The organism is Phocaeicola dorei, assembly GCF_013009555.1.
In the GTDB taxonomy this organism is placed as follows: domain Bacteria; phylum Bacteroidota; class Bacteroidia; order Bacteroidales; family Bacteroidaceae; genus Phocaeicola; species Phocaeicola dorei.
The window spans coordinates 1-57671 of sequence record NZ_CP046176.1 but is presented as its reverse complement, the minus strand read 5'-3'; the positions used below and the strand labels follow the sequence as shown (position 1 = coordinate 57671).

Sequence of the window (57671 nt, the reverse complement as noted above, 5' to 3'; positions counted from 1 at the left end):
GTTATAGATACGGGACTGGCGAATACCGACGCCGGTCCCGGTTTTTTTAATGCCAAGCTCAAGCTGGACGGTGTACTTTGGATAGGTAATATCGAGATACATGAAAGATCTTCAGACTGGTTCAAACACGGACATCATGCAGATGCCGGTTACAACTCTGTCATTCTGCATATAGCCTCCGAAATAGATATGGAAATCAGCAGGAGCAATGGAGAAAGAATCCCCCAAATACAACTCATCTGCCCGGAAGCGGTCCGCACCAACTACAAGGAACTGTTGGAAACAGCCAGCTACCCTCCTTGTTACCGCATCATTCCTTCGCTCTCCCCTTTCACCGCCCACTCATGGATGTCCGCCTTACAGATGGAAAGATTCGAGCAAAAAGCGACCTTATTGAACGAACGGTTAAAACGTTGTCAAGGCAATTGGGAAGACGCTTTTTTTATCACACTGGCACGTAATTTCGGTTTCGGGCTGAACGGAGACGCTTTCGAAACCTGGGCTCATCAGCTTCCCTTCCGGGCGGTAGACAAACATCGGAACGACCTTTTCCAGATAGAAGCCATCTTCTTTGGACAAGCCGGCATTCTGGAAGATTCTGATGGAGACGGATACTATCTCCGGCTAAAAAAAGAATACATCTATCTACAGCACAAATTCGAACTTATCCCGATGAATACTTCCCTATGGCGTTTTCTCCGGCTACGTCCTACTAATTTTCCGCATATACGGATTGCACAGTTAGCATGTCTTTATCATCGTGCCTACGGACTACTCTCTCGCATCATGGAAACGGAGACACTACAAGGTGTCAGAGATATTCTGAAAGGAGGAACTTCAGAATACTGGCTCACTCATTATACATTTGGCGGTTCTTCCCCTTCCCGTCCGAAGACTCTAAGTAACACCTCACTGGATTTACTCATTATCAACACGGTAGTGACATTTCTCTATGCTTACGGACTGCATAAAGGAAATCCTGTACTTTGTGCACGTGCCGGCAGTTTTCTGGAAGAATTGAAAGCGGAGAACAATTATATCACCCGCATGTGGGAACAATGCGGAATGAAAACTTCCAATGCCGCCGACAGCCAAGCCTTGATACAATTAAAGAAAGAATATTGCGATAAGAAAAAATGCCTGTATTGCCGGATAGGGTACGAATATCTGAAAAGAAAATAGAAAAAGGGGACTGAAGTCTTGAACTTCAGCCCCACCTGTTCTTATAATTTTCTGAATAACGACATCACTTTGACAAGCTTTTTACAATAGTGGAAACTATCTTTGAAGAACTTTTCCGACTATCCTTACTCAACTTATCTTTACTTTCCAAATTCATGCTGGTAAAATAGTTATTACCTCGGGTTACTTCCTTCTGATTCTTATCAAACAAAGAATAACTGGTGATATGAAACAAAGTACGCAACGGCTTTTCCTGCCATTTCAAATAATGCTGATTCAAAAATAATACATAATCCGAATCAGTATCCTTTATCAGCTGTTCATACCGATTATCATCCACCTGACTAAGATCCGCATACCTCTCCTCTTCTTCACCTTCCAGTCTGATTTTATCCAACAAACTGCTGATGGCCGCCGCCTTTTCCGAAGTAACGAACTGGTATTTCTTATTCTTATTGGATGCAATAATATTCTTTGCTATAATCTGATTATAAGTATAATCTATGCTATCAGTCGGTATTCCAGTTTCCTCAGTAATCATACTGCCGGGAAAATAGTTGGATTCCACATTGTCGTGAAGTCCTATAACAAGAACCTTTACCAGATTGTTATTAGCCTTGTTAGCACCTTCTTCGTCAGCAGGCGATGCACATACAGAACCTGTCACCCATAATACCAATCCCAAAGCCAATGAGATTTTCTTTAATAAACCAGCTTTCATATTATCCTTTTTTAAATTACAGTGCAAATGTATTGTGTTCCTATTACATCCCTATTTGAAAGGAATTACATTTTTATTAAGAATCTCCTCCATCTTTCCGAATCAGCTTTTCAGTTTCCAATGGATAATCAGTAGTTATATAATCCACCTGCTGGTCAATCATCTTCTGAACCATCTCCATATCATTGACTGTCCACACATTCACCTTCATACCCAACTGATGTGCTTCAGCAATCCATTCCGGTTTCTCAGCCAATACCTTGATATAATAATCAATACCATTAATTCCTTTCGCCTTCAGGTCTTTAGGAGCCACATCACTTTTCAGATAAGCTATTTCCGAATCCGGAGTCAGTTTCACCAACTGTTCGCAAATGTTCATGCTGAATGAAATATATTCCACCTGTTTCTCCATTCGCATCTTTTTCACTTTATCTACAATGATTCTTACCGCTTCATTTTCCGCTTCTTCGGTTCTGTGAGGCTTGATTTCCAATATCAGCTGAGTACCAGTCAATTTCTTACCCGCTACCAGATAATCATCCAAAGTGGACAACTTCTCGCCGTTACTCAATTTCAAATCTTTCAATTCAGCAAAAGGAGTATCAAAAATGCAAATTCCCTGAATGCTATCGTCATGATTGACTACGATTTCCTTGTCCTTCGTCAGTTGTACGTCGAACTCCGAACCATACACCTTTGCCTCTGCAGCCTTTGTCAAAGAAGCAATAGAGTTTTGGGCAGAACCTTCACATTTCCAATATCCGCGGTGGGCAATCACTTTGGTCTGGGCAGTCCCGGTCAAAGTAACAGCACACATGGCAAAAACCATCATTAGTTTACTTAGTTTCATCTTTATTTCTTATTTAATCATTATCTATTAGAATCCATATCTCAAACCTATCTGAACCTGAAAAGGAGTACCGTTCAGACTGGATACACCTGTGTTGGCATTTACATTATAAGTATATTGTTTGGCATCTTTGTCAAATCCCTTGATACTATAAATTTTCTGTGTTCCCAGATTATGACCGGCTCCCCAATCTTTATTCAACATATTGGCCACATTGAAAATATCAACAGACACTTCCAGATTCTGCTTTTTGTAAGTCTTGAATTTCTTGGCCAGACGAAGATCTAAAGTGCCATAGAAACCATTGACCCCTCCATTACGTTCGGCCACTTTCCCAAAACTCTTACGAATATAATCTTTCACACTCTTTTCCGCATCCGGATTGTTCAATATAGAATTAATACCTTCACGAATATAATCAGGAGTAGCGCTGCTATTCGGATCATATACATAGGCCAGGTCATTACTATCCACAAAGTCACCGTTCACATTTCCATTCACAATCATGGAATAACGTGTTCCCCCGATGCCGGAAAAGCGAGCACCTACGGTAATGCCCCAGAAAGTAGGCGCCGAACCATAAACCACCAGTTTATGACGGAACTGATTGTTGGAGTAAGTCATTTTGCTTAAATCACGGGGATCGTCAACCACCATTTGGGAAAGAGTAGCGGAATTAGCCACATTACCATTATAGGAAGTATTGTCTTTTGTATCGTTCCAAGTATAGCTGAAAGAAAGTTCTCCGTCTTTATAGTAACGCCATGTTCCATCTACGGTGAAAGCGAACTGATTTACTTTTCCCTCGCTGACCAATTCGAGCACACGCCCTACTTTGGTACTTTTACGTCCTTCCATCCAATCAAGAGTACCATCTTTTCCTATAGTAGAAGCAGGTACATAAATACCCCGGTTCCCTTCTGCAGAAAGACGAAAATAAGGATCATCCACCATGTTCCGGTCTATATACATATAGTTGTTACGTCCCAAAGTCATATATCCGCTGACACTCATTTTCAAACGGTCACTGAAGAAGTGAGTGTATGATATATTCGCCTTATAAACCACGGGAACCTTGGCATCCTTGCTATTCATATTGATCGTAGGTACAGCCTTGTCCGCATATTTGGGATTATTCAGCAAATCAATACCCGGAGCCGTGGAAGGATCTTTCCGATACCCTATAAAATCGGGAGTGGGAACTATATCCGGTTCTTCTTCCGTATTCTTGATATCAACCGACATCACTTTCGTACCATCAAATACCATATTATTAATCATGGCATAGTTATTGATATCAGATGCAAAGATTCCCCCGCCAATACGAAGAATATCCGTGTGCTTGTCATTAAAGTCCCAAGTAATCTGGACACGAGGCTGAATCTGGAAAGTAGAGAGTCCATTGTCTGTACGCAGTCCCAATTCATCATACACCAGTTGGCTGAAATTACCTTTATTGAAATAAGTGGCATTATCCAAACGTAAGCCTGCCATCAGCTCGAATCCTGTGAACAGTTTAGTCTGCAACTGGGCATAGATACCTGCATTCAATATATTTTGGCGTACACGCTGATTGTTTTGGTCAGGATCCAAATACACTTCACGTACATAACGAGAAGGCTTCAATGCCTCGAAATTATCCAGTCCGGTAAAATAAAAACGCCCGTTGGCCTCACTACCGTAACGAGAATTCAGATTCGTGTACATCAAATCAAAACCATATGTATAGTTTACCTTATTGGTATTATAATAATAATTATCTACCAACTGAAGTACGTGGTTATAGAAATTCTCGGGGCTATAACGCTGACCACCCAGCTGAATGGTAGTAGTCGCCGTATTTCCATCTATTTCCGATTCTACACGTTGCACAATGGCACGTGGAATATTATCAGCCGGCAATTCACTGCCCGGCATGGATTTTTCCAATGTATAAAGATGTTGCAACTTCAGTTCGTTGGTACTGCGTGGTCCCAGTACAGAACGTAAAGTAAGTAAAGCACTGTTGTTCAACGAATGTACATCACCATACACTTCATAAAGATTGATAGCACTATTGTCGCTCAAGCCCATATTGTTATTGTCATTCACAAAATTATCAGTAAACGATAACAGGTTTGTAGCATTAATCTGCCAGTCCAGACGAGCAAATACCGCATCGGTATTCTGTTTTTTATCAAAAGACCCGAACTGAGGATGGTCCGACACTCCATATTTATTGCGGGCTATTTCCAGAAAGCGGTCTCTGGTTTCCGTAGTCAAATTATAACGCTTTTCATCGGCAGCATTATGAATATCGGCAATATACAACGGACGTGAATCAGCCTGATGATCCCAAGAAATAAAGAAGTGGGCACGGTCTTTCACCAATGCACCGCCCAATGAGGCTCCAAACTGGTAAGTAGAGAAATCATTCGAGCGCTTGTTGCCGCGGATATCATATTTGCTGGACAACCAGTCGGAACGCAGATAAGTGAAAGCGCTACCTGTCAATTGGTTGGTTCCCGATTTGGTCACCGTACTAATAGTACCTCCTCCGGCACGACCGTTAGTCACATCATATTCATTCGTCACGACTTTAAATTCACGGATAGCCTCCATCGAAATGGCGTATGGCACCCCGTTGCGACTGGTTGTACTACCTCCCGAAGTAGGGCCCTTGGCACTCATGCCATCAATGGTATAATTAGTAGAAGAAGCCAACTGTCCGGACAGGCTGGAACCTGTACTTAATGGTGACAGGTCAATGAGCGAAGTAAAGTTACGCCCGTTCACCGGCAGTTTGTTCAGATCATTGGCCGTCACCGAAGTAGCGGCCCCCGTAGTGGCGATAGAATTCTTCAATGAATTAGCCACCACCTGTACAGCCTCCATCACGACACTTTCCTCCTTTAACTGGAAATCCAGACGGAGCACATCACCTTGGTTCAGCGTATATCCTGTCTTTTTCTGATCACCATAGCCTACATAGCTGACGGTGACAGAGTAAGGTGAACCCAAAGGGAGTTGCTTCACAATGTACTCTCCCGTCTCGTTGGTGATAGAACCGGCACTGAAACCGGTCGATTCGTTCTTTACCAACACTGTGGCTCCGATAACCCCCTCTCCGGTTTCGTCAGTCACAATACCTTTTACAATCGCCCGGTAATCCTGTGCGGAAACATAGCCCGCAACGAATAGCGACAAGCATAATAACAACAAAAATCTCTTTGACTCAATAAGAATTTTCATGTTCAAATGATTGATAGCAGTTTAACAATAATACCTATTTTCATTAAATTTAATTTGCAAGTGCAAAAGAATGCTGAATGGATTACGAACAAATTGCTACAAAGTGACAATGCTGTTTCAAAGACAAGGAGATAAAAAAAGTGTGTGGATATGCCCTGCACATCCACACACCATCTATGCTTTTATTACAAAAGAATTACGCTTAAAACGCCTTCTTGTAAAGTTCCAGAATAATTTCTTCCGTCACTTCACGAGGATTGCCCGGCGTACACACATCGGCAATAGCCGAAGCGGCCAGACGAGGCAAGTCTTCTTCCTTAATGCCCAGTTCAGACAAATGTTGAGGGATACCTACCTTGACAGACAATGCCTTCACCGCCTCAACAGCCGCCTTCGCAGCCTCTTCCTGGCTCATGCCATCCTTGTACACATTCATCGCCTTGGCGATATCTACATATTTGGGCAAAGCAGCCGGAACATTGAACTCCATAATGACAGGCAGCAACAGTGCATTAGCCACACCGTGAGGAATATCGAAGATAGCTCCCAACGGATGAGCCATACCGTGAACCACGCCCAAGCCTACATTAGAGAATGCCATACCTGCAATGTACTGTGCCACGGCCATGCCGTTACGAGCTTCCGCATTGGTAGGCTCGAAAACAGCAGTTTCCAGATAACGGGCAATCATTTCGATCGCCTTGATCTCAAACATATCGCTCATTTCCCAAGCGCCTTTGGTTATCAACCCTTCGATGGCGTGGGTCAGTGCGTCCAAACCGGTAGAAGCAGTCAGCCCTTTAGGTAAAGTGTACATCAGTTCCGCATCCACAATAGCGATGGCGGGAATATCGTTCGGGTCTACACAAACCATCTTCTTATGGTTTTCCTCATCCGTGATGACATAGTTGATAGTCACCTCGGCGGCAGTACCGGCGGTAGTGGGCAGTGCAATGATAGGCACTGACTTTTTCTTTGTAGGAGCCACACCTTCCAGTGACACCACATCACTGAAGTCAGGATTATTAGTGATGATACCAATCGCTTTCGAAGTATCGATAGACGAACCGCCGCCGATAGCCAGAATAAAGTCCGCTCCTGATTTTGCAAAAGCTTCAACTCCTGCCTTTACGTTACTTACGGTAGGATTCGGTTTGATTTCACTGAATATTTCGTATGGAATACCTGCATTCTCCAATACTTTCAACACTTTATCAGCCACACCGAATTTAATCAAATCCTTGTCTGTAGCAACAAATGCCTTATGCAAGCCCAAACGTTTAATCTCTTGTGGAAGCACTTCACGCGCACCCGGGCCGAAGTAAGATACTTCGTTTAATACGAATCTGTTAATCATAGTTTTTTTTAATTATGTAGTTTGGTTGCAAACTTAGTACAAATTCTTGAGAAAACGGCTCCTTAAAAAGATTCTTATAGTATGTTTTTTGGCATTCATATACCCCACCTTCAGACCATTCAGCGTGGTTAACACACTGTCACACAACAAATAAGACTGACAGAAGCCCCTTCAGCCTCCTGTCAGCCCTCTCAGCCGGCCTGATGGACGGGAATTATGCCGCCAGCACCACCTTGTACAGATTTCCTTTCTCCGTATGCATCCGTTCCGCCCCCATGGCGCTCATCATCTTGCCGAAACGCACCACCGTCATGCCGCGCATAGCGGCAGGATAACGGCTCTGCAAAATGGTGAAAATGACCGAAGCCGAATAGAGTTTGAACTCCTCTCCTGCCTCGGGCAGACGGAAGCAACGGTAGAACACCTCCTGCTCTACGGGCATGGCATAGAACTCGCGGTTGCGCAATTGCAGTTCCGCTTCCTCTTCGGCCGAAAACCAATAACGCTCGCCGCCGTCCAGCTCCGCCTTCAATTGGGCAAACAATTGCTTGTGCTCCAGCGGCGTGCAGTCTATTTTCTCCTTCACCTCGGCACAAAGATAACGGCGGCTGCCCGTAGGGTCGGTCAGCAAGTCCTTATGATTACTGGTTCCTATAAACGAGGCCATACGGGGCAGGTGACTGTAGGATGAACGGTGAGACTTACGGAAATCCAACTTCTTCATCTGCATCAGTGTCTTGAGCAACGGCAGTTTTTGAGGAGAAAGACGGTCATACTCATCCAGATTAATCAGCCCGAACTGCGCCAGTTTCTGTTCGCAGCCCGACTGGCCCGTCAACTCAAAACTGTCCGTGTAATAATCCCGCAACCCATCGGGCATCAATAACTGACAAAAAGTAGATTTACACTTGCCCTGCATACGGCTCACCAACATAGGGGCCACTGCATTGGCGCAACGGTCCATGCGTCCTGACCACTGGGCGGCCATTCCCAGCATCCAGCGGTGGAAGCCGTTTATCCAGAAAGTTTTCTTCGAGATGCGCTGCGCCAGCGGAGTGATACGGTCCACTCCGTCCCATTGGGGCAGTGCATCCATATAAGTAAGGAAAGGGTGATAATCTTCCAAGCGTTCCGAATGGAGCAGGCGGCTCACATCTTTATCCCAGCAATTGATGCGATGACGGTGCGCTTCCAGGCACAAGGTGTTCAAGGTACGCTGAGTCACTATCTTATAAGGTGTGTCCGTCCCTTGCCCCTTCGCGCAATATTCGGGCTGTTCCGTCAACACGTTGAAACGGAACTCATAGTGTTTCCACAAGTAGTTCTCCAGACGGTCTTGTACTTCCCGATTATCCGCAGCCTGTTCTTTTTCCCTTTTATCCGAAGAAGGGCCTGCCTGTTTCGCCGTTGCAGTTTCACCGTTCCATAACTTGCACCATTCCATCACCTTCCGAATCATTTCTTTCATCATGATTTTATTGTTTTTTTAGTTGTTGTTCCCACAAAGATAGCACATTGAAAAGCCTTTGTCAAAGGCTTTCCGGCCTTTCGGGATGAAAAGTGACTAAGCGTAAACATCCTTATGTAAAAGGGATTTCATCAGGACAAGTTTGTGTTTTCGTCTTGAAGAATCAATCGTTTCACTTGGGTGATGAAGTTTCATCACTAAAGTGGTACAAGTTCATCACTAGAGTGATAAGGTTTCATCACTTTAGTGAAATGATAAACTTATCAGGAAGTAACTGGATACATAACAAGGAAGATAAAAGATATGCTCCAAGAAAAGACAGATAAGTATTTCTTAAAATACAGGTATGACGAACACACCTCTCATCTAACAGGTAAGAACAAAAATATGGGCTGGAAGTAACTGACAGGAAACTGAAGGTTCTCCTATCAGGATACTTCCCTATTTTACAAGCTGTTAGACCGGCTGAATGAACTGAAGAAGCACTCCGGTTTTCATGTATTGAAGCCCCTTTTCCGTCATTACAGCTGGTTCACCGCCGTCAAATACTTATCCATCGTTGTAGCCTTCTTTATTGCTTTCTTTATCTTCCGGTCCGCATCGGGCAGCAGGTATTCCCAATAAGGCTTCATTTTACTCAGCAATTGCGCCTCTCCCTGTAAATGGGCTTCATAATATTGAAGAAGGCGTGCGTGAAGCGCCTTCACCTTTTCATGCAATTTATCGGGAGAAAAAGAGATTCCGTTTACATATTCCCAAGCCAATGCAGGATTGGCCAGCAACCCGCGTCCCAGCATGACGCCCTCCAGGCAGGGAAATTTCTCTTCCACTTTCCGGATATCCTCCACCGTCAGTAAATCGCCGTTATATACCAACGGATGCGCGCACTCCTCATAGAAAGCGGTGAACGCAGCCAAGTCCACCTCTCCTTTGTACTGTTGCTTCCCGATACGCGGATGCAGAACGATCCGCCGCAAGGGGGCAGCGTTCAGCAAAGGCAACAACGGCCGCCATTCATCCGCACTCTCCCATCCCAATCTCATCTTAACCGAAAAACTCAGTTCAGGATAATGTGTCAACTCTTTCAATAAAGCTTCTACCTCGGCAGGATAAGGCAATATGCCGGAGCCCTTGTGCTTTCTTGCAACCAGCGGAAAAGGACACCCCATATTAAAATCCGCTTCCTTATATCCTTTCTCTGTAAACAAAGCGGCCAACCGTTCCAGCTCGACAGGAGTGGACGCGATGAGCTGAGGCACTACATGGGAAACCGTATTGTTTTCGGGAGCAATGTCCCGTACATCCCTGTTACGGAATCCTCCTCTCTCTATTCGTACAAAAGGAGTATAATACGCATCTATTCCACCAAAAACTTCCTCATGAAAGTTTCTCCAGGGGGCTTCCGTAAAACCTTGTAAAGGCGCAGCATATAGTTTCATTCACTTCTTTTTTTTAGTTTAGATGCAAAGTAACACATTTTTCTTATACCTTTGCTTTATGGAAAAGTATATTTATGAACTGAAGATGAAGGTACGCGATTATGAATGCGACCTGCAGGGTATTGTGAACAATGCCAACTATCAACATTATCTGGAACATACACGCCATGAGTTTCTCACATCCGTAGGTATCAGCTTCGCGCGTTTGCACGAGGAAGGAGTGGACCCGGTAGTGGCACGGCTCACCATGGCGTTCAAAACTCCGCTGCGCAGCGGTGACGAATTCGTTTCTAAACTCTATCTGAAAAAAGAAGGTATTAAATATGTGTTCTATCAGGACATCTTCCGTCTGCCCGACATGAAAGTGACTGTCAAGGCCACTGTAGAATCAGTATGCGTGGTAAACGGCAGATTAGGGGACAGCGCTCTATTTGACGAGACTTTCGCCCCCTACTTGAGCGAATGACACAAGACGAACAAATTTGCAGCCTGGCCCTGACCCGGATACCGGGATTGGGACTGACAGGCGCATTCAGACTGGTGAGCAGTCTGGGAAGCGCCACCCGTGTTTTCGAACACCGCAAAGAGCTGTCACAATTGGTCCCCGGAGTAAGCGAAAAGATCATTACTGCGTTGAATAACTCCGAAGCTTTCCGGCGTGCAGAGCAGGAATTAACTTTCTGTGAGAAAAATCATATCCGCTGCCTCACCTTAAATGATGAAGGTTATCCCAGCCGTTTGCGTGAATGTGATGATGCTCCGCTAGCTTTATTTTATCGGGGAAATGCCGATCTGAACACGCTGCATATTATTAATATAGTAGGAACCCGTCATGCCACCCCTTATGGGCAGGATATCTGCACCCGTTTCCTTGCCGACCTGTCGGCACTGTACCCGGACACCTTGATAGTAAGCGGACTGGCATACGGCATTGATATCCATGCACATCGCGCCGCCCTGCAGAATCATTTCAAGACCATAGGTGTATTGGCCCACGGACTGGACCGCATTTATCCTGCCGAACATCGGAAGACAGCCGTCAGCATGTTGGAACAGGGAGGTTTGCTGACCGAATTTACAAGCGGAACCAACCCCGACAGGCAAAATTTCGTGAAACGAAACCGCATTGTAGCAGGTATGAGTGACGCCACCGTCGTTATCGAGTCCGCCGCCAAAGGGGGAGCCCTCATCACCGCCGAACTGGCGGAAAGTTATCACCGGGACTGTTTTGCCTTTCCGGGACGATGCAATGATGAATATTCCATAGGCTGCAACAATCTGATAAGGAAAAACCAGGCAGTGCTTATCACATCGGCCGAGGATTTAGTGAAGGGTATGGGATGGGAAAGCAGCCCCAAAACTGAGAAAACAGTACAACGGGAATTGTTCCCTGATTTAAGCGAGGAAGAAGAACGAATAGTAAAACGACTCGGCAAAATACCGGAAGGATTACAAATCAACACATTGGTGATAGACACCAACATACCTGTAAACCGAATGAGTGCATTACTGTTTGAATTAGAAATGAAAGGGGTGATACGAGCACTGGCAGGAGGAGTGTACCGATTAATAATGTAACCATGTATCAATATACTCATGTACTCATTGACATACGGTAGCTGTATTGTGAACGGACACATGAGTATATTGATACATGGTCATTGCACTCCTAATTCGGCAAAGCCCATCGGACTCTCGTTTTCCACCATCCTCACTGCTTTCAGCAATACATATCTAGCCGTTACCGGAGTGAAATAAACCGATTGGAGAATCGGATTATTCTTGATATTCGAGAATTCCCCGCTGCTCACCACTTGATTCACAGCATTGGCCTCCATACCCACTGAAATCTCATAAGCAGCTATCAGTCCTTTGTTATACTCGCTCTGATCGGGTAGATAATGGAAGGAAGAAACAGTCTGTTCCGTACCTAAATCTATCAAAAGCGTATTGCCATCCACAAAGCAAGTCGTGGCGGCATCTTTATCCGCACATTTTCCGGCTTCCGCCTCATCTACCTGCGGCAATGTAAACGGATACGTTTTCAGTTCTTCCGCTTTCGCAGTAAACACATCCGGGGTTTCTCCTGCATAATAAGCCTCTATATTATTGATACACAAGCAAGCGCGTGATTCCATAAAGTTTATACGAAGTTTGTCCGTAGTGACTGTTTCAAAACGAAGCAAACGTTTATAACCGATTGTGGTTGTCTCTTCATTCAGCTTCACAGGCAGCCACTCCCCTTCTTTATTATATTCCACCACAAAGGATTGTACACGCTGCCCCAACGGAATATATTCCTGCAACAGCATACGGTTCACCTTTTGCGGAGCCGGCCATTCAAACTCGATGACAGCCGATGTGACACTATCCTCCGTAGCCCAATATGTATCATATTCTCCATCCGTCACCGCCTTTGCAGTGTACTTTCCACCCCGTTCATTGGAAACTATCGGAAGAACACCTTTCAACAGATTGTTTGCCAGCTGTTTCTGAACATTCTTATAAAAGTCAACCGCATTCGCCGAATCTACCGGATGAATCAGCCCATCCCGGTTTACAGGGAAATTGAGCAACAAAGTCGCATTGTGCCCCACACTGCGGTAATAAAGGTCTGTCAATTGCTCCACCGTCTTCACCCTGTCATCTTCCTCCGGATGATAAAACCAGCCCGGACGGATAGACACATCACACTCGGCAGCCGTCCACTGATTGCCGTCCGCATGACCGTATTGCAGTTCCCTGTATTTAGGATATCCCGGATAAACCTCTCCGGCACGCAGGAAAGACCAGTTTGTAGCTCCGGCAAAGCCATTCTCGTTACCTACCCAACGGCATCCGGGTCCGCCATCCGAGAAGACAACGGCCTGCGGCTGATATTTGTCGATCATCTCGTATGCACGCGCATAATCATAATAATTTTTCCGGTCTATGGTACGGGAGTCTTTGGCTCCGCCATACCAGCCATCCCCTCCATTAGCTCCATCAAACCAAATTTCGAACACCGGACCGTAATGGGTCAGCAATTCGTGTAACTGTTGATAGAAATAATCCACATATTCCGGAGTTCCATAATTGACCTGATGCCTGTCCCACGGTGAGAGATAGACAGCGAATTTTATACCATACTTTTTACAAGCCTCCGAAAGGTCACGTACGATATCTCCTTTTCCATCCTTATAAGGTGTGTTACGGATACAATATTCGGTCAGCCCCGTAGGCCACAGACAAAACCCGTCATGGTGTTTTGCCGTAAGGATAACTCCTTTCATCCCTGCCGCCACAAAAGTTTTCACCCATTGCTCGCAGTCCAGTTTAACCGGATTAAACGTGGCAGGGTCAGAATCTCCATAACCCCATTCACGGTCATTAAAAGTATTCAGTCCGAAATGCACGAAAGCATAAGTTTCCATTTTCTGCCAGTCCACCTGCTTTTTCTCGGGAACAGGAAGAACAGGCTCAGGAGCGTTCACCACCGGGGCGCAAGCATTCAGCAATGCGACAGCAGCCCCCAAGCATAAAAGGTTTGTGTGTCTTTTCATGTAGATTGTTAGTTAGTTTACATTGACACAAAGATAACATAAAATCCATTGGATGAAAACAAGAAACAGAATATTTTAAAAAATCAACGGCATTAAGGAGCTGATGATTAGGAGAATGGAAAGAAACAGAAGGTACTAAAAAAAGAAAGGAGCAACGCCTTGCTCCAACCTTTGTTAACCTTAAATCTAATACTATGAAAAAAATCACATGACAAATGTACAACTTACACTCAATACCTCCAAATATTTGGTTCATTTTTGCTTTTCATTTAGTATTATTTCACAAATACAATCGTTTTCGCACACAGTATTACAATCCGACAAGAAAAGCGGGGTTAAAAAAGGAATATGAAACATTATTCTATCAATATCATAGAATGATTCATTCCTGTCTGCTGGAAAGTAAAAAACAAAAAGAAAGTATTCCCTCATGTTATCCATCCAAAATAAAAGTAAGTCCCCTGCCCTTCTCATTATCCAACCGCCAAAACTTGCAAATTCTATCCAATCGCTTCACAAACCCTTTCAAGTCCGAAAATAGAACATTTAATAAGTCTTTTTTCAGATTTTATCACCTATATTTGCTTCATACATAATGGTAATTCATGAAAAAACGCACTACTATATTCAGCATATTTGTGCTTTTGTGCCTACTGCCAAATAGCATTTATGCCCGGACAATAGAGTACGAAACCCCCAAAGACACCACGTTGGACATGACGCTCTATTTTGACCTGAATGCCCGACAGGTAAACAAGGATTACCACAGAAACGGTAAAACGCTGACGGTATTGGATTCTCTACTTGCCAATCCTGCCCACAGCATCCATCTTAATTCCATTATTCTGGTTTCACCGGATTTATATAATGGTAAAAAAGAACAGGGCATACCGCTGGGACAAAAAAGAAGTGAGGAAGTAAAAGTGTTCTTATGTGGGAAATATCCGCAGGTCAATACCGTCCAAATCTGTATCCGCAAAGGAGAAGAGTACGGGGATGCCTTACGGAAACTGATACTGGACGACAGACTGGTCCCCGACCGGGAAGATGTATTGGCATTGATAGATTATCACCATGACAATCCCGTAAAAATGCAAGATTTCTTGCAACGCCTGGACGCCGGCATACCTTATCAGTATATTTCTGACCGAGTGCTACCGGAACTCAGACGGACAGAGATAAGAGTCTGCCTGTCTTATCCGGAAGAAAACGGAGGAAAAAACTCCTCCGCAGAACAGGCAGCAAGGATAGAAGAAACTGAATTCATACCGATTGACAGGGAAACGACCGTTACGCCAATGACGATGCAAGTACTTCCACAGAAGGAAAGAACACAAGTAATAATAGAAACAGAAAAAACAGTAATAAAGGTAGAAAAGAAAAAAGAGACAAAAGAGAAACGGAGAAAAAAGCCCAAAGAAAAGGCAGCAAGAAGAAACCAGACAGCCGACAACACAGTGCTTGCACTGAAAAATAATTTATTGTACGACCTGGCACTGGCACCTAATATAGAAATAGAAATTCCTGTAGGAAAGAGATGGTCAGTGAATATGGAATATAAAAGCCCCTGGTGGTCCAACAGCAGTAAAGAAATCTGCTACCAACTGATTTCGGGAGGAATAGAAAGCCGTTACTGGCTGGGCAACCGTGAACTACACAACCGATTGAACGGACATTTCTTTGGATTGTATATCGAGGGAGGTATCTACGACTTTCAGTTTAAAGGAAACGGCTACCAAGGTAAATATTACGGTGCGGCAGGATTCACTTATGGATATTCCACTTTGTTGTCACGACATCTGGCATTGGAATTCAGCCTAGGCATAGGCTATCTGACCACGGAATATCAAAAATATACTCCCTATGAGGGATCACTAGTCTGGATGAGTAGCGGAAATTACACCTTTATAGGCCCTACGAAAGCAAAAATTTCGTTGGTATGGTTGATAACCAAGAAAAGAGGAAGAAAATGAAAAAGACAAGGTACGCAATTCTTGTACTTTTATCTTCACTATTGACTTTAGTGGGATGCAGCCGCCGCGAGATTCTGGACGATTACCCCGTAACAGGAATAAACATCCGTCTGAATTGGGAAGGAGTAACCGACCGTCTGCCGGAAGGAGTCCGGATCATCTTCTATCCCAAGGACAGCCAAGGAAGGAAGATTGATACCTACTTACCGGCGAAAGGCGGAGAAATAAAAGTACCTCCGGGACATTATTCGGCAGTGATTTACAATTATGACACCGAAGTAGTGCAAATAAAAGACGAAGGTAGCTACGAAACAATAATGGCATGTACAGGAAGCTGTACGGGACTGGGTGCCGAGGAAACAAAAGACATGGTATGGGGACCGGATAATTTTTATGTAGCAACCCTGGACGATGTAGAGATAGGAAAAGAGGAAGAATTACCGACACTAGAGGTAAAACCAAAATCTGTGGTAACCACTTACACTTTTTCAATAAAGACAGAAGGGCTGAAAAATGTTGCATCCATCCTGGGCAGTGTTTCCGGAATGGCTGAATGTTACCACCTGGGCAAAGGAGCCAGCCTATGCCGGTTCGCTCCTATTTATTGTGAAACCAGTAAAGGGAATGGGGCTATAAAAGGGAGTTTTACCTGCTTTGGGCATCCCAAACTGACGCAAGCAAGAGCCGATATCACTCAGTTTCTGAACTTGATTATAGTAAAAGTGGATGGTTCCAAACAGGAAGCGAAAGTAGAAATAACGGAAGCGGTAAAACCTCCTGAAGATAAAGACGAACCGGGAGGAGGTGATGAAAAACCTCAAGAGCCGGAGATAGAGATCGAACTTCCGGATGATGAGAAGATTGTGGTGGATGATGTAGAGATTCCTCCTGATGAAAGTGACGGTGGATTTGATGGGAACGTTAGTGACTGGGATGATGAAACGAATGTAGAATTACCGGTCGGTTAAAATATAGAATAAAGAGTCATAGAATTATTAACTTAAAACACATAGGATATGAAGAAGATTTTATTTGCAGCTTTAGCTGCATTGGCAATCACAAGTTGCTCACAGAATGAGATTGATGGTATTGACAATGGAACTCCAAAAAGTAAAAATGAAATAGGAGTAAACACGATTGTCAAAAAGAGTTCAAGGGCCACTGTTACAAGTAATAGTAGTTTCACGTCTTTTAAATTACATGCCTATATAATTAAAAGCAGCGATATCGCCACTTCAGGATGGGGTAACGCGTATATGGATGGCATAGAATATAAAGGAGGTCAAGGTAATTGGGCTACAACAAGTGGTACTTTTTATTGGCCTATAACAGAAATGCAATTTTTTGGATATACCGATGATGTAACCTATACAGCACCTGCTAGTTCCAGCGCTTATCCCACCATCAGCTATACCCTTCCTGATACCCCGGCCGATCAGAAAGATATTATAGTAGCTTATTCCAAAGATATAACTAAGCCAAGTGATAATACATTAAACCTTACATTCCAACACATCTTAACCCGTATAAACTTTGCTGCAAAACTAGCTGACAGCAACTATACTTACACAGTTGAAAGCATAACTATCACCGGTGCAAAAGGTGGTGCCGCAACGTACACATTCGGAGGAACTGAAGGAAAAGGTGGAAATTGGAATATCACAGGAAGTGCACCTGCTAGTGGTTATAGCTATACATTTGATAACACCGTAACAGCCAAAGATGATATTTATGATTATACACAAAATAATAATTCATTAATGCTGTACCCACAATCTCTTACTGATGCTAAAATTACAGTCAAGTATAAAACAGAGAAAGATAATGCAACATTCTTTAACGGATCAAAAGAAGTAGCTTTAACAGGAGAATGGACTAATGGGCAAAGTATCCGCTATATACTAACTTTACCGGTTGGTGCAGAAAAAATGAGTGTAAACACAACATATGATGAAGATTGGAATGCCACTGATAACGAGCAAACTCCTAAAACTCCTGTATTATAAGAAACCAACAAACTATAAATTAATGAATTTACAAATCCCCCGACAAACATACAGATAAACATAACAATTCCCCGCTCCGCAATGAAACACCGCATCATCCCCTCTATCATTTGCGATTTCATTTGCGGAGCATTTTTACCTGTTGACAATCAGCCGTCCTCAATCATAAAATACCCCTAGAAACAACCACATCCATCGTCACAGGGCTGACTCCGGTAATGAAACAGCGTTTGATGCTGGAATAGGTACCGGATTTTATCTTGTTGAAGAATGCACGCAGATATCCTTCCTTGTGCGTTTCCTTCGTATATCGGTGCAGGCTTTCGGCATCCGAAAGGATGGCATTGATAAAATGGTCATACTCATCGATAAAAAGATAAATATCCTGACCAGCACGCTCACACTCATGATAAAGATAGTCTAATTGTTCTACCGCCCCATTCTTTGCGTCCAACTGTTCTTTGATACCCTGCGGCAGGTATTCCGCATAAATATCACAGAAATAGTCGAAACAGGTTTGGCAATGTGCGTCCAATCCGGCACGATAGTTATGCAGTTCGCCAATGATACCGGAGAAATTGAGATACAATACCAAGTAGCTGTTCCAGTCACGTGTAAGATACTTCCCTATGTAGAGGTCTCCAAACAGGGCGTCGAATTTATCCTTGGTTCGTACATCATAGTAATGTTACAGCATATTCAGCGTCAGACTTTTGCCGAAACGACGCGGACGGATAAAGAAAAAATAACGGTTGGAGCGTTTTATCAACGGGATATACATGGTCTTGTCCACATAATAATAACCATCAAGGCGTATATCCGCGAAATTCATCATGCCGTAGGGCAATAATTTCTTATCTGATGATACTACAAATTCCATAATCTATGCTGTTTTAGCCGGTATACCTCCCCATAGGGTACACACAAAGATACTTTCTTTCTGCTACTTTCCCAACAATTGCAACTTCTTTTTGTTTGGCCACACAAATTTAGCCCTCTATGCTCATGCCCACAGGCTATCGTTTTCCGTAACGGCAGAAGACAAACAAGTGGAAACAGGATTCTTCGGTCTTTTTCTTGAAACTTATTGCAAATTATCCATATTTGACCTACATTTGTCAAATCAAAAAAAAGAACACAAGCGTCTCTAACATCTATATATGTCTGGTCTGCCCTGTAATGAAAGGATGGATTGTACCCAATGCCCTAAAGCAGTGGAGAATAGCATCCATTACACACATAACAAAAAAGGTTTCCACTTACCCCCACATAAGTGTGAAACTAATATCTTATTTTTCTTACTCAAAGGCCAAATACTCATCAATAGTGAAGAATATGCCGGTACTATCATCAATCCCGGAGAATTTGTACTGCAAGCTATCGCATCAAAAGTGGAAATACTGGCCATGACAGACTCGGAAGGTATTCTGTACACATTCGATGACCCCAAAGCTTTCTGTTATGACCGCTATACCTATATATTGAAAAACGTGCCCCCGCCACTCATCTCCGAGCCACTTAAAATAAAGCCCGAAATAAAGCTTTTCCTTGAAGGAGTTACCTCCTATCTGAATATAGACAAAATCTGTAAAGAACTGCTTGAATTCAAGCGTAAAGAACTGTATTATCTACTGGCGCACTACTATACAGACTATGAGCTTTCCCCCATTGTACACAGTTTGTCCAAGTATACCAACAGCTTTGAATATTTTATATTAAAACACCACAAGCAAATAAAGTCTGTAGAAGACTTCGCACAACTGGGCGGCTATAGCGTCACCACCTTCCGCCGTATTTTCAAGGCTATCTTCAACGAACCGGCCTATGAATGGATGATGAAGCAGCGCAAAGAAAGCATCCTCTACCAATTGCGCTATACAGAGGCTTCCATCTCCGAAATCTGCTTCGAACATGGATTCGAATCTCTCTCACATTTCTCCAACTTCTGTAAGAAGTTCTTTGGCGATTCTCCCAGAAACATCCGTAAAAAAGAAAAGAAAGAAACTCCACCCAATATATAACGATAAAAAATGCCCCACCAAAGGCAGGGCATTCTCAAATATCAAGTAAAACTAACCGTGATTAGTCTTTCAGCTTCGCAGCAATAAATTCACGGTTCAAACGAGCGATGTTGCTGATAGAAACCAACTTCGGACATTCTGCCTCACAAGCACGAGTGTTTGTACAGTTACCAAAGCCCAGTTCATCCATCTTGCTCAACATAGCTTTTGCACGACGTGCAGCTTCCACTTTACCCTGAGGTAACAGTGCCAACTGGCTGACCTTTGCAGAAACAAACAACATGGCAGAACCATTCTTACATGCAGCAACACAAGCACCACAACCGATACATGCAGCAGCATCCATAGCCTCGTCAGCAATAGGTTTTGCAATAGGAATTGCGTTAGCGTCAGGAATACCACCGGTATTGATTGACACGTAACCACCGGCCTGCATAATTTTGTCGTATGCGCTACGGTCTACCATCAAGTCGCGGATTACCGGGAAACCGGCAGAACGCCAAGGCTCAACAGTAATGGTGTCACCGTCTTTGAAACGACGCATATAAATCTGGCAGGTAGTAGCACCTGTAGCAGGTCCATGAGGATGTCCGTTGATATACATAGAGCACATACCGCAGATACCTTCGCGACAGTCGTGGTCGAATACGATAGGTTCTTTACCTTCATTGATAAGCTGCTCGTTCAAGATGTCCATCATTTCCAGGAATGAGGTATCACCCGGAATATCTTTCATTTGGAAGGTATCAAAATGTCCTTTGTCCTTAGGACCTTTCTGACGCCAAACTTTCAGTGTGAAACTTATATTTTTATCCATGATTTCTATACAATTAATAATTAAGACTTATAGTTACGAGTTTGAACCTTAACGAACTGATAGTTCAAATCTTCCTTGATCAATTCGGGTTCTTTTCCTTCACCGGTGTATTTCCAGCAAGCTACATACGAGAACTTGTCATCGTGACGAAGTGCTTCACCTTCCGGAGTCTGGTGTTCTTCACGGAAGTGACCACCACAAGATTCCTCACGGTTCAATGCATCGTAAGCCATCAGCTCACCGATTTCGATGAAATCAGCCAGGCGGATTGCCTTTTCAAGTTCTACATTCAATTCATTAGCTTCACCCGGAATGCGAAGGTCGCTCCAGAAGGTCTTTCTTACTTCTTTCAGTTTAGCCAGAGCAGTAGTCAAAGATTCCTTGGTACGTCCCATACCTACAAAGTCCCACATGATGTGACCCAGCTCCTTGTGAATAGAGTCTACAGAACGATGACCCTTGATATTCATCAGTCTCTGGATCTTATCGTTTACAGCCTTTTCGGCAGCTACGAATTCGGGAAGGTCTGTTGAGAAACGGGGAACCTGAATCTGGTCTGACAAATAGTTCTGGATAGTGTAAGGCAATACGAAGTAACCGTCAGCCAATCCCTGCATCAATGCAGATGCACCCAAACGGTTTGCACCGTGGTCAGAGAAGTTAGCTTCACCGATAGCATACAGACCCTTGATAGAGGTCATCAGTTCATAGTCAACCCAGATACCACCCATCGTATAATGGATAGCCGGGAAGATCATCATCGGAGTTTTATACGGATTTTCATCAGTGATTTCTTCGTACATATCGAACAAGTTACCGTAACGGGCACGAACTACATCTTCACCCAGACGATCGATAGCATACTTAAAGTCGAGGAATACAGCCAAACCTGTGTTGTTCACACCGAAACCTGCGTCGCAACGTTCTTTCGCAGCACGTGAAGCAACGTCACGAGGAACCAAGTTACCGAATGCCGGATAACGACGTTCCAGATAGAAGTCACGGTCTGCATCAGGTATATCAGTCGGTTTCTTAGTTCCTGCCTGCAATGCCTTGGCATCTTCCAGCTTTTTCGGAACCCAAATACGTCCGTCATTACGCAATGACTCAGACATCAAAGTCAGTTTAGACTGCTTGTCACCGTGTACAGGAATACAGGTCGGGTGGATCTGTGCAAAACAAGGATTAGCAAAATAAGCACCTTTGCGGTAAACCTGCATAGCAGCCGATCCATTTGACGCCATAGCGTTGGTAGACAAGAAATAAGTATTACCATAACCACCGGTACCGATTACTACTGCGTGAGCAGCAAAACGTTCAATCTTACCTGTAACCAAGTTACGGGCAATGATACCACGGGCGCGTTCCACACCTTCGTTATCCTTAATCAGCACAACGTCCAACATTTCATAACGAGTGTACAATTTCACGTTACCACGCTGAACTTCACGGCTCAATGCAGAATAAGCACCCAACAACAACTGCTGTCCGGTTTGGCCGCGGGCATAGAATGTACGTGATACCTGAGCACCACCGAATGAACGGTTGTCAAGCAAACCACCGTATTCGCGAGCGAAAGGAACACCTTGAGCTACGCACTGGTCGATAATAGCATTTGACACTTCGGCCAGACGGTAAACGTTGGCTTCGCGTGCACGGTAGTCACCACCTTTAATTGTATCATAGAAAAGACGGTAAACGGAGTCACCATCATTTTGATAATTCTTAGCAGCATTGATACCTCCCTGTGCAGCGATGGAGTGTGCACGACGGGGAGAGTCCTGGATACAGAAGTTTAATACCTTGAAACCCAGAGCACCCAGTGAAGCAGCAGCCGAAGCACCTGCCAAACCGGTACCTACCACAATAATGTCAAGACGACGTTTGTTGGCAGGGTTTACCAATTTTTGATGAGCTTTATAATTGGTCCATTTCTCGGCTAAAGCGCCTTCAGGAATTTTAGAATCTATAGTAGCCATATTCATTTACAATTTTATCATTTACAATTTACGATTAGCAAGCACCACAAGCGAGTGATTTTACGAAGTAGATAACGACTACTGCTGCAAAACCAAGAACTACCAAAGTAGAGTAGATGTTACCAATAGTCTTCCAACGCTCGAACCAGATTTTGTTGCTCCAGCCCAATGTCTGCAAAGCGCTCCAGAATCCGTGAGTCAGGTGGAACCATAAAGCTGCTAACCAAATGAGGTAAAGCACTGTAAATACAGGGCATCCGAATGTTTCACGGATGTAAGCGGCACCGTCTGTAGGGCCGAACGCACCTAAATCATGAACACCGATGATTTCGGCAAACTGCATTTTGTACCAGAAATTGGCAAAGTGAAGAGCCAATCCGGCAATGACGATAATACCCAGGACAAGCATGTTCTGAGATGCCCATTCCACAGTTTTAGGTTTAACGTTCACTGCATAGCGTTCGCTACCACGAGCTGCACGGTTCTGCATGGTCAACCAGAAAGCGTAGATGATGTGGATTACGAACAGAGCAGCCAGTCCGGCAGTTGCAACCAACGCGTACCAGTTAGCTCCCAAGAATTCACAAATCATGTTGTAAGCATCTTCCGAGAAGAGCGCAACAAGGTTCATCGCCATGTGAAACGTCAGAAACAGGACAAGGGCGATACCTGTGACACTCATCACCACTTTCCTTCCAATAGATGAATTACTTAACCACATAAATGATTGAATTTAAATTATTTAATTGTTAGAACTAAAAATTCTGTTAAAAGCTGTGTATTCACGATGCAAAAGTAAAGGAATTCTAGCGATAATACAAGGAATTATGGAAATTATTCTTTAATTCGGGAAGGGTAAATGCGAATTACATTATTTTTCTATCTTTGTACCGAACAAAAACCAAACAAAATGGATATACGAAGAATTATTTTCCTCTTGTTGACAGTAAGTTTTACATTCAGCCTCCCGGCCCAGAATATAGATATCAACACATTGAAAACCATCAATAAATGGAAGGTACACGGCCTCAGCAGAGGACTATCCGCCAGCGGAGTGATTCTGCCCGTAGGAGTGCCTGCCGCCATGGGACTCTATGCATTGATAAAGAAAGACCAGCCGATGCTGAAAGATGCCGTTTACATAGGAACCAGTGTGATTGAGGCGGTAGGTATCACATACGCTGCCAAACATATCATAGGACGTGACCGGCCTTTTGTAAAGTATCCGGATAAGATTCATGCATACGGAGCACCGGATGCAGACAGCCCGTCGTTTCCTTCAGGACACACAGCCGCCGCTTTTTCCCTGGCAACTTCGCTTTCTATCACTTATCCCAAATGGTATGTCATCGCTCCTTCTGCCGTATGGGCCTGTGGAGTGGGGTTTGCACGAATGAACCAAGGAGTGCATTATCCCAGTGATGTAGTGACAGGAGCAGCGATCGGAGTAGGATGTGCTTTTGCAAATATTTATGTAAACCGATGGCTGAATAAGGTGCTGTTCGGGAGACAGATAAAGTGATGGTTGGATGCAGGAGTGCAACTATGCGCCCCTGCAGTTTAATATAAAGTCTTGACTATCGTTTTTTTAGCAGCAATCCTTCAAAATCCGGTTGTTCCAGCAGCTCCAGTGCTTTCCTGATACTTTCATTGGCATCATTGATGACATGATAATACTCATTCATATCCCATAAATCACGGGCTATCAATGCTTTCATCTGCAATTTCAGCAAAGGAAGGGCCTTCTGGTATTCTTCTTCATTATATTCCACTCCCATCTCCTTGCCGGTAGCAACCAGTTGTGCCAACATATCCGGAGTCACTTCAAAACGTTTGTAGAATTCATTGAAAGTCTTGTATTTGCCCAGCCATTCTTTACGATGGGCATCAATAAAATGAAAGTGAGCTTTCATCAACGCCCCTTTATCACGCAACTGACGATGATATTTAGTATAGAGAGTCGTATCAATCGGCACAAAATAATCGGGCATAATTCCCCCACCGCCATATACCGTACGAGCCAGCTTATGAGTTTTGAACTTCAGTGAATCCGGGAAGTGAATGCTGTCTTCACTCATCATCTCTCCTTTATTATAACGGTCTATCAGGTCCTCATTATACTTTTCAATGCTTTCGTAAGGTTTCTGGATACAACGTCCGGCAGGAGTATAATAACGGGCCACCGTCAAACGAATCATCGACCCGTCCGGCAAATCAATGGGACGCTGTACCAAGCCTTTACCAAAGCTGCGCCGGCCCACAACGACTCCTCTGTCCCAATCCTGAACAGCTCCCGTCACAATCTCACTGGCAGAAGCCGAGAATTCATCGACCAATACAATCAGACGACCATTCTGGAACTCGCCCGTACCTTTAGCAAAAAATTCACTACGGGGATTACGACGGCCTTCCGTATAGACTATCAGTTCCTTTTTACCCAGAAACTCGTTGGCAATATCGATGGCAGCGTTCAAATAACCTCCGCCATTGCCTTGCAAATCAAGAATCAAATCTTTCATCCCTTTTTTCTGCAATTCAGCTAACGCTTTCTTGAATTCCTCATGGGTAGTGGCGGCAAAACGGTTGATACGGATATAACCAATCTTATCTTTAATCATATAGGAAGCATCCAGGCTGTAAACAGGTATTTTATCCCTTTTCACCGTAAAAGGGAGCAATTCCTTCACCCCTCGGCGAAGTATTTTCAAATTCACTTTTGAATCTTTAGGACCACGAAGACGACGCATGATATCTTCGGTGCTCATCTTTACACCGGCTATCAGCGTATCTTCCACCATGACGATACGATCGCCGGCCAGAATACCTGCTTTTTCGGAAGGACCGCCCGATACGGGCTGTATCACCAACAATGTATCTTCTGCCATATTGAACTGTATGCCGATACCTTCAAAGTTTCCCTGCAGCGGCTCGTTCATTTTCTTCACTTCCTCCGGGTCGGAATAAGTAGAGTGAGGATCAAGCTGTTCCAGCATTTTTACGATGGCTTCCTCTACAAGTTTCCCCTCATTGACTTCGTCTACATAAAGGTTGGCAATGGCAAACTCCGCCAACTGTAATTTGCGTGCCGGAGAATTCAGAAACTTATTTTCCTGAGCCTGTACGGCTACAATAGAAAAAAAGCAGGCAATCAAGCCTGCAAAGTACATAGTATATTTCATGATCAGTCTATTTTCATTCCTTCAGGTAAGAATGGTGTTACGTCTTTACCAAACTGCAATAATTCTCTCACAATAGTAGAGCTGATAGAAGTAAGTTCCGGCTCCGTAAATAACAGAATAGTTTCTATACCGGCCAGTTTCCGGTTGATATCGGCTATGGTTTCCTCATATTCAAAATCGTGTACGGTGCGGATTCCACGAACAATGAACTGCGCTTCTTTAGCTCTGGCAAAGTCTATGGTCAAACAATCGTAAGCGTCGATCTTTACCCGGGGATCATCAGCAAAAAGTTTCTCAATCATCTCCACTCGTTTCTCTGTAGGAAACCAAGTCTTCTTATTCTCATTGATACCGATACCGATTACCACTTCATCCATAAAGGTCAATGCTCTTTTCACGACCGAATAATGGCCGATGGTAAAGGGATCAAATGTCCCCGGAAATATGGCTCTTCTCATATTTGTTAGTGATTCACGCAATGTCTTCTTCTATAACAAGGTTATCTATAATAAAATTCTGACGTTCCATGGTGTTCTTACCCATATAAAACTCCAGCAATTCTTTCACCAGGTCAGTCTTGCGGAGGGAAACTTGCTCCAGACGCATGTCTTTGCCGATAAAGTGCTTGAATTCATCGGGTGAGATCTCTCCCAAACCTTTGAATCGGGTAATTTCGGGATTGGGGCTTAACCGTTCGATAGCGGCAATCCGTTCTTCTTCCGAATAACAATATACGGTTTCATAAACTCCTTTCTTGCGGTTGCGGACACGGAATAAAGGGGTTTGAAGGATATATACATGACCTTTCTTTATCAAGTCAGGGAAGAATTGCAGGAAGAAAGTAATAAGCAATAAACGGATGTGCATACCGTCTACATCAGCATCTGTAGCTACAATTACCTTATTATATCGTAATCCTTCCATACCGTCCTCTATGTTCAGAGCAGCCTGAAGCAGGTTAAACTCTTCATTCTCATATACAATCTTCTTGGTCAGCCCGTAAGAATTCAACGGCTTACCACGCAAACTGAATACTGCCTGAGTATTTACATCACGGCTCTTGGTGATAGAACCGCTTGCCGAGTCTCCCTCGGTAATGAAGATGCAGCTTTCCTCCTTCTTGTCCCCTTTGACATCGTTCAGATGAAAGCGGCAGTCACGTAACTTCCGGTTATGAAGATTTGCCTTCTTGGCTCGCTCACGTGCCAGTTTCGTCACTCCGGCTATCGCTTTACGCTCTTTCTCCGACTCCTGAATCTTCTGCAACATCACATCGGCCACGTCCGTATGCTTGTGCAGATAGTTATCGACCTCAGTCTTTACAAAATCACCTACAAATTTATTGACGGTAGGACCACCGGGAGCCATATTGGTAGAGCCCAGCTTGATTTTAGTCTGACTTTCGAACAACGGTTCCTCCACATTGACGGCAATGGCAGCCACCAGTCCGTTACGGATATCGGAATAATCCATGTTCTTGTTGAAATATTCCTTGATGGTACGGGCAATATGCTCTTTGAAAGCACTTTGATGCGTACCTCCCTGAGTCGTATGCTGTCCGTTGACAAAAGAGTAATACTCTTCACCATACTGGCCGGTATGCGTAAAGGCTATCTCAATATCTTCTCCTTTCAAATGGATGATGGGATATAATCCCACAGCCGTCATGTTGTCGTTAAGCAAATCCACCAACCCGTTACGGGACAAGATACGCTGACCGTTATAGATAATGGCCAGTCCTGTATTCAGATAGGTATAATTGCGGAGCATGGTTTCCACAAACTCCGGACGGAAACTGTAATTCTCAAATAACAGGTTATCCGGTTCAAAGAAAATATAAGTACCGTTCTCCTCTGTTGTATTTTGTGTGGTATCCGTCAACAAGTCTCCCTTGGCAAAGGTAGCGATACGCACCTTTCCATCACGATAGCTGCGCACCTCGAAGCGCGAACTCAATGCGTTGACAGCTTTCACACCGACCCCATTCAGTCCGACACTCTTCTTAAACGCCTTACTGTCATATTTACCTCCCGTATTCAGCACACTTACAGCCTCAATAAGTTTTCCCTGCGGAATACCCCGACCATAGTCACGCACGCTGACACGGAGATTTTCTTCAATGATAATCTCAATCTTTTTACCCGCCTGCATTTTGAATTCATCGATACTGTTGTCGAGAACTTCTTTCAGAAGGACGTAGATACCGTCCTCGGCATGTGATCCGTCACCCAACTTTCCAATATACATACCGGGACGGGTACGCACATGCTCCATGTCACTGAGGTGGCGGATGTTATCGTCGGTATATTCTACAGCGGGATTGTTTATCAGTTCGTTGTTTTCTTCCATATTGACTTATCACATTTTTATATATCGTTGTTACAGAATACTCTTTTTATAAGCACGACGGCGTTTATGCTGCTCGGTCTTGAAATATTCCCACTGGGCCTGCACCTTTCCATTCAGTTCCAGTTCCGGATTACTTTCGGCATACTTGAATCCCAGTTGCTGATATACAGGAATCAAGTCCGAGAATAACAAAGCATTGACTCCTTTGTTCTGATACTCAGGTTTTACAGCAACCAGCAACAAGTCCAGCATAGGGGGATATTTATGCAAAAACAGCACTTTCAGCAAATGATACCAGCCCATAGGCAGCAAACGCCCCTTCGCTTTTCGTAACGCTTCGGACAAAGAAGGCATTGAAATACCCACCGCCACCAGTTTATCTTCAGCATCGGTCACCAAGGTCACCATACGCAAATCTACAATAGGCAAATACATCTTTATATACTGGTTAATCTGTCCTTGAGACAAAGCCGAGAAACCATAAAGCGGAGCATAAGCCTCATTCATCAATTCGAAGATAGCCTGGCCATATTCGGCCGCAATTTTCTTACCCGATGTATATTTCTTCACCTTCAAGTTAAACTTACGTTGAATCAAATCACTGATACGCTTATGCTTATCAGGAATTGCATCCGGAATATAAATTTTATATTCCACCCAATCGGCATCCTTTTCGAATCCCAACTTCTCCATATGCTGTGGATAATAAGGATAATTATAGATAGTCGCCATGGTGCTCAATTGGTCGAATCCTTCTATCAGCATACCCTCCGCATCAAAGTCGGTAAAGCCCAAAGGTCCCTGAATGGTATCCATTCCCTTCGATTTACCCCATTGGGCTACTGCATCCAACAAGGCGCGTGATATTTCGATATCATCCAGGAAATCAATCCATCCGAAACGGACTTCTTTTTTATTCCAAGTTTCGTTTGCGCGTTTATTTATAATCCCTGCAATACGTCCTACCACCTTGTTATCCTTATATGCCAGAAAATACTCCGCCTCACAAAACTCGAAAGCGGCATTCTTCTTCGGGCTGAACGTATTCAGCATATCATCGTACAAGTCGGGTACGGAATAAGGATTCTCTTTGTATAACTCGTAGTTGAACCGTATAAATGTCTTAAGTTCTTTCTTTGAACTGACTTTTTTAATGGTAATAGCCATGCTGTATTTTTATAAAAATTCAGGGTGTAAAGATAGAAGTTTTTTTGCAGATAACTTATTCTTTTTATGGCTTTTTTACTGTTGGGCAATAAGATAGGCGGTATAAACGACATAACAGCCAACCATCAATGCGCCTTCAAGACGGGTTATGGTACGTTTACGGAAAAACCAGCCTACCAGCCACAACAACAGGGAGGAAGCAATCAGCACACTTAAATCGAGATTATTTATATTCCCCATCGGAAGCGGTGATACCGTAGCGCTGCACCCCAGTACAAAGAATATATTGAACAGATTGCTACCGATGACATTGCCGATAGCAATTCCCGGATTCTTCTTTAAAGCTGCCGTAACAGATGTAGCAAGCTCCGGCAAGGAAGTACCTCCGGCTACCAATGTCAGTCCGATTACCGATTCACTGACACCCCATGAACGGGCAAGCCCGCTTGCCCCGTCGACAAAAAGCTGTCCGCCAAATATGAGCCCGGCCAGTCCTCCTGCAATATACAACACCGATTTCCATACAGGCATTTCCTTAATCTTCTGCTCTTCTCCTGCCTCATCTGCCCCATTACGAGCGATAGCAAATGTATAACGCATAAATATAAGGAAGAAAGCCAACAGAACAAACCCATCGGAACGGCTGATAACATTGACCGCTTCCCTGTCCAGCATCATGTCATTGGCACAGACAAACAGTACCAATGAAGAAAGAATGACTAACGGAATCTCTTTACTCATCGTCCCCTCACCTACTTTTATGGGGAGTACCAACGCAGTACAGCCTATAATCATCAAAGCATTGAATATATTACTACCCACCACATTACCAATAGCCATTTCAGCACTGCCATTCAATGCAGAAAGCACACTGATAACCAATTCGGGAGCCGAAGTGCCAAAAGCTACAATGGTAAGCCCGATTACCAAATCAGAAATACGGAAACGTTTGGCAACCGCTGCAGAACCATCTGTCAAGCCATTTGCACCAGCCAAAATAAGAGCCAGACCACCAATCAAAAGGAGTGTATTCAACATAACAAAGAGTACATTTACAGTTTTACACCGCAAATGTACTCTTTTTCCCTAAAATAACTATCCCTATTTGGTGCGTTTTACAGTATAGATTACTTTTCCTTTCTTATCAATCATATGCATATCCAGTTCTTTCTTGTCTGCCGTGAAGATAGAAAAGCCCGGTTCGGGACTGCAGAACTGAGTGCCTTCCACTGGTTTTACCTTACGGCTCAACGAACCTGCCGAATTTACCACATAGTCGATATCACTGCCCGGCACACGAAGATGCTGGAAGTTATGAATGTGTCCGCATGCATAGATATCCACCTTATGTTTACGGAGGATAGGATCCAGACGTTTCTGCATATCGCTGCGTTCACTGTCGTCTTTCGACGTTTCAGCATAAATGGGATGATGCCCTATTACGACAACCCAATCTTCTTTGGCAGCAGTAAGCACAGAGTCTATCCATGCCAGTTGCTTGTCCATGTCCTGTTTGCAGGCATCCGGATAAGTTTCGCTCTCGTTACGGTATTTGTCAATCAGAGGAGCGGTATCTATCATCACAAAACGGATGGCAGTTCCTTTCTTCTCAAAAACTTTGGTATAATAACGACCAGGCATCGACCAGCGACGACTCACATTGGTATAATCCAACACAGCCTGCGTATTACCCCGGTATTCATGATTTCCCAAGATCGGGAACCAGTCTATCATCAGTTCGGGATGGCTGTAAATCAACTCGTAGTTGGTCATCCAAAGCGGATCGTTAACGCTGCGTACACCTTCAAAGTGGTGCACGTCTCCAGCTGCAAACACACACTCGGGACCAATAACATCCGCCATTTCTCCCATCAGCTCGGCTATGGGCTTCTGGTCATAATAACCGTTACGTCCCAAATCGTTAGCCATATAAAAATTCAGTTGTTTCTCCAGTCCTTTCCAATCTTGTGGAGTCTGGGCACACACATTCAGGCAGATAGCCGCACCAATGACAACAATCCATACCCATGTCAATACTTCTTTCATTTTTCTAATCATCATCAACGTTTTCATATACTTAATTTTTAGAAATTTATTTTTAAACCTGCATTCATTCTCACGCCATAATATTCTGCCTGCATAGTACGGTCCTTCGTACCCTGGTAGTAACGGAGCGGCTGGTTCAGCAGATTGTTCGCCTCAGCATAAAAGGTCATCTTCACCTTCTTGCCAAAGGTATAACTGGCGTTCACATCCATATAGTTCACGGCATCATAATATCTGTCATAAAATGTACTTGGGCCCATTTCATCGATAAAACTGGAGGCATAGTTATAGCTCAGGCGCACATTCAAGCCTCCTTTTTCAAAGTAAAGAGAGGCATTCGCCGTATGCTCGGGAGACCCCGGCAAACTCAACCCGCTCTCGTTCTCACGTCCTTCGAAGTTAAAGTCCTCCACACGTGAGTGAGTATAAGTATAGGTTCCATAGAAACCCACATACTTCAAGGCCGGAGCAATGAAGCCGAAATCACGCTGATAAGAAAATTCCAATCCCCACAGATTAGCATTTCCTGCATTCTTGGGCTGAGTGAAACGGGTATATTCTGTTCCTTGGTATTCATAGTTGGTCAGTACCTGATCTACGATGAAATCGTCTATTTTCTTATAGAAAAAGCCTGCGCTCACCAAACCTACACTCTTGAAATAATAATCGGCACTCAAATCGAAGTTGTAAGAAATAGTAGGTTTCAGGTCAGAGTTACCAATCTTTATTTCATTATCGCCACGGTTGATATTCACGCTGGGAACCAAAGCTGAATATTTGGGGCGGCTCAAGGTCTGCGTGTAAGAACCGCGTATCTTGAAATCATCATTTACATCCCATTTCACCAAAATAGAAGGAAGGAAATTCACATAACTGTTGACGACGCGGCCGGTCTTGGTGGTCTTATCTGTTTCATCATCATAGTTACGACCGGTATAACGAAGAGAAGTGTGCTCCATGCGGAGCCCTGCCATCAAGTTTATATCAGAGGTAAATTTATGGTCAAATCGTACATACCCGGAACTTACAGTTTCACGAGCCTCAAAGTTCTCAGCCAATTCGGCTTGTACCTGTTCTTTATCGAATTGGGAAGCATCATTTAAGTTCAATCCACCCACATATTCTTTACTGGCAAATGTTCCTACCTGATATTTGTCGCTCGGCATAAATTTATCCGTACTCTGGTCTACCGTATTTTTCAGGCTGTTGGTCATGAAGGCATCCTCGTCTTTCGGAGTATATTCGTAGAAGTCTATTTCTTTTTCTTTCGTTTTACGTACTACTTTCGCACCGAACTTCAGTTTGGCTCCATTATTCAAACTGGTTTTGAAATTGGCCGAAAATTTCATATCCTCTTCTTTGATGTCTTCCTGTTGTTCTGTCAGTTCTTTCAAGCTGAACTTATCACTCAGTGTCAGGGTAGAACCTGCTGTGGGTGTTGCCAACGGCTGGCGTTCATCACTCAAGTCCATATCAAATTCCTGCTTTTTCAGTTGGAAGTCAAGATAACGCTCATTAGGGCGTTCTTCTGTAGCTTTTGCATAACTGGCATTCCAATCCATGCCGATTGCTCCCCATAAGTGTTCTCCGCCCAAAGCGAAATCCATGGTACGCTGACGCTCCAGACGGGCATTGCGATTATCGGGAGTACCAGCTTTGGTTTGGATGCGGACTGTGCCTTTTCCGTTCTCATCCAAATCCTTGATATTGGTACGGTAACGGTTTTCCCAGTCATTGCGGTTGTTAAAAATACCCTTGAAAGTCAATTTATGGTTTTCATTGAGTTCGAAGTCAAAAGCCGCCGAATAACTTTGACGTTCACGGGTGACAAAGTACTGACGCATCTGATAATCGCTGACATATACTTTGCCATCCTCATTTTGTTCCCACATGAATTCAGTATCATAAGAACCGGAAGGAGCATTCTGATAAGAAGCGGAGAGCAACATGCCCAGTCTGTCATTGAAGAAACGGTCTCCGTAAGTGAAGCCTAAATTCAACTGGGCTTTTTCGCTGATCCAATTGTAACCACTTCCCGCTGTGGCATTGATAGTACGTTTATAAGGAGAATTTTTAGTTACCAGATTGATGGAACCACCGATAGCATCGCCGTCCATATCGGGTGTAACGACTTTGCTTACTTCGATGGTCTGAATCATATCGGCAGGAATCAAGTCCAACTGCACGTTACGAGTATCCCCCTCAGCAGATGGGACACGATTACCATTAATGGTGACGGAGCTTAAATCGGCACTAGTGCCGCGGACTTGTCCAAAACGGGCCTCGCCTTGATCGTATTGCACATTGATGCCACTGATACGTTTCAATGCATCACCTATGTTTGAGTCGGGAAATTTCCCTACTTGGTCAGCAGATACGATATTGGTGATACCCAGATTATTTTTTTGTGTATTGATTGCTTTCTTCTGCCCTTGAAAAGCTCCCTTCACCTGCACTTCCTGCAGTTCCACCCCTTCATTCATCACTATATCTTTCTCTAAAGTCTTGCCTTCGGGAACGGTAACTTTCATTTCAATAGGGCTATAACCTACATAGGTCACTTTGACGGTGTAAGTGCCGGGCTTCAGATTGGGTAATGTGTAGAAACCGTTCACATCACTGATCACTCCGGTTTTCAGATTCTCAATAAAGATGGAAGCACCCGGTAGAATTTGTTTTCCATTGTCTATCACACGTCCGCGAATAGCGCCTTGCCGGACAATGTTTTCATTTTCCTCGGCAAATGCATTTCCACAAACACCTGCCATCAGTAGCATAAGAGACACAGCTCTAACAACCTTTTTCATATACTTTTTTATGCGTTATAAATCTGTCGCAAAAGTAGATGGGTTAAGTTTCGTGAGAGTTACACTCTATTAAAGGTTTCATGACAAACGGATTTCATTCCTGTTACAAGATATTCGGTGCAAGACGACGGATACAAAGCATGGACAAGGCTTACAAAACAGCAGAGTAAGATTTTTCTTGCGTTCTGCTACTACGTTCCGCTACAGCAGAACGTAGTAATAAAAGAATTAAGTAACTGTAAGAATTCCTTTAGCGACAAAGGTGACGAGCTATTCTGCCATCAATGATATATATAGGCCGTTTCAGCTGGAAACTCTTCAATATTATTGTGCAGAAGAGTGAAATGTACGGTCCCCCTGTGCACTACTCCGGAAACAAAGTTTCCATTCTCCCAAATAGCGAACAGGTTTAAAATACCAAGTTGTAGCATTGGGCCGCATATCCTCTTTATCTGTTTTAGGGAATAAGACAACCTTACAACGCACTTCATTATCAAACGCCTCCTTAAAGATACAATCGCTTATAGTATAATCATATATCGGAAAGGCTTTCAGCCTTTGTAATACACTTTTTAATTGTTCGTTATCCAACAACTCCGGCTGAGCAAAAGGATCATCCGCTTTCATTTCGTGTAACATCATGGCTGCATCAGCATATCGTTGCTCCTTTACGGCAGTCATAAACTGGTTAGTGAGATCTAACACCTGTATCGTATCTTTCTGACTCAAAACCATAAGATGTTTTACGGTTGCCCGGGAATCCGTTTCTGTTTTTTTACCAGATTGATTGCACGAAACAATGAATGCTGCAATTAGACCTACTATCAACAAATTAATTTTTCTCATACGTTCTCAATATTATAAATAGAAAAAAAGAGTGCCCGAAAGCACTCTTTTTCTTCAAGTTTATTATAAATAGAGTTACTCACTCAGTTTATTTTACGGTCTTTGCTACGTGGCATACAATGTCAAATTCTACTGTACCCCATGCGTATTCTACTGCTACAGGAAGTTTAATGTCAAATTCACCGACTTCTGCCTTGTTATTGATGTAAGTCAGCTTACCGAATTTACCTGCTGAGATATCTTCAACACCGCTATATTCAACTTTCATACCTGCTGGTATAGGCTCGTATTTACCATTAACAGTTGTCTGAGCTTTATCTGTGTCAATGGTGATTGACTTCACACCATAATATGTATAGTAGTTGATAGGAGTAGTAACAAATGCATAGTTTCTCCAATCAGTGAATGCTAATTTAACATCAATAACAGAGCCGTCAGCACCAACATCTACACCATCCTTAAAGTTATCCATCTTATCGGCTTTTACAGTGATAGGACGCAAGAACTTCACATCGAATTCATTGTTTGTCACTTCATTCAATGACTTACCACATCCATTCAATGTTTCTACAGACAGTCTAGCAGTCAAGTTATTAGCTAAATCATCACGACCTGCTACATTCAGCAAATCTTTAGCGACAGAATTATCTTCCAATTGGATTAGATCTTCTCCATCATTATTTGCTGCATCTTTAATAGTAGCAACTACTCTATTTGCGACAGCCTCACTACTAGCCAGCAGTTGGGTACGATCTGCATTTACACTCATTGTATAAACAGTTTTGGATACACCGGTCAGTTTTGCTCCCTTCGGATCAACAAATCTGAAAGTCTTAGTCAGTTTAGTATCTGCAAAGTCTGTATATACAGCCGGAATTTCAGAAATTGTAACATCGTGACCATTGAAGGTTTCCAGGATAAATTTGTTAAAGTTCATGATATTATGACCTGTTGCAGCAGGAACCTCAGTATTTACATGGATTTCATTATATCCAGAACCTCCTTCGTTAGAGTTACCAGCAAACCAGTATTGCTTAGTCTTATCAGCATCGGCAAGTGTACCAGTCGGGTTTACATTACGAGGATTAGGAGCCCAAGTCAATGTTACATATACATAATCATTAGAAATGACAACACCTTGAATATCCTTATTTTGTTTAGTATAACGAACGACAGCCTTCATTGAAGCATTTGCACTGAAATATTCATAAGCATAGTTTGCAGGAATAGTCCATTGCAAAACTTCAGTCATTGTACCTTCAACATCAGCCTCAGTTTGTTCAACCTTAGTAGACAGTTTAGTCAAAGGCATAGCATCCAAAGTTGCTTCACTATATTGAATCATCGGTCCGTCATAGATATAACTTCTTTCGAAATCTTCCTTAGAGATATTCAGCTGAGCCAAAATTTGTTCTTCAATCTGGAACCAAGTTACCTCCTGAACCCAATCCTCTGTTCTACAGCTCAATGTAAATTCTTCATTGAATGTATATTCTGTTGTCGCAGTAATACGGTCTTCAGCAGGAGCACCTGTAATTTCCACCTTCAAGTAACCTACAGCTACTTTCTTCTTAGAGTTATTATCATTCAAGAATACACGAACCAACGGCATACGCCCTACAGTAGCTTGATTTTGTTCTGTAGCTCCCCATTCAGCAGCTTTACCATCTTTCGGCAACTGAGGTCTCAAAACAGAGCCTTTCAATGCGGCATGTGCACTTTGAGAAGTTTTGTTACTACCATCAATATAACCTACCAATTCATAAGAATAGCTGAAGCCGGCTTTTTCTACTGTACCAGACGCTGCATTTTCATCCCACTTAGTATGAGCATCACCTGCACCATAATGAGTCTGAACATATTCTGCCAAATCAACTGTTTCATCCCAAGCTACTTTTACTTCAGGAGCATTTTGGATAGCATCGGCAGCTTTAACAGCCAAATGATTTTCACCGGCAACTTTTGCATTATTCAAAACTAAATCTGTAATCTTAACAGCCTTAACTGCAGCATAATCAGAAGTGATAACCGAGCGTTTGTTATCACCATTCAAATAATTGGCCTGTAAAGCCAAAACTGTTACTTTGTTGTCATTCGCAATATCTTTAATAGTTCCTTCAGTCAACTTAGCCCAAACAGTCAACTCACCATTTTTAGGTTCAACCTTAGAAATCTCTGGAACTACCACTCCATCGGCAGCACGAGCATATTCTTTATCGTAAGCCAAGAATTTCAAATCTTCTTTAACCAAATTACGAACATCAGCTGTAGATGGGTTCATGTGGTATGTAGCAGATAATTCAGGAGTGACCTCAGTTGTTACAGTTTCTTTTACAGGAGCATCATCTTTATTATCAGCATCTGCATTTACATCTGTAGCAGTCAAAGCCTTGTAAACAAATGATTTTACAGCAATTGCTTCAATACCCTGATAGTACAGTTCCGGTTCAAATACCAAAGCTTTCAAATCAGTTACGACAGAGAATGTAGCAGATTTGCCATCTAGTTCAATGACATAACCAATCACCTCACCAGTTTCTTCATCTTTCACTTCTGTAATAGAACCAACGCTTTGAGGTTTCTCTACACCTGAGATTTTTACATCTCCATAATACAGATAGCCATTATTCCACTTCAACAAAGTAGGATCAAATGTCGCAGGAACATCAGTTGTAGGCAGGGTTGCTTCAGAAACGACCTTGTCACCATCTAACAACTGTATCTTACCATCTACAACTTTCAAAGAGTAAGTGGGAAGTTCAGCAGGCATCGGAAGTTGGAAAGTTTCACCGTTACCGCCGGTAACAGTCAACTTACCTGTTGCCGCATCATACTTGACAGCTGTGACATATTTTCCAGCTGCGGCCTGTAATTCAGACAAATCTTTAGTCAGCTTATCCACTTTCTCGTTTAAGCTGTCGATGTCATCATCATAGTCCTTACAAGATACAAATGTTCCTGTCGAGGTCACCATTAAGGCACCGAACAGGATTGCACTTAAAAACTTTTTGTTCATAATAGAAAAACTTTAAATTTATAAATTTAAAAAACTAAAATTGATTATACATAAATCATTGATTCTAAGAGCGAATTATTCTGTTCACGAGCTAGAAAGCGCAAAGGAGACATTCCGACTATTTTACTAAAAGAGGCATAAAAAGCACTTCTAGAGGCAAAACCACATCGCTGTGGGAGTTCCTCTAATGAACATTTCCCAGCATGGAGTAACTCTTTAGCATATTCCACACGGTAGGTATTCAACAACTCCTTCAAATTGCAGTTGAAATACTTGTTTACCACATTCGATAGGTAAGTTTGGTTGGTGTCTATCATTACGCTAAACTTTTTCAAAGAAAGCTCCGAATCCAAAAAGACTTGCTTTATTTCAAGGTTGTACAATATACATTTATATAGGGTACAATCCACCTTTCTCCCTTCAGCCCCCTTGTTGGCGAACTGTAGTTCCCACTGGCGTTCAGCAGCCTTAAGAAGCAGGTTTTTCTGCCTCTTCGAAGTAGCAGTCCGTCTGTGTCGTCTCAAGAATAGATAGTCCATATTTTTATTTACTTTTAATCTTCACTTCAACATCTTCACAACTATACATTATTATATAGCATGTCATCAGTTATACGATAGATCTCTTATTAAGAGATATGTTACGCACACATAATACACTATAAATCAACGAACTATATTAATATAAGAATACTTCAGAAGACTAAATCTTGTATTCAAAAAACGTTTTTTTTGAATCAATTATTAAATTTCCTCGCTAAATTGTTCTAATTCTCAAAACTTTGCTTAAATTTGCGACAAAATATATATCTCTTAATAAGAGATATACAATATTTTAACTTGGTGTTTTTTGTATAAAGTACTTGTAATAAGAGGATTATCTCCAAAATCAAAGAATAAAATCTAGGTAAACTTTGCCTTTTCTTTTATTCAAGTTTATCCACTAAAATATAGTTGTATCAACTATAATTCATATAAAAACAAACCTATGACAATCATCATATTACGGAAAAATCCTGAATATTTGGGAACTGATATTTTTTTCACAACAAATGGGTGGACGAAAACAGCATGATGGTTTATGGCAATTCTTTCAGGATCTATCTGTAATCCGATTTTCCTTTACTATAACAGCATCTTCTGACAAAAGATAACATAAAGAGATCATGCTGTTCCGACCTTGCAACAAGCATATTCAACTCAGCCACATCAGAAATTGCTATCATCTTTAGAAAGAACAAACACTAATTTATTGAAAAAACACTGGACACACTGGTCCCGTCAAATGGAGGATACCCTGTGATATGATATCCTCTTTTTGACAAGAAACAATATCTTTACCCTATTATCACAAGAATTCTCTCAGCACCACCATATTCGCTTTGTCTATCACGGTGGTATCCAATGCTGCCAGATAAATCAAAGTCGTTTTTTCCGAATCATGTCCCATTCCTTCACTTATTACAGAAAGAGGAATATGTTTGCCTCTGGCAACACTGGCCCATGAATGGCGCGCCACATACATAGTCAGAGGATGAACAAGCCCTAACTTTTTTCCTATTTCTTTAGCCTTCTGTTTACCAAGCAGATGGAATTTTTATATTGTAATCTTTCATCTTTTCTGATATGAATTATAATAGGAAGAAGATAAGTCGAGAAGTTTCCAGGATATTTATCCACTATATCCTGCATACATTTCTCCCATCTGATGGAAAGCAACTGACCGGTTTTCTTTCTCCTATAAGTCAGCATACCATTATTTAAATCTGTTTTTTTAAGAAAAGCCATGTCCACAAATGACATTCCCCGAGTATAAAAACTGAACATAAACATATCACGCGCAAACTCCATTGACTGAGAGTGACTTAAATCCATCTCCTTCAGTTGTCTGATTACTTTAAAAGAAATAGCCCGCTTCACCGTTTTTTCCACTCCCGTATAGACATGCTTAAAAGGAAAACGCTGTCTGATCACCCCTTTATCTACTGCACGATTATACGTTGCACGCAAAATACGCATATAAAAAGAAACGGTGTTCATACTTGCTCCCTGCGCCTTTAAATAAGTTTCATACCCCATCATCAACTCGGCATCCATATTGCTCAACAGAACATCCTTGCCATCCATAAATTTCATAAAACTGTTCAGTGTAGCTCTATACGTCTCACTGGTACGCAATTTTCCCGATTGTCTCAGACTGGCAATATTCACTTGCATAAAGGAAGACAGTGTCTTCTTACCTGAAAAGGATAATCTTTTACTTCTTACTCTAGTTGATTCCACCATAATACTTGTTTTTAAGTTGATTCTTTTTTTCTGTAAAAACCTCAAGCCAAGATAAGCGATTATTCCCAGCGGTCTTTTATAAGGTCTGCAATAGGGGAGATTGTTCAAAGAAACAGGAATTTTTCACTGCATTTAAAAACAAAAACGCATGTTTATTCCTTTTAAAGAATTATATTTGTAGAAGAAAGCCATAAACCTGTGTCTATGATGAAAAGAATAGAATTCATATATTTATTGACTGGTTTCTGTACAATCTGCTCATGTACCTCGAAAGCAAATAGTGAAATTAAGGAAGTGATAACAGAGGTACACAATACTGTGACAGAAGCCATTGCCGAAATTGTAGAAAAAGATATCAAACCCGAAGACATCAGGCTTGACAAGGAACTGCTGTATGATAAACATACTTTGGAGGATACCTATCCTTATAAAGACACCACCCGTCATTTCCAATGGGAAAAAATAAAGGAACGACTGGCGCTGTTGGAGAACATCCAGAGAAAGCCGACACAATGGTGTATCTTACAGAATTATAAAAACCGGAACGGAGAAGCACCTTTAGTGAAAAATTTTAAAAGAGACGCATACAAACGGATAGCCGACACATTGGGAGTGGAACGCTATCAGGGAATTCCTCTTTTCCTAACAGATGACACCCTTACTGCCAAACGCTACGGACTAGATGGACTTCTTACCCGTCACCTAGGTGAGGAAGGAAAATTTACCAAAGTAGAACCTGTCTTTATAGGTGGTGAATGGTATGCTCCGGCAAAATATATAAAACTGATTCCCGACAGCGTAGTGTTCAACAAAGCTATTTTTATAGACCGCCATAATCAGAATATAACTACTTTGGAACGGAAAGAAAAGGGCTGCTGGCTGATACGTAGCATGAATCCTGCTACAACAGGACAACATCGTCCTCCATACGCCCAAGAAACTCCATTGGGTATGTTCGTTCTACAAGAGAAAAAGACTAAAATGATTTTTCTAAAAGACGGTTCTGCCGCCACCGGTGGTTTTGCACCTTACGCCAGTCGTTTCAATAATGGTGGTTATATCCACGGAGTGCCCACCAATGCGCCGGCAACAGGGATCATAGAATACAGTTATACGTTGGGTACCATCCCCCGCTCACATATGTGTGTAAGAAATGCCACCTCTCATGCCAAGTTTATTTTCGAATGGGCACCTGTTAATGAGACGATTATATTTGTTTTGGAATAGAAATGTGCGTAACTTTGCACCCGTTATCCAGTTTTTCCATACGCATGCAAAAAACTTTTTTACTCCTGTTCCTATTCCTCTTTCCGTCGAGCAATGTATCGACCCGGACGGCTACACCCGAAAAGAAAGTTGCTACATCTGTCCCTGCACCTCAAAAAATGGACGGCGAACAATTATTTGAAGATATGCAATTGGGAGGGGTGGTCAATTTCCTGGCATTCCGACAGGCTGTGGCAGGATACAACTTGATTAAACAAAAAAGCAAATCCATACTGACATTGATTGATTTCACCAAACCCTCTACCGAAAAACGTTTGTTTGTCTTTGATATGGAACAGAAAAAGATGCTATACTCATCAGTGGTCTCTCATGGAAAAAACAGCGGCGAGAACTATGCTACCTCTTTCTCCAACGAAGTCGGCTCTTATAAAAGTTCCCTCGGCTTCTATCTTACCGGAAACACATATCAAGGTAAAAACGGATACTCTCTTTTATTAGACGGGCTGGAAAAAGGCATAAATGACCGGGCCCGTGAACGTGCCATTGTGGTTCATGGCGCCGCATACGCCAATCCATCCGTTTGCAAATCGGGTAGATTAGGACGGAGTTTCGGTTGTCCGGCTTTGCCACAGGCACTGACCAAACCTATTATCAATACGATAAAAGGGGGAAGCGTACTCTTTATTTATGCCAATAATAAAGAGTATATGGCTAAAAGTTCTATTTTGCCTAACCAGACATCACAAGAATTATTTACTGAAGCATGTGAAAGTGAGCAAACCGTTTCAGCTCATTTATAGTTTCTCCTCAAGCGGTTCCTTCATTATTTCTTAGTTATTTTCTTTTCTTCTGATTTCAAACGGTGTTCTACTTTCTTTAAATCTTCGCCTGCAGGCAATTGTTCCGGATAGATTCCTCGGCTTACCCCATCATATTCCGAACAGCCGTATTATTCTCAATATGTTCTTTTTCAATTGATGACTGTCCATAAAGATCTTTTTGTTGTACGTTAATAGAAGTCATCTCAGCAGCAAAATCTTTTGCCTTAATGCTGATGGTTGGTAAGAAATCGACCAGCGGACGACTGTGGGGCGCACCAAGTTTACATTTTAGCAACGCTGTGTCAAGACGAAACAAGGCTTTATCTCCTTTTGAACGGATAATGGCAAAACCTTTACTATCTACTCCGCGTTCATAAAACACACCCGATAACAGCTTTTCCGTTTCAGCCAATTTAGTCCGTGCTTGAACCCGCTCATAATCCAACAGATGTTGTTCCACCAATTCTGCACGCCTTGTCTGAACAGCAAAGTAGTTTTGAGCAAAAGCTATAGCCGGTTTACGCGCATCACCATTTTGAGCAGTCAAATAACAGGCATAACGGGTAAGATAGATATCATCTATCTCTCTTTCTGCACCTTTAGGTAAACTTATCATTTTGCTGACGTCAGCAAAATGATAGGTCACATCTTCACCTGCATTCGTGCAAGCAGCTTTCGCTTTATTGATGATAGCCTCAAAGTTTCTCCACTGGGTATAACCCAATAAGGAATACAACTCGCGTGCACTCCAACACTCTACTCCATGATAATCACAAACGATACTTTCAAACTGCTTGAACTAATCTTTTATTTCCTCGGTTTTCATCATATATTCTCCCATATTACTTGTTATTACATCAATGCCCTCCTTCTACTACAGAATTCACACTACATATTTGCACAAATATAACCTTTTATTATCAGATCCGATCAACAAAACTCTTTTTCCTAACTATTTCGATTCTTATATTATCCGTTTCTTCTAGAACAGACTTATTTCAAGAGTTATTTTACATCTCATTAGTATCCATTTCAAAGCATATTTAAATCCATAAAGAACATTTTTCTTTATATACCCGACAAATAGCAAACCATCAAACGTCTTTTTACTCTTTTTGATATTCTTCAAACTCGCGAGAATCGCTTAAACGCTTCCTTCTCGTCCCGTTCATCGAAATAATCAAATGAGAGAGTAGTTTGCTCTTAAAATCATTTCATACTATTTTGCTATCGTGTTCAAACAAAGATTGGAAATAAAAATAAGAGAATTGAATCTTTTCTAATTCAAAAACGAATAAATTGACTACTTTTGTCCGAGTTATTACTAATAAAACTAGCGATATGGTTCTGAACTACATTTGGATAGCCTTTTTTCTGATAGCCTTCGTAGTAGCGTTGATGCGACTCGTTTTCCTTGGCGACACACAAGTGTTTCCCGAAATTATCAACTCTACTTTCAGTTCTTCCAAAACTGCATTTGAAATTTCACTGGGACTGACCGGTGTCCTTTCCCTTTGGCTGGGTATCATGAGAATAGGCGAACAAGGCGGAGTCATCGCTCTGTTTTCCCGATTGCTGGGACCTCTGTTCAGTAAACTTTTTCCCGATATCCCCAAAGGACATCCTGTGACAGGTAGCATCTTTATGAATCTGGCAGCCAATATGCTGGGACTAGATAATGCCGCCACTCCCTTAGGACTGAAAGCAATGGAGGGCCTACAAGAACTGAACCCCAAGAAAGATACTGCCAGTAATCCCATGATTATGTTCCTGGTACTGAATACTTCGGGGCTGACTCTGATTCCTATCAGCATCATGGTATATCGCGCTCAACTAGGTGCTGCCCAACCTACAGACATATTTGTCCCCATCCTGCTGGCAACCTTCTTCTCTACCTTGGCAGGTATTGTCGCTGTAAGCATTTATCAGAGAATCAACCTGTTTAACCGTACCATCCTCTTCTTCTTAGGGGGAATGAGTTTGCTGGTAACAGGAATTATTTATTTCTTCAATACCTTGTCACGAAACCAGATAGATATTTACTCCACTACCTTTGCCAATGTCTTTCTATTTCTTATCATCATCGGCTTCATTGTAGCAGGGATCAGAAAAAAAATCAATGTCTACGACTCCTTTGTTGAAGGGGCCAAAGAAGGATTCAACACTGCCGTACGCATCATTCCTTACCTGGTAGCCATACTGGTAGGCATCGGTGTCTTCCGTGCATCGGGTGCGATGGACTATTTGATTGACGGCATTGACAGAGCCGTAAAGCTATGCGGTATCGACAGTGATTTCGTAGGAGCACTTCCCACAGCACTGATGAAACCATTGAGTGGAAGCGGAGCACGCGGATTGATGGTGGATGCCATGACTACATACGGTCCCGATTCTTTCGTAGGCAGACTGGCCTGTATCTTTCAAGGTTCCACAGACACTACCTTTTATATCCTGGCAGTATATTTCGGTAGCGTAGGAGTAGTGAGGACACGCCACGCCGTTCCTTGCGGACTACTGGCCGATTTGGCCGGAGTGATTGCGGCTATTCTTATCTGTTATTTATTCTTCGGCTAGGGACAGAGGAAAAGTTATACTTACGGTGGTAAAATGTCCCTCTTCCGAATGGATTCCCATTTGGCCGCCGTAAGTAGATATAATTTTCAAAGAAAGGCTTAGCCCGATGCCTTGCCCCTTGTAAGAACGTGTATTACTAGCACGATAGAAAGATTGAAAAATCAATTCTACCTCTTCTTGAGGAATACCAATACCCTGGTCCCTGATTTCCACCACTCTCCGGCCCTCCTTTTCGAACAAGCTGATTTCCACATCCTTATCCGAATATTTACAAGCATTATCCACTACATTCTGAAGGGCTATTCCCAATAAATAAGGATTGGCACGGACAATAAAGTCATTCTCCTCCCTAAGTGTGGAAGACAGACGAATACGAGGACGGCCGACATACTGCTCCCTCAGCATCCGAGGCAGGCAAACATCCTCTACCGTATTTGCTAGGATATCCTTATCCTGACGGGATAAAAACAGCAAAGACTTTATCAGCAGAGAAATACGTTTGCTCTCTACCGAGATACGTTCCAAAGAATCCATATATTCCGAAGTGCTACGCTCTTTCAGAAGGGCTATTTCGCACTCCCCCTGAATAGCAGTAAGCGGGTTGTTCAATTCATGGGAAGCGTTGCTGACAAATGATTTCTCGGATTTAAACGCTGTGTCAATACGATCCAGCATCCCATTCAGTGACACAATCAGCTGATCCAGCTCATCCTTGTTCCCATAGCTTCTCAGACGTACATTCAGGTTATTGGCGCGGATACGCTTCAATTCTTTCAAGATATGTTGCAGGGGAGTAAGAATCCGGTTAGAATAAACACGCCCGATAAAAAAAATAAAAATAGAACTGATGACAACGAGAGTAACCGAAAGTAGCAAAATATGCTCCTGTATCTCCTTGCCATAAGTGTTTTCAGAGAAGACAAAGACAATAAAATATCCTTCATTATCCGGATAATAGAGAGCCGCACCCAATTCTTTCTTATATTTAAAAGTCACCGGAGTACCGTCACCATGAAAAAGTCTTTCCTGCTGACTGGCATTGAGATATTTTCCCAACGTGTCCTTGACGTGTGCCAACGTGTCCATATTCAATAATACTTCCCTTGCTTGCGGCAGCAGCTCATCATATTTCTGCTGGATTAACCGATAGCTCTGTTCGTCAACTTCATCTTTTTCCCAATATTTCTGAGCAGTGATAAATGCCTTCTCCCGCAAATAAGACTCATACAGACGGTTGATATAGCGAGAGCTGAACAAATAGAACACGCTCATCACCATGATAATGGCACACATCGTAATGAGGGAATAAAACAAAGCTATTTTAGGTCCAATCTTCATGTCTATCCTTTCTTTTAAGTTTCTCTATATCCTAAAGATACTTTTCAATCAGTCATCATATAGCCCACACCCACCACTGTATGTATCAACTTGTCCTCAAAACCTTTATCTATTTTGGCGCGCAAATAATTCACATATACATCCACTACATTCGTATTGGTGTCAAAATTCTTATCCCACACATCACGTAATAGCGTAAGCCGGGAAAGCACCGCCCTTTGATGCAACAAAAAATACTCTAATAACCGATATTCCTTTACCGTAAGATCAATATCCATGTTTCCCCGGCGAGCACGCCGCAACGTACAGTCCAAAATCAAATCCCCACAAACCAATTGCTGTACAGGAACCTCCTTACTCCGGCGGAGCAAAGCCTTGATACGCGCCTCGAGTTCCTGAAAGCTAAACGGTTTCACCAGATAATCATCCGCTCCGGCATCCAGTCCTTTCACAATATCGTCTGTAGTTCCAAGCGCAGTCAGCATAACAACAGGAGAGTGATAGCCGAAACGCTGCCGGTACATGCGGCACAGTTCCAACCCGTTCATACCCGGCATAATGATATCCAATATCAACAAATCAAAAGACTCATTCTGAAGCAGTTCCCATCCCGCATTACCATCGTACACCACAGAGACCTCGTGACCGAACTCACGAAGCCCTCTTTCAATGAACGAGGCAATATTTATCTCATCCTCTACCAATATTATTTTTGCCATAAACAAATCTGTTTTTCTGTCGGTTGCAAATATACATCATTATAATTTTCTTTGCAGCAGATTACCTTCTTTATCATACAACATCTTGCTATAAACCCACTCCACAATCAGCGGAAATACGAACAAGGCAAAAAAAGTGGCTCCTATCAAACCGCCAATAATAACAATAGCTAGCGGGCGCTGTGATTCGGAACCTATGCCATGACTCATGGCAGCAGGCATCAACCCGATAGCCGCCATGGCCGCCGTCATTACAATGGAACGGATACGCGAGCGCATTCCTGTTTTCACCGCATCCGGCAAGGATAGCCGTGTATGCAGATTATGCTTGATATCCGAAATCATAATCACCCCATTCTGAATACAGATACCGAATAAAGCAATGAAACCGATCCCCGCAGAAATTGAGAAATTAAATCCCGTCAGCAACAATGCGGCAATACCTCCCACGGCTGCAAAAGGTACATTCAGCAGCACCAGTCCTGCATCTCTGGCATTCGAAAAAAGTACAAACAGAATGACAAAGATAATAGCGATACTCACAGGAACCACCTGGGCCAAACGCTTGGACGCCCGTTGCTGGTTCTCAAAATCTCCCGTCCATTTCAAAGAATATCCTTCAGGAAGATGGATCGCGGCATTTACTTTCTTTTGTGCCTCTGCCACCGCCGTTCCCATGTCCCGTCCCCGCACGGAGAATTTGACCGCACAGAAACGAGTGTGGTTGTCCCTGAAAATAAGTAAGGGTCCTGTAATGGTACGGATATCCGCCAATTCCTTGACAGGTATCATGGCTCCATCGCTGGCCGGAACCAATATCTTGCCTATCTGATCTTCGTTCTGACGGAATTCCGGATTATAACGCACCATAATATTGAACTTCCGTTCATCTTCATAAAGTAAAGAGGCCGATTTTCCGCCGATAGCCATCTCGATGATGGACTGCACATCTTCTTTCGCTACCCCGTATCGTGCCAGTTTCTGTTCATCCAGTTCGATACGCAGTTCAGGCTGGCCGATGTTACGGATTACTCCCAAATCTTCAATACCTTCCACAGTCCCCAAAATCTTATCAATCTGTACGGCAAGTTTCTGTGACTCATATAAGTCCTTGCCGAACACTTTCACCGCAATAGAGCCCTTTACCCCCGATGCCGCCTCCTCCACATTATCCGATATAGGCTGTGAGAAGTTGAAGTCGATGCCCGGATAAATGGATAAATCCTGCTGCATCTTATCAATCAGTTCCAGTTTGGTCAGTTTGCTCTCCCATTCTTTCTCGGGATAGATGTCTACATGAAATTCAATATTATAGAAACCGGTCGCATCTGTTCCGTCATTCGGTCGTCCGGTTTGGGACATCACTTGTCTCACTTCGGGATAAGCCATCAGTTTACGACGCATGGTGTTGGCCAGCTCCACCGATTCATCCAAAGCGATGCTTTGCGGAAGCGTGGCGCGTACATAAATGGAACCTTCATTCAGCTGAGGAAGAAACTCCGTTCCCAAGAAAGTAAAAAGCCACAATCCGAAAACCGCCACCACCGTAGAGAGTCCGATAGTGAGACTGCGACGGGCATGAAACCGGTCGAACAGCAACGAAGCTTTTTCATTGATAAAACGGACGATACAGTTATTCCTCTCACGGACATCACGTTTCAGCAACATAGAAGACAGGACAGGAACCAGTGTCAAAGTGAAGATCAAAGCCCCCAGCAGTGCGAATCCCAATGTATATGCCAACGGAGAGAACATCTTTCCTTCCACTTTCTGAAAAGAGAATATAGGCACCAACGCTGTGATAATAATCAATTTGGAGAAGAACACCGCTTTCGCCTTATCTTTGGCAGTGCTCCGGATAAGCCCCATTTTCGACATCCGGTTGAACGCAGGCATTCCCACCTCGTACGCTTTTCTGTCCAGCGCCACAAAAACCCCTTCTACCATCACCACGGCGCCATCAATGATGATGCCGAAATCTATCGCTCCCATAGAAAGCAGATTGGCAGACATTCCCATCGCTCTAAGGCAGATAAAGGCAAAGAGCAGCGCCAACGGAATCACGATGCCGACAATCACTGTCGTCCGCCAATCCGCCATAAAAATTAAAACGATAAACGTAACTAACAATATACCCTCAATAAGATTATGAGTCACCGTATGAACAGCCAGATTGACTAAGTTCTCACGATCATAGAATGGAACAATCTCCACATCCTCGGGCAGAATCCCTGTATTCAGTTCTGCTATTTTATGCTTCAAGGCAGCAATCACCTCACCCGGATTTTCTCCTTTCCGCATGACGATAATGCCTTGCACCACATCATCTTCCTCCATGCGTCCTACTTGTCCCAGTCTGGGCAAACAGGATTCGTGCACATCCGCCAAATGACGGACCAATACAGGCGTACCGTTGATATTCTTCACTACAATATTCCGGATTTCCTCCAAATCATTGATTAATCCGATTCCACGCACCACATAGGCCTGTGAGCTCTTAGTAATCACATCTCCTCCGACATTGATATTACTCTTTGCAATAGCATCATACAGCTCCAATGAAGTAATACCGTAATTTATCAGTTGATGGGGATTCACACTGACTTCGAAAGTCTTTACCTCGCCACCGAAACTCACAATATCAGCCACACCCGGCACAGCACGGAGATTGCGGTCTATCACCCAGTCCTGAATTGTTTTCAATTCGCGCACATCACGCTTGCCACTGCGCAAAGTGTAGCGGTAAATCTCTCCCGTCGGGCCATAAAGCGGCTGTACTTCAGGAGTGACCCCTTCCGGTAAATCAGCATCATTCAACAAGTTATACACCTGCTGGCGAGCTGTGAAATCATCGACATCGTCCTCAAACATCACATTGATAACAGACAGACCGAAAAGAGTGGTAGAACGGATATCAGTCTTCTTCTGAACAGGATTCATCGCTATTTCAACAGGGATAGTGATGAATTTCTCCACCTCTTCCGCACTTCTCCCCGGCCACTGGGTGATTATGGTCACTTTCGTGTTCGTCACATCGGGAAAAGCATCTACAGGTGTATGTTTGAAAGATATCGCCCCTGCAATGACCGCTATCGTGGTACAGAAAAATATAAAAAATTTATTTTTCAGTGAAAAAGCTACTATATTATCAATAAACTTATGCATACTTTCCTTCTATTTAGAATCGTCATTCAAAGCATTATAAACCAACAGAACATTTTTGTTAAGAATCTTATCGCCTCCGGTAACACCGGAACGGAGATAGCATTCCTTATCCGACCGCTTGTAAATCTCCACCTCTTTCACCTGAAGACTGCCGTCGCCGTCTACCGCTACCACATAATTCTTCCCATTCTCAAAAACCAGCGAATGAGGGTCTATCCGTGCCATCCGTTCCTCGGATGCCTTGCAAGTCACCTTTACATTGGTAAACATACCCGGCTTCAGCAGATAATCCTTATTTTGCAATTTTATGCGCACGCTCATCGTTTTACTCTCGTCATTCAGCACCTGATACACTTTGTCTATAGTGCCTCCGAAACTCCTGTTCCGATAAGCCAGTGTAGTAATCTCCACCCTGTCTCCTGCACATACTTTGCTGATATCACTTTCATAGACATCGGCCATCACCCAGACATTCTCCAACCCCGATACAGTAAATAATTCCTCACTCTGGTCTGAACGTATCTGCATATCTTTGCTGATGTTTTTATTGACAATAAATCCCGCTACCGGAGACTTCACTTGATAAAAGGAATTACCCAACAGATGATAAATGGAGAAAACTTCCTTCACCCTTTTATCCTCCGCCTCGGCTGCGGCCAGTTCTTGCTTTGCCTGGAGCATATCGCGCTCCGAAGCTATGCCCGAAACATACATGTCCTGAGTCGCATCCATGGCACGCCGGGCGGTAAGCACTTGTTGGGCAGCATCTTTCTGCTGTTTCTCATAGTCGGCCACTTCCCCGCTACGGATTACGGCCAGAACCTCACCTTTCTGCACATAATCTCCCGTTTCCGCATGGACTTCCGTCACCGTCCCCCCGAATATGGGATACACCCGTGCCACCTGTTCTTGGTTGAAAGTAACACGACCGTTCAGGGTAAGTTCCATCGTGACCTCCTGTATACTTACAGTATCAATGGCCACTACTTGTTTCAAACTGTCTGTCAGGAAGATCCCCCCATTGGTCGTGTCTGTTTGTTCAGCCGGTGCCGAACAGTTACAAAGAAGAGGAAAAAATAAGCCCAGTAAAAAGATATTCTGATTCATTGTTGTTCTCTGATTGATAAGTTATTAATAATTAAATACATTTTGTCCGATAACTCGGTTCAAATTCTCCATAGCCAGAAGCAAGTCCTTACGTGTGTCATATAACTGTATACAAGTTTCTTTATAACTCTCATAATAGTCTATAAATTCCAACAGACTGATACTACGTTTCCGGAACGTTTCATTCACTCCCGCTATCAGTTTCTCAAAGTTCTGCTCCAAATCACTATCCACCGACTGATAAAGATTCATCGCCTTCTCCAGCTGCGAATAAGCGGTAAAAAGCTCCATCTCCGCTTTTCCCATGGCATACTCCTTTTCCTTATCCGCTTTCATGATTTCGATGCGGGCCGACTTTATATTACCCTGATTACGGTTAAATATAGGAACAGAGAAACTGATCCCCACAGCAAAGTAATTATTGATAAAATTACCGGCACGGTCATAAGTCCCTTTAAAGGATACTTCGGGAAAAGCCAGCGACTTCTGAAGTTTAAGGTTCGCCTGCGAAGCACGGATATAGGTACGGGCCAGTTTTAAATCGGGACGTCCAGTCATACGTGCCATCAAGTCCGCATAAGAGAGTTGTGACAAGTCCAGCTGTTTCAACATACTTTCATCCAGTAGCAGTTCAGGACGCGCATCAGCAGGAAGGCTCAGAAGAAGGTTCAATTCTCCCCGGGCGGCAACCAGCTGATTCTCCTGCTCATTCCTTTCCTTCTTCAATGAAAGCAACATGGCCTCCAGACGCGAGGCTTCCATCAGTGAAATGTTTCCTTTCTGTTGTTGAAGTTTCATCTCAGCCAGAAGGCGCTCCAACGAAGTTATTTCTTTTTCATAAACAGCCATATTTCTAGTCAGAAAATAAGTCTCGACAAATCGTTCGTTCAGCTCACTATGCAAGGTGCGCATGATTTCCTGAAACTGATATCCGGCCATTTCCTTGTTCACTTTTTCCAGACGGATACGGTTACTACGCTGCCCGGCAATACTGATAACCTGCTCTATCTCCACTCCTGACTCCCCGTCCTTTCCCATGTCAAAGTATTTTCCATTCAGCCTATTGTACACATTTTGCTCTAACGAGATAACGGGATTCTCAAAAAGTCTGGCCTGCAATACCTGTGCCTGAGCAATGTCCATATCATACCGGGCTGCAATAAGAGACAGGTTCTGCTTCAGAAAAAGCTGTCCGGCATCTTTCAGAGTCAAGGTCTGTGCCTGCAGTATTCCTGTCATTATGCCTATAAAAAAGAAAAGAATAGCACGTTGTTTCATTGTTTTCTGTTTTTGGGTGACAAAAGTACAACGCCCTTTTCCCGATGAGAAGTGAAACCGATTATAATCAACTCAGACCAGATTAGAAAGTTATTAGAAAATATCCCGAAAGTGAACCGCTAACAAGATACTTTACCTATCTTTGCCTGTCATTTCTAATTTGTTATTCTATGATAAGTTATCAAACCGATGGGGTAAAGATGCCCGATATCAAAAAGAAAGAAACCACCGAATGGATTAAAGAGGTAGCCGCCTGCTATGGAAAAAGAGTGGGAGAAATCGCTTATATCTTCTGCTCGGACGATAAAATACTGGAAGTAAACCAGCAGTATCTGCAACATGATTATTACACGGATATCATCACTTTCGACTATTGCGAAGGTAATCGCATTTCCGGTGATTTATTCATCAGTCTGGATACTGTCCGCACCAATGCGGAACAGTTTGAGCAACCCTACGACCGCGAGCTTCACCGGGTGATTATTCATGGTATCCTGCACTTGTGCGGCATCAACGACAAAGGGCCCGGTGAACGGGAGATTATGGAAGCTGCCGAGAACAAGGCGCTGGCATTGGTTTCCCTATAACAGGACATACAAGGTAGAACAACCTATAAAAGTTACGGGCATAGTGCGCACGAATGATTGCCCGTAACTTTTCAAAGACATGCCAATAGTTAGGGAAAACTTTCCGCCGGACGGATAAAAACGTCGAAAGCTATACATGCAGCTACATTTATTCCCTTATCTTCTTGCTTTTCCGGATTAATTGCTTTATTTTGTGAATTGAAAAAACAGATAAACACAAAATATATCACTCAAATGGAAGCTAACGTATATTTTTTCGCTGCATTAGTAAGTACGGGAATCTTTCTTCTGCAATTCATCTTATCCATCTTTTTCGGCAATATGGACACCGACATAGACGTCAATGCCGACGGCAACGCCGATATAGACATGAGCAGCGTGCTCTCCTTCAAAGGGCTGATTCATTTCTGCATGGGTTTCGGTTGGTTCATGTATTTATGCCAGCCTCCCTACATTGTCTTGCATTATCTGGGCGCCGTGATAAGCGGCAGCTTTTTTGTTTTCGTCCTAGCTTGGATTTATAAGCTCTGCTATAAGCTGAAACAAGAAAATAAGCCCGAACAGGGAGAAGAATTAATAGGCAGGAAATGCGAAATATATACCCGCTGTCAGGAACAAGGACAGGCAGGAACAGAATACGTGGTCTATATCGCCATCAATGGTGCACAAAGAGAACTTACCGTGCGGAGCATACAGGGTAAAAGCTATCAGGAAGGCGATATCCTCACACTGAAGGATTACAAGGAAGGAATCTATTATATTGATTAAATAAACCCTAAAAACGCAATCATTTATGGATGAGCAGATTCTCATTTATGCAGCTATTCTGGTAGCTGTCATCGTCCTGACCATCGTCGGGATTTTAAGTCGTTACCGCAAGTGCAAGAGCGACGAGGTATTGGTAGTATATGGTAAGACCGGCGATAAGAAATCGGCTAAACTGTATCACGGAGGAGCCGCTTTTGTATGGCCCATCATTCAGGGATACTCTTTCCTGAACATGAAACCCATGCAGATTGACTGCAAACTGACCGGCGCCATCTCCAAACAAAACATCCGCGTAGATGTGCCCACTACCATCACTGTGGCCGTAAGCACAGAGCCCGAAGTCATGCAGAATGCGGCCGAACGCTTGCTGGGACTGAACATCGAGGCACAACAGGAACTGATTAAAGACGTTGTTTACGGACAAATGCGTTTGGTCATCGCCGATATGACTATCGAACAACTGAACAGCGACCGTGATACATTCCTTGAGAACTGCCGCAAAAACATCGATTCCGAATTGAAGAAATTCGGCCTTTACCTGATGAACATCAACATCAGCGACATCCGTGATGAAGCCGACTATATCGTCAATCTGGGAAAAGAAGCCGAAGCGAAAGCCAAGAATGAAGCCTTAGCCAACATTGAAGAACAGCAGAAACTGGGGGCCATCAAGATTGCAGAACAGCAAAAAGAGCGCGCCACCAAAGTAGCAGAAACCAACCGCGACAAGAACACTCAACTGGCCGATACGCAACGTGACGAGGAGATTAAAGTAGCCATAGCCGACAAGGAACGTGAATCGAAAGTAGCGGAAGAAAACGCCGAAAAAGAATCACGTATCGCCAAAGCCAGCGCCTCTATGGAAGTAAACAAGGAACAGGCGCGTACCGAACAGGAGAGTCGTACTGCAGAGCTCCAGTCCGATATGGAGATAAAGCAGGCGGAAGCACAAAAGAAATCGGCCATCGGGCAAAATAACGCTGCCAAAGAGGTTGCCGAAAGTAATGCGGAACTGGAAGTTACCAAGGCGGAAGCCTCTAGAAAAGCCGGTGAAGCACAGGCCAGAACGCAAGCTGCTGTCCTCACTGCACAGGAAAACGCACAGCGTGAGATAGAAGAAGCGAAAGCCCGCAAAGTAGAACAGGCTTTAAAAGCGGATAAGATTGTTCCTGCCGAAATAGCCAAACAGCAAGCTATCTTGGATGCGGACGCATTGGCTGAGCAAATAAAACGTAAGGCAAATGCAGAAGCGGAAGCTATCCTGGCAAAAGCACAGGCGGAAGCCAAGGCCATCCAGATGAAGCTGGAGGCAGAAGCGGAAGGTAAGAAGAAGTCCTTGCTGGCCGAAGCAGAAGGCTTCGAGGCCATGGTGAAAGCTGCCGAACGCAATCCCGAAATCGCCATCCAATACAAGATGGTTGACCAATGGAAGGAAATCGCTTCGGAACAGGTTAAGGCATTTGAACATATTCAACTGGGGAATATTACTGTTTTTGACGGCGGCAACGGCACGACATCTAATTTCTTGCAGAACGTCGTCAGCAAAGTAGCTCCTGCACTGGGTATCCTAGACAAACTTCCCATTCATGATACCTATCAGAACATTGTCAATCCTTCCTCGAAAGAAAACGCACAGAATGAACCGGAGAAAGAGGAGTTTAAACCGGTAGACAAGGACGGAAAGAAACGCCCGTCCGACACCCCTCCTGCTCCGGACAAGAAATAACAGGAAATAGTTTACTTTAGAAATAGTGTTTGTATGATGTGGCGGCAGAAGCAGATTTCTGTCGCCACACATTCTTTTTAGCCGTATTATCACCGCTTTACAGAGTAAAATTCGTAATTTTGCAATCGGTAAAAAGAAATAAATCAATGGATTTTAAGTACGACGTTATTGTAATAGGCGCCGGACACGCAGGCTGTGAGGCAGCTGCGGCCGCAGCCAACATGGGTTCGAAGACCTGCCTGATTACCATGGATATGAACAAAATCGGGCAAATGAGTTGTAACCCTGCCGTAGGTGGAATTGCCAAGGGACAAATCGTAAGAGAGATAGACGCATTAGGTGGCTATATGGGACTGGTTACAGACCGTACAGCCATACAGTTCCGTATGCTCAACCGTTCCAAAGGTCCCGCTATGTGGAGCCCCCGTGCCCAGTGTGACCGCGGCAAGTTTATCTGGGCATGGCGCGAGATTCTGGAGAACACTCCCAATCTGCACATTTGGCAAGATACTGTAGAAGAACTAATCGTGGAAAACGGTGAAGCGACCGGAGTCATGACTTGCTGGGGAGTGACTTTCCATGCAAAATGTATCGTGCTCACCGCAGGAACCTTCCTGAACGGACTGATGCACATCGGGCATAAACAACTGGCAGGAGGACGCATGGCCGAACCAGCTTCCTACCATCTGACCGAATCAATCACCCACCACGGAATCACTGCCGGACGTATGAAGACCGGTACGCCTGTCCGCATAGACGGACGCAGCGTACACTATGAGCTGATGGAAACACAGGACGGAGAAAACGACTTCCACCGCTTTTCGTTCATGAGCGAACCGCGCAAGCTGAAACAACTGCAATGCTGGACCTGCTTTACCAACGAAGAGGTGCACGAGGTACTGCGCAAAGGTCTGCCCGACTCTCCCCTTTTCAACGGACAAATCCAAAGCATCGGACCGCGTTATTGTCCCAGCATAGAAACCAAAATCGTAACCTTCCCCGACAAGCCGCAACATCAGCTTTTCCTGGAACCCGAAGGAGAAACCACACAAGAACTTTACCTGAACGGGTTCTCTTCTTCACTGCCCATGGACATACAGTTGGCGGCATTGAAGAAAGTACCCGCATTTAAGGACTTGGTAGTTTATCGTCCGGGATACGCTATCGAATACGATTACTTCGACCCCACCCAACTGAAACATACGTTGGAATCGAAAATAATAAAGAACCTGTTCCTTGCCGGACAAGTAAACGGGACCACCGGTTACGAAGAAGCAGGCGGACAGGGAATCATTGCCGGTATCAACGCACACATCAACTGCCACGGTGGCGAGCCGTTCACACTGGGACGGGACGAGGCCTACATCGGTGTCTTGATTGACGATCTGGTTACAAAAGGTGTGGACGAACCTTATCGTATGTTCACCTCCCGTGCCGAATACCGCATCCTGCTCCGACAAGACGATGCAGATATGCGCCTCACTGAACGTGCCTACAAACTAGGTCTGGTAAAACAAGACCGTTACGAACATCTTTGCAGCAAACGGGAAGCCGTGAACCAAATCATCGACTTTGCCAAGACCTTCTCCATTAAAGCCGCATTAATCAATGATGCTTTGGAAAGTTTGGGTACTGCCCGTCTGACACACGGCTGCAAACTAATCGACCTGCTGAACCGTCCGCAGATTACCATCGAAAATATAGCCGGGCACATTCCGGCTTTCAAAGCCATGCTGGACCAAATTACCGACCGTAAAGAAGAAGTGATTGAAGCCGCCGAAGTACTGATCAAATATCAGGGATACATTGACCGAGAGCGAATGATCGCAGAAAAGATACATCGCTTGGAAGCCATCCGCATCAAAGGCAAGTTCGACTACAACTCATTGAATTCGCTCTCTACCGAAGCCCGGCAGAAACTGATGAAGATAGATCCCGAAACATTGGCCCAAGCCAGCCGCATACCGGGTATCTCTCCTAGCGACATCAACGTCCTACTAGTTCTGCTGGGGCGGTGAAACAAGGTATGTTTCACGTGAAACAAGTAATTTAATAGACTAACAATAAAACACTGGTT

The 57671-nt window shown here is 43.4% G+C and carries 41 protein-coding genes and 2 pseudogenes (1 of these 43 running past the window's edge); 15 read left to right on the top strand and 28 right to left on the bottom strand.

What is annotated here, in order from left to right; genetic code table 11:
* Positions 1–1182, top strand: partial view of a DUF2851 family protein gene (locus GKD17_RS00220; protein ID WP_007834399.1) — the 3' portion only. The gene continues 84 nt to the left of window position 1, outside the view; 1182 of the gene's 1266 nt are visible here — the last part of the coding sequence; its start codon lies beyond the left edge, outside the window; its stop codon occupies positions 1180–1182.
* Between the two features lie 64 nt (positions 1183–1246).
* Here GKD17_RS00220 and GKD17_RS00215 read toward each other — a convergent pair whose 3' ends face one another.
* The 6 genes from GKD17_RS00215 to GKD17_RS00190 all read right to left on the bottom strand — a co-directional run bounded on the left by GKD17_RS00215 (position 1247) and on the right by GKD17_RS00190 (position 10251).
* A complete protein-coding gene (locus GKD17_RS00215; RefSeq protein WP_007834397.1) occupies positions 1247–1903 on the bottom strand; it encodes a hypothetical protein in 657 nt (218 codons plus the stop codon).
* 76 nt (positions 1904–1979) lie between these two features.
* Positions 1980–2756 (bottom strand): glycerophosphodiester phosphodiesterase, encoded by a 777-nt coding sequence (locus tag GKD17_RS00210; RefSeq protein ID WP_007834395.1) that lies wholly within the window; start codon positions 2754–2756, stop codon positions 1980–1982.
* Between the two features lie 27 nt (positions 2757–2783).
* Entirely contained in the window at positions 2784–5987 is a 3204-nt protein-coding gene (locus GKD17_RS00205; protein ID WP_007834391.1) for a TonB-dependent receptor, read from the bottom strand.
* A gap of 202 nt (positions 5988–6189) precedes the next feature.
* Entirely contained in the window at positions 6190–7344 is a 1155-nt protein-coding gene (gene fucO / locus GKD17_RS00200) for a lactaldehyde reductase (protein ID WP_007834388.1), read from the bottom strand.
* 214 nt (positions 7345–7558) lie between these two features.
* A complete protein-coding gene (locus GKD17_RS00195; protein ID WP_007834387.1) occupies positions 7559–8815 on the bottom strand; it encodes a DUF3874 domain-containing protein in 1257 nt (418 codons plus the stop codon).
* 518 nt (positions 8816–9333) lie between these two features.
* Positions 9334–10251, bottom strand: coding sequence for a tRNA-dihydrouridine synthase family protein (locus GKD17_RS00190; RefSeq protein WP_007834383.1), 918 nt, complete (start codon positions 10249–10251; stop codon positions 9334–9336).
* Positions 10252–10309: 58 nt separating this feature from the next.
* Between GKD17_RS00190 and GKD17_RS00185 the strand changes: the two genes are divergently transcribed.
* The gene (locus tag GKD17_RS00185; protein WP_005843849.1) at positions 10310–10717 is read left to right on the top strand and encodes an acyl-CoA thioesterase; all 408 of its coding nucleotides are present in this window, start codon (positions 10310–10312) and stop codon (positions 10715–10717) included.
* Entirely contained in the window at positions 10714–11829 is a 1116-nt protein-coding gene (gene dprA / locus GKD17_RS00180; protein WP_007834378.1) for a DNA-processing protein DprA, read from the top strand. The genes GKD17_RS00185 and dprA overlap by 4 nt, the downstream gene beginning before the upstream one ends.
* Before the next feature lie 80 nt (positions 11830–11909).
* Here dprA and GKD17_RS00175 read toward each other — a convergent pair whose 3' ends face one another.
* Entirely contained in the window at positions 11910–13793 is a 1884-nt protein-coding gene (locus tag GKD17_RS00175) for an alpha-L-fucosidase (RefSeq protein WP_007834376.1), read from the bottom strand.
* A 605-nt stretch (positions 13794–14398) separates the two neighbouring features.
* Between GKD17_RS00175 and GKD17_RS00170 the strand changes: the two genes are divergently transcribed.
* The 3 genes from GKD17_RS00170 to GKD17_RS00160 are packed head-to-tail and all read left to right on the top strand — an operon-like array spanning position 14399 to position 17772.
* On the top strand, positions 14399–15766 hold the full coding sequence (locus GKD17_RS00170) for a DUF3575 domain-containing protein (protein WP_007834372.1): 1368 nt from the start codon (positions 14399–14401) through the stop codon (positions 15764–15766).
* The gene (locus GKD17_RS00165; RefSeq protein ID WP_007834370.1) at positions 15733–16734 is read left to right on the top strand and encodes a DUF5119 domain-containing protein; all 1002 of its coding nucleotides are present in this window, start codon (positions 15733–15735) and stop codon (positions 16732–16734) included. Before GKD17_RS00170 ends, GKD17_RS00165 begins: the two co-directional genes overlap by 34 nt.
* Positions 16735–16782: 48 nt before the next feature.
* A complete protein-coding gene (locus tag GKD17_RS00160; RefSeq protein WP_007834368.1) occupies positions 16783–17772 on the top strand; it encodes a fimbrillin family protein in 990 nt (329 codons plus the stop codon).
* Positions 17773–17950: 178 nt separating this feature from the next.
* Here GKD17_RS00160 and GKD17_RS00155 read toward each other — a convergent pair.
* A pseudogene (locus GKD17_RS00155) lies at positions 17951–18652 on the bottom strand (AAA family ATPase); the annotation flags it as partial.
* Positions 18653–18932: 280 nt separating this feature from the next.
* Here GKD17_RS00155 and GKD17_RS00145 point away from each other — a divergent pair.
* Complete coding sequence (locus GKD17_RS00145; RefSeq protein ID WP_007854854.1) at positions 18933–19793, top strand: helix-turn-helix domain-containing protein; 861 nt, start codon at positions 18933–18935, stop codon at positions 19791–19793.
* Between the two features lie 61 nt (positions 19794–19854).
* Here GKD17_RS00145 and GKD17_RS00140 read toward each other — a convergent pair whose 3' ends face one another.
* Genes GKD17_RS00140 through GKD17_RS00130 form a run of 3 tightly spaced genes read right to left on the bottom strand, consistent with a single transcriptional unit; the run spans position 19855 to position 23310 of the window.
* Positions 19855–20610 carry a succinate dehydrogenase/fumarate reductase iron-sulfur subunit gene (locus GKD17_RS00140; protein ID WP_005843870.1) on the bottom strand — a complete coding sequence of 252 codons (756 nt, stop codon included), beginning with the start codon at positions 20608–20610 and terminating at the stop codon, positions 19855–19857.
* Between the two features lie 20 nt (positions 20611–20630).
* A complete protein-coding gene (locus GKD17_RS00135; RefSeq protein ID WP_005945354.1) occupies positions 20631–22589 on the bottom strand; it encodes a fumarate reductase/succinate dehydrogenase flavoprotein subunit in 1959 nt (652 codons plus the stop codon).
* A 34-nt stretch (positions 22590–22623) separates the two neighbouring features.
* Positions 22624–23310 (bottom strand): succinate dehydrogenase/fumarate reductase cytochrome b subunit, encoded by a 687-nt coding sequence (locus tag GKD17_RS00130; protein WP_007834359.1) that lies wholly within the window; start codon positions 23308–23310, stop codon positions 22624–22626.
* A gap of 189 nt (positions 23311–23499) precedes the next feature.
* Here GKD17_RS00130 and GKD17_RS00125 point away from each other — a divergent pair, with 189 nt between their 5' ends.
* Positions 23500–24111: a phosphatase PAP2 family protein gene (locus GKD17_RS00125; RefSeq protein ID WP_032935984.1), complete on the top strand. Its 612-nt coding sequence runs from the start codon at positions 23500–23502 to the stop codon at positions 24109–24111.
* Between the two features lie 55 nt (positions 24112–24166).
* Here the strand turns inward: GKD17_RS00125 and GKD17_RS00120 are convergent, their stop codons facing one another.
* From GKD17_RS00120 to GKD17_RS00070, 11 genes and pseudogenes are all read right to left on the bottom strand, one after another.
* Entirely contained in the window at positions 24167–25768 is a 1602-nt protein-coding gene (locus tag GKD17_RS00120; protein ID WP_007834357.1) for a S41 family peptidase, read from the bottom strand.
* A 2-nt stretch (positions 25769–25770) separates the two neighbouring features.
* Positions 25771–26226 carry a pantetheine-phosphate adenylyltransferase gene (coaD, locus tag GKD17_RS00115; protein ID WP_007834356.1) on the bottom strand — a complete coding sequence of 152 codons (456 nt, stop codon included), beginning with the start codon at positions 26224–26226 and terminating at the stop codon, positions 25771–25773.
* Between the two features lie 13 nt (positions 26227–26239).
* A complete protein-coding gene (locus GKD17_RS00110) occupies positions 26240–28117 on the bottom strand; it encodes a DNA topoisomerase IV subunit B (RefSeq protein ID WP_007834355.1) in 1878 nt (625 codons plus the stop codon).
* A gap of 30 nt (positions 28118–28147) precedes the next feature.
* Positions 28148–29284: a hypothetical protein gene (locus tag GKD17_RS00105; RefSeq protein WP_007834353.1), complete on the bottom strand. Its 1137-nt coding sequence runs from the start codon at positions 29282–29284 to the stop codon at positions 28148–28150.
* A gap of 75 nt (positions 29285–29359) precedes the next feature.
* Entirely contained in the window at positions 29360–30322 is a 963-nt protein-coding gene (locus tag GKD17_RS00100; protein WP_005849851.1) for a calcium/sodium antiporter, read from the bottom strand.
* A gap of 63 nt (positions 30323–30385) precedes the next feature.
* Complete coding sequence (locus GKD17_RS00095; protein WP_007834351.1) at positions 30386–31357, bottom strand: metallophosphoesterase; 972 nt, start codon at positions 31355–31357, stop codon at positions 30386–30388.
* 11 nt (positions 31358–31368) lie between these two features.
* Positions 31369–34137: a TonB-dependent receptor gene (locus GKD17_RS00090; RefSeq protein ID WP_007834349.1), complete on the bottom strand. Its 2769-nt coding sequence runs from the start codon at positions 34135–34137 to the stop codon at positions 31369–31371.
* Between the two features lie 324 nt (positions 34138–34461).
* On the bottom strand, positions 34462–34983 hold the full coding sequence (locus GKD17_RS00085) for a hypothetical protein (protein ID WP_007834347.1): 522 nt from the start codon (positions 34981–34983) through the stop codon (positions 34462–34464).
* 88 nt (positions 34984–35071) lie between these two features.
* A complete protein-coding gene (locus GKD17_RS00080; protein WP_007834346.1) occupies positions 35072–37999 on the bottom strand; it encodes a hypothetical protein in 2928 nt (975 codons plus the stop codon).
* A 44-nt stretch (positions 38000–38043) separates the two neighbouring features.
* Entirely contained in the window at positions 38044–38538 is a 495-nt protein-coding gene (locus tag GKD17_RS00075) for a helix-turn-helix domain-containing protein (RefSeq protein ID WP_007834345.1), read from the bottom strand.
* Positions 38539–39346: 808 nt separating this feature from the next.
* Positions 39347–40284 (bottom strand): annotated as a pseudogene (locus GKD17_RS00070) (tyrosine-type recombinase/integrase).
* Positions 40285–40491: 207 nt separating this feature from the next.
* On the opposite strand from GKD17_RS00070, the gene GKD17_RS00065 reads away from it, so the two are divergent.
* Both GKD17_RS00065 and GKD17_RS00060 read left to right on the top strand, forming a co-directional pair.
* Positions 40492–41511, top strand: coding sequence for a L,D-transpeptidase (locus GKD17_RS00065; RefSeq protein WP_007841740.1), 1020 nt, complete (start codon positions 40492–40494; stop codon positions 41509–41511).
* A gap of 2 nt (positions 41512–41513) precedes the next feature.
* Entirely contained in the window at positions 41514–42311 is a 798-nt protein-coding gene (locus GKD17_RS00060) for a murein L,D-transpeptidase catalytic domain family protein (protein WP_007841739.1), read from the top strand.
* 121 nt (positions 42312–42432) lie between these two features.
* Here GKD17_RS00060 and dinD read toward each other — a convergent pair whose 3' ends face one another.
* Positions 42433–43068 (bottom strand): DNA damage-inducible protein D, encoded by a 636-nt coding sequence (gene dinD, locus GKD17_RS00055; protein ID WP_227414137.1) that lies wholly within the window; start codon positions 43066–43068, stop codon positions 42433–42435.
* Positions 43069–43673: 605 nt separating this feature from the next.
* Between dinD and GKD17_RS00050 the strand changes: the two genes are divergently transcribed.
* Positions 43674–44906 carry a nucleoside recognition domain-containing protein gene (locus GKD17_RS00050; protein ID WP_007834327.1) on the top strand — a complete coding sequence of 411 codons (1233 nt, stop codon included), beginning with the start codon at positions 43674–43676 and terminating at the stop codon, positions 44904–44906.
* On the opposite strand, the gene GKD17_RS00045 is transcribed toward GKD17_RS00050, so the two are convergent.
* Genes GKD17_RS00045 through GKD17_RS00025 form a run of 5 tightly spaced genes read right to left on the bottom strand, consistent with a single transcriptional unit; the run spans position 44892 to position 52513 of the window.
* A complete protein-coding gene (locus GKD17_RS00045; RefSeq protein WP_007834326.1) occupies positions 44892–46244 on the bottom strand; it encodes a sensor histidine kinase in 1353 nt (450 codons plus the stop codon). The genes GKD17_RS00050 and GKD17_RS00045 overlap by 15 nt on opposite strands.
* 44 nt (positions 46245–46288) lie before the next feature.
* Entirely contained in the window at positions 46289–46963 is a 675-nt protein-coding gene (locus tag GKD17_RS00040; protein ID WP_007834324.1) for a response regulator transcription factor, read from the bottom strand.
* Positions 46964–47002: 39 nt separating this feature from the next.
* Positions 47003–50128 (bottom strand): efflux RND transporter permease subunit, encoded by a 3126-nt coding sequence (locus GKD17_RS00035; protein ID WP_007834323.1) that lies wholly within the window; start codon positions 50126–50128, stop codon positions 47003–47005.
* A 9-nt stretch (positions 50129–50137) separates the two neighbouring features.
* Positions 50138–51235, bottom strand: coding sequence for an efflux RND transporter periplasmic adaptor subunit (locus GKD17_RS00030; RefSeq protein WP_007834322.1), 1098 nt, complete (start codon positions 51233–51235; stop codon positions 50138–50140).
* A 24-nt stretch (positions 51236–51259) separates the two neighbouring features.
* Positions 51260–52513, bottom strand: coding sequence for a TolC family protein (locus GKD17_RS00025; protein ID WP_007834321.1), 1254 nt, complete (start codon positions 52511–52513; stop codon positions 51260–51262).
* 170 nt (positions 52514–52683) lie between these two features.
* On the opposite strand from GKD17_RS00025, the gene ybeY reads away from it, so the two are divergent.
* The 4 genes from ybeY (at position 52684) to mnmG (ending at position 57612) form a co-directional block, all read left to right on the top strand.
* Positions 52684–53100 carry an rRNA maturation RNase YbeY gene (gene ybeY, locus GKD17_RS00020; protein WP_007834320.1) on the top strand — a complete coding sequence of 139 codons (417 nt, stop codon included), beginning with the start codon at positions 52684–52686 and terminating at the stop codon, positions 53098–53100.
* A 234-nt stretch (positions 53101–53334) separates the two neighbouring features.
* Positions 53335–53868 carry a hypothetical protein gene (locus GKD17_RS00015; RefSeq protein WP_007834318.1) on the top strand — a complete coding sequence of 178 codons (534 nt, stop codon included), beginning with the start codon at positions 53335–53337 and terminating at the stop codon, positions 53866–53868.
* 25 nt (positions 53869–53893) lie between these two features.
* Positions 53894–55594 (top strand): flotillin family protein, encoded by a 1701-nt coding sequence (locus GKD17_RS00010; RefSeq protein WP_007834317.1) that lies wholly within the window; start codon positions 53894–53896, stop codon positions 55592–55594.
* A 146-nt stretch (positions 55595–55740) separates the two neighbouring features.
* Positions 55741–57612, top strand: a complete 1872-nt coding sequence (gene mnmG, locus GKD17_RS00005) for a tRNA uridine-5-carboxymethylaminomethyl(34) synthesis enzyme MnmG (RefSeq protein WP_007834316.1) — start codon at positions 55741–55743, stop codon at positions 57610–57612.
* Positions 57613–57671 lie beyond the last annotated feature (59 nt).

Bases quoted from the DNA above. Each gene is read 5' to 3' on its own strand.
- GKD17_RS00030 (WP_007834322.1), bottom strand. From the start codon at position 51,235: ATGAATCAGAATATCTTTTTACTGGGCTTATTTTTTCCTCTTCTTTGT.
- GKD17_RS00045 (WP_007834326.1), bottom strand. From the start codon at position 46,244: ATGAAGATTGGACCTAAAATAGCTTTGTTTTATTCCCTCATTACGATG.
- GKD17_RS00210 (WP_007834395.1), bottom strand. From the start codon at position 2,756: ATGAAACTAAGTAAACTAATGATGGTTTTTGCCATGTGTGCTGTTACT.
- GKD17_RS00110 (WP_007834355.1), bottom strand. From the start codon at position 28,117: ATGGAAGAAAACAACGAACTGATAAACAATCCCGCTGTAGAATATACC.
- GKD17_RS00095 (WP_007834351.1), bottom strand. From the start codon at position 31,357: ATGAAAACGTTGATGATGATTAGAAAAATGAAAGAAGTATTGACATGG.
- GKD17_RS00205 (WP_007834391.1), bottom strand. From the start codon at position 5,987: ATGAAAATTCTTATTGAGTCAAAGAGATTTTTGTTGTTATTATGCTTG.
- GKD17_RS00080 (WP_007834346.1), bottom strand. From the start codon at position 37,999: ATGAACAAAAAGTTTTTAAGTGCAATCCTGTTCGGTGCCTTAATGGTG.
- coaD (WP_007834356.1), bottom strand. From the start codon at position 26,226: ATGAGAAGAGCCATATTTCCGGGGACATTTGATCCCTTTACCATCGGC.
- GKD17_RS00075 (WP_007834345.1), bottom strand. From the start codon at position 38,538: ATGGACTATCTATTCTTGAGACGACACAGACGGACTGCTACTTCGAAG.
- GKD17_RS00165 (WP_007834370.1), top strand. From the start codon at position 15,733: ATGGTTGATAACCAAGAAAAGAGGAAGAAAATGAAAAAGACAAGGTAC.
- GKD17_RS00190 (WP_007834383.1), bottom strand. From the start codon at position 10,251: ATGAAACTATATGCTGCGCCTTTACAAGGTTTTACGGAAGCCCCCTGG.
- GKD17_RS00140 (WP_005843870.1), bottom strand. From the start codon at position 20,610: ATGGATAAAAATATAAGTTTCACACTGAAAGTTTGGCGTCAGAAAGGT.
- mnmG (WP_007834316.1), top strand. From the start codon at position 55,741: ATGGATTTTAAGTACGACGTTATTGTAATAGGCGCCGGACACGCAGGC.
- GKD17_RS00195 (WP_007834387.1), bottom strand. From the start codon at position 8,815: ATGATGAAAGAAATGATTCGGAAGGTGATGGAATGGTGCAAGTTATGG.
- GKD17_RS00085 (WP_007834347.1), bottom strand. From the start codon at position 34,983: ATGAGAAAAATTAATTTGTTGATAGTAGGTCTAATTGCAGCATTCATT.
- ybeY (WP_007834320.1), top strand. From the start codon at position 52,684: ATGATAAGTTATCAAACCGATGGGGTAAAGATGCCCGATATCAAAAAG.
- GKD17_RS00185 (WP_005843849.1), top strand. From the start codon at position 10,310: ATGGAAAAGTATATTTATGAACTGAAGATGAAGGTACGCGATTATGAA.
- GKD17_RS00060 (WP_007841739.1), top strand. From the start codon at position 41,514: ATGTGCGTAACTTTGCACCCGTTATCCAGTTTTTCCATACGCATGCAA.
- GKD17_RS00035 (WP_007834323.1), bottom strand. From the start codon at position 50,128: ATGCATAAGTTTATTGATAATATAGTAGCTTTTTCACTGAAAAATAAA.
- GKD17_RS00120 (WP_007834357.1), bottom strand. From the start codon at position 25,768: ATGAAATATACTATGTACTTTGCAGGCTTGATTGCCTGCTTTTTTTCT.
- GKD17_RS00040 (WP_007834324.1), bottom strand. From the start codon at position 46,963: ATGGCAAAAATAATATTGGTAGAGGATGAGATAAATATTGCCTCGTTC.
- GKD17_RS00025 (WP_007834321.1), bottom strand. From the start codon at position 52,513: ATGAAACAACGTGCTATTCTTTTCTTTTTTATAGGCATAATGACAGGA.
- GKD17_RS00130 (WP_007834359.1), bottom strand. From the start codon at position 23,310: ATGTGGTTAAGTAATTCATCTATTGGAAGGAAAGTGGTGATGAGTGTC.
- GKD17_RS00145 (WP_007854854.1), top strand. From the start codon at position 18,933: ATGTCTGGTCTGCCCTGTAATGAAAGGATGGATTGTACCCAATGCCCT.
- GKD17_RS00105 (WP_007834353.1), bottom strand. From the start codon at position 29,284: ATGGCTATTACCATTAAAAAAGTCAGTTCAAAGAAAGAACTTAAGACA.
- GKD17_RS00125 (WP_032935984.1), top strand. From the start codon at position 23,500: ATGGATATACGAAGAATTATTTTCCTCTTGTTGACAGTAAGTTTTACA.
- GKD17_RS00015 (WP_007834318.1), top strand. From the start codon at position 53,335: ATGGAAGCTAACGTATATTTTTTCGCTGCATTAGTAAGTACGGGAATC.
- GKD17_RS00090 (WP_007834349.1), bottom strand. From the start codon at position 34,137: ATGAAAAAGGTTGTTAGAGCTGTGTCTCTTATGCTACTGATGGCAGGT.
- GKD17_RS00175 (WP_007834376.1), bottom strand. From the start codon at position 13,793: ATGAAAAGACACACAAACCTTTTATGCTTGGGGGCTGCTGTCGCATTG.
- GKD17_RS00135 (WP_005945354.1), bottom strand. From the start codon at position 22,589: ATGGCTACTATAGATTCTAAAATTCCTGAAGGCGCTTTAGCCGAGAAA.
- GKD17_RS00215 (WP_007834397.1), bottom strand. From the start codon at position 1,903: ATGAAAGCTGGTTTATTAAAGAAAATCTCATTGGCTTTGGGATTGGTA.
- GKD17_RS00010 (WP_007834317.1), top strand. From the start codon at position 53,894: ATGGATGAGCAGATTCTCATTTATGCAGCTATTCTGGTAGCTGTCATC.
- GKD17_RS00100 (WP_005849851.1), bottom strand. From the start codon at position 30,322: ATGTTGAATACACTCCTTTTGATTGGTGGTCTGGCTCTTATTTTGGCT.
- dprA (WP_007834378.1), top strand. From the start codon at position 10,714: ATGACACAAGACGAACAAATTTGCAGCCTGGCCCTGACCCGGATACCG.
- GKD17_RS00160 (WP_007834368.1), top strand. From the start codon at position 16,783: ATGAAGAAGATTTTATTTGCAGCTTTAGCTGCATTGGCAATCACAAGT.
- GKD17_RS00065 (WP_007841740.1), top strand. From the start codon at position 40,492: ATGAAAAGAATAGAATTCATATATTTATTGACTGGTTTCTGTACAATC.
- fucO (WP_007834388.1), bottom strand. From the start codon at position 7,344: ATGATTAACAGATTCGTATTAAACGAAGTATCTTACTTCGGCCCGGGT.
- GKD17_RS00050 (WP_007834327.1), top strand. From the start codon at position 43,674: ATGGTTCTGAACTACATTTGGATAGCCTTTTTTCTGATAGCCTTCGTA.
- GKD17_RS00170 (WP_007834372.1), top strand. From the start codon at position 14,399: ATGAAAAAACGCACTACTATATTCAGCATATTTGTGCTTTTGTGCCTA.